Raw genomic sequence first — 57,671 nt, forward strand, 5'->3', positions numbered from 1 at the left:
CGAAGAGCAGGTTGGGGTCGTCGATGGGCAGGGGGACGCTGGGCACGACGGTGTGGCCGCGGGCCTCGAAGAAGGACAGCCAGCGGCGGCGGATCTCTGCGGTCTCCATGGGGGTGTCTCTCGGTGCGACCCGCGCGCGGCGCGGGTGGGGGCTCGGGGGGCTGGGTCGGGGTGGGCCGGTGGGCGGCGACGGGTCGCCGCCGGGCCGCACCCCTACCGAGCTCGCGGGCCGGTGGGGTCGTCGAGCAGGGTGCGGATGCCCTCGCCGTCGAGCCGCGCGGCGGCGCCGTCGCGGTCGCCCGGCTGGGTGTCGAGCCCGAGCGCGTAGCGCAGCTCCTCCTCGCGCTCGGCCATGCCGTCGCGGACGGCGTCGGCCAGCTCGCGCAGACCGTCGCCGAGCGAGGCGAGACCGTCGGCGACGCCCTGCGGGGTGTAGGCGCGGGCCACGCGGCCGGCGCGGCGGACGACGAGGACGCCGATGGCGGCCCCGACCCCGACCCAGAAGACGCGGCGCACGGGTCAGTGCCTCCGTCCGGCGCGGGTGCGGCGGTTCTCGCGCTCGGCCCGACCGCGCAGCGCGCTGCGCACGCCGTAGCTGAAGGCGGCGACCTTGACGACCGGTGAGCCGAGCGTCGCCGCGAAGAGGGACGTCAGCGCGTTGACGTTGCTCGACATCGTCGCGACGTTGGTCGTGATGGTGTCGACGCGCACGAGCTGCTCGTTGGTCGCGGTGACGGTGCTCGTCACCTCGCCGAGCAGGGGGACGGCGCCGTCGGACAGACCCTTGACGCCCACGCGGGCCTCCTCGAGGATCTCGCCGGCCTTGCCGACGACCCGGCCGATCCGGAACACGAGGTAGGCGAACGCGAGCGCGGCGATGACACCGGCGACGTCACCGAGCGTGATGTCGGCGAATCTCATGGGACAACCTCATCGGGGTCTCGTCGGTGGAGCGGGTCGGGCGGGCGCCCGGGCGGTGGAGCCCGCCCACCCTAGCCTCCGGGGACGCGGCCTCAGGAGACGGTGGCGGTGAGGTCGCTGCGCACCTCGGGGAAGTGGCAGGCCACGACCTGGTCCGGCGCCGCCCCCGAGGGCGTGACGAGCGGCGGCTCCTGGGTCGCGCAGACGTCCTGCGCCTTCCAGCACCGGGTGCGGAAGCGGCAGCCGCTCGGCGGGTCCAGCGGGCTCGGCGGGTCGCCCTGCAGGCGGATCCGCTCCTTCGGCGCGACCCCCCGCACCACCGCGAGGTCGGGCGCGGCGGAGAGCAGGGCCTGCGTGTAGGGGTGCTGCGGAGCCGTGTAGATCCGCTGCTTGGGTCCCTGCTCGACGATCTTGCCGAGGTACATCACGGCGATCGTGTCGCAGAAGTGCCGGATGACGCCGAGGTCGTGGGCGATGAAGATGAACGAGAGCCCCAGCTCGTCGCGGAGCCGCGCGAGCAGGTTCATCACTTGCGCCTGGATGGACACGTCGAGCGCGGAGACCGGCTCGTCGGCGATGACCAGCTGCGGCTCGACCGCGAGGGCCCGGGCGATCCCGATGCGCTGTCGCTGGCCCCCGCTGAACTCCGACGGGTAGCGGTTGATGTGCTCGGGGTTGAGCCCGACGAGCTCGAGCAGCTCCTGCGCCCGCTGCTTCTCGCGCCCCTTGGCCAGCCCGTGCACCTGCAGCGGGGTCTGGAGGATCGCGCCCACCGTCTGGCGCGGGTTGAGGCTGGAGTAGGGGTCCTGGAAGATCATCTGGACCTCGCGCCGCATCGGTCGCAGCGCCTTCTCCTTGAGCCCGGCGATGTCGGTGCCGCGGAAGCGGATCGCCCCGGAGGTCGGCTCCTCGAGCCGGGTCAGCAGCCGGCTCGTCGTCGACTTGCCGCAGCCGGACTCCCCCACCAGGCCGAGCGTCTCGCCCTGCCGCAGCGTGAAGGACACGCCGTCGACGGCGCGGACCACTCCGCGGAACATGCTCAGCCCCTGCACCTCGCGGACGGCGAAGTGCTTGACCAGGTCCGAGACCTCGAGCAGCGTCGGCGCCGCGGCCAGGTCGCGGCGGGCGGCGTGCACGACCTGGTCGACGGCGACCTCCGCCGTCTCGTCCACCGGCCGGGCCAGCTCCTCGGCCTCCGCGTCGTGCGGGTCGGGCGTCGTCGCGACCTCGTCGGTCCGCGTCGCGGCGGCCTCGTCGGCGGTCATCGGGGGTCCTCCTGAGTGGGCGGCACCAGCAGCTGGGCCTGGGGGTCGTCGAGGTGGCAGCGCACCTGGCGGCCGTCGGGCAGACGTCGCAGCTCGGGCAGCTCGGTGGTGCAGCGGTCCCCGGGGACCCGGTCACGGTAGTCGCAGCGGGGGTTGAACGAGCAGCCGCTCGGCAGGTGCACGAGGCTGGGCGGGGTGCCGCGGATGGCCCGCAGCTCCTGCCCGTCGAGCGAGGCCGACGGGACGGACTGCAGCAGCCCCATCGTGTAGGGGTGGTCGGGTCGGGCCAGCACCTCGCGGCAGGTGCCGCGCTCGACGGCGCGGCCGGCGTACATGACGAGGATGTCGTCGGCGACCTCGGCGACGACCGCGAGGTCGTGCGTGATGAGGATGACCGCCGAGCCGAACTCCTTCTGCAGGTCGCCGATGAGGTCGAGGATCTGCGCCTGCACCGTGACGTCGAGCGCCGTCGTCGGCTCGTCGGCGACGAGCAGCTGCGGGTCGTTGACCAGACCCAGGGCGATCATCGCGCGCTGGCGCATGCCGCCGGAGAACTCGTGGGGGTACTGGTTGGCCCGGCGCTGCGGGTTCGGGATGCCGACCCGGTCGAGCATCTCGACGGCCCGCTTCTGGGCGATCGCCTTCGACACGTCGTGGTGGGCACGGTAGGCCTCCGCGATCTGCCGGCCCACCTTGTAGAAGGGGTGCAGCGACGACAGCGGGTCCTGGAAGACCATGGCCACGGTCTGGCTGCGCAGCCGGCGCATCGTCGCCTCGTCGGCGCCGACGATCTCCTGGCCGGCGAGCTTGATGCTGCCGCTGATCTCGGTGCGCTTGGGGTTGTGCAGCCCGAGCAGGGTCATCGACGAGACGGACTTGCCCGAGCCGGACTCGCCGACGATGGCCAGGGTGCGCCCCAGGCGGGCCTCGTAGCTGAGGTCCTGGACGGCGTTGACCGGACCCTCGTCGCTGGGGAAGCGGACGGTGAGGTGGTCGACCTTGAGGACGACGTCGCCCTCGTGGGCCAGGACGTCCTCGCGGGTGCCGACACCGGGCAGGACGGGGACCGAGGTCTCGGTGCGGGTGTCGCTCACGCGAGCCTCACTCTCGGGTCGACGACGGAGTAGAGGACGTCCACCACCAGGTTGAGCACGACGACGATGACCGCGCTGAGCAATACGGTGCCCATGATCACCGGCAGGTCGTCGAGACCGAGCGCGTCGATGGAGAGCTTGCCGACGCCGTCGATGCCGAAGATCTTCTCCGTGATGAGCGTGCCCGCCAGCAGGCCGGCCATGTCGAGCCCGAGGACCGTGAGGACCGGGCTCAGCGCCCCGCGCAGCGCGTGGCGGTAGGTCACGGCCCGGGCGGAGATGCCCTTGCTCCGGGCCGTCCGCACGTAGTCCTGGGCCAGCGTGTCGACCATCTGGGCCCGCGTGTACCGCACGTACGACGTCGAGTACACGAGGCCGAGGATGAGCGCCGGCGCGAGCATCCCGATCAGCCACGGCCCGACGCCGTCGGACAGCGAGGCCGAGCGGGGCAGCACGGGGTTGAGCACGACGAGGTAGAGCGAGGCGAGCAGCGCGACGACGTAGTACGGGATGGCGCCGAAGACCTGCGAGAAGCCGACGACGAAGCGGTCGAGGCCGCTGCCGCGGCGCTGCGCGGTGTAGACGCCGAGGGTCACGCCGATGGCCAGGAAGATGACCATCGACATGACGGCGAGGACGAACGTCGTCGGCACCCTGTCGAAGACCATCTCCCGCACGTCGAGGTGGTAGCGGAAGGAGTAGCCCAGGCAGGGGGCCGTGCACTCCTTGACCGTCCCGCCGTCGGTGATCTCGCGCCCGACGAAGAGCCCCTTGAAGTACTCGGTGAACTGCTGCGGCAGGGGCCGGTCGAGCCCCATCGAGTGGCGGATCTCGACGAGCTTGGTGGCGCTGCAGCGCAGCTCGCCGCACATGGACTGGGCGGGGTCGGCGGGGCCGGCGAAGAAGAGCAGGAACGTCGCGACGAGCGTGACGAGCACGACGCTGACGGCCAGCGCGATCCGGCGGGCGATGTAGACGATCACGGGATGGAGGACCTCGAGCAGGTGGGTCGGCCCGGACGCGGGGGCCGGGACGTGGTGTCCCGGCCCCCGCGCCCGGTTGGTCGGGCGGGCTCCGTCAGGAGTCGACCCAGATCGAGTTGAGGATCGGCGTGCCGTGGTTCGGGTCGTTGATGACGTTGTGCACCTTGGTGCCGAACACGATGTTCGACTTGTCCCAGTACCAGGGCAGGGCCGGGAGGTAGTTCTCCATCAGCCACTTGTCGAACTTGCCCCACTCCGGGCCCTGGTCCGCGATGGACAGCTTGGAGATGCGGGCCAGCTCCGCGTCGACCTTGCTGTCGGACAGGTCACCCCAGTTGGTGCCACCTTGCTTGAGCTGGGTGGAGGCCACGGTGGGCGGGAAGATCGAGTCGGCCGACGGCCAGTCGAAGCACCAGCCGGCGGGCGACTGGCCCATGTTGGTCTGCGCGTTGGGGTCGGCGATGAGCTTGCGCCGCTCCTTGCCCGGCACACCCAGGTCGGTGACCTTGAACCCGGCGGCCTCGAGGCCCTGCTTCTTGGCCTGGTTGGTCTGCTGCGCGATCGGGTCGTCGTTCGTGTAGTAGTACTTCAGCTCGAACGGCTTGTCCGCGCCGTAGCCGGCCGCGGAGAGCATCTCCTTGGCCTTCGCCGGGTCGCCGTTGCCCTGGCCGGTCACGCCGTCGAGGGTGTAGTCGAGCCAGCCCGGGATCTGCGGCGGGATGAGGGTGTGCGCCGGCGACGCGGAGTGCGTGCTGAGGCCGGCGGCCTTGGTCATCGCGTCCCACGGCATCGCGACGGCGAGCGCCTTGCGCACCGGCATGGGGATCTTGCGGGTGTCGAGGTTCTGCGTGACGGTGCAGGAGCTCGGGCCCTCGACGAACTGCGACTTCTTCGCGCCCTCGATCTGCGAGACGAGCGAGGAGTCGATGCCCTCCCAGTTGAGGGTCGTCGCGTCCGGGCCGTTGCTGGCGAGGATCGCCGTCTGGGTCTGGACGGTGTCGGTGCCGAACTTGAAGTCGTAGCCGTCGACGTACTGCGTGCGCGCCGGGTCGCTGTTCGGGTCCCAGTACGGGTTCTTCTTGAGCTTGAGCTCCGAGCCCTGGGTGAAGGAGTCGATGACGTACGGGCCGGTGGCGAGCGCCTTGTCGCCGTACGACTCGTCCTTGGTGTCCTTGGCCTGCGGGATCGGCGAGACCTGGGTGAAGGTCGTGAAGTAGGGCAGCGTCTCCCAGGGCTTGGACAGGTGGAAGACGACGGTCGAGTCGTCGGGCGCCTCGACGCCGGCGAAGGTGTCGCCGGACTTGTACGGGCCCTGGTACTTGTCGCCGTCCTTGAGGAAGTCGACCTGGTAGGTCGGGCCGGTCGCGGTGAACGCGAAGGAGCGCTTGACGGCGTACGCGACGTCCTTGGCCGAGACCGCGGAGCCGTCGCTGTACTTGATGCCGGACTTCAGCTTGAAGGTCCAGGTGAGGCGGTCCGAGGAGACCTGGCCCAGGTCGGTGGCGAGGTCCGGCACGAGGACCTCCTTGCCGCCGCGGTTGACGAAGGTCGTCAGCGACCGCATCGTCAGCTGGGTCATGATCGCGCCGGAGTCCTGGTAGAACTGCGCGCTCGGGTCCATCGAGCTCGGCGAGGTCGAGTAGGAGACGGTGAGCGTCCCCCCGTTCTTCGCGTTGGCGTCACGCGGCGCGGGACCCTTGGCGTTCGGGTCGAGCGACGCGCCGGCCTGCTCGACGGGCGCCGAGGTGGCGTTGCCGTTCGAGCCACCGGTCGCCGTCTTCGACGGGGCCGAGCAGGCCGCCGTCAGGCCGATCGACGCGACCGCGCCGACGGCGAGGACGTGGGTCCACCGCATGGGTTCTCCTCTTTCAAAGGTGTGTTCCTGGTTCACGTTCCGGCCGGGGCCGGACCGAGCGTGGGGTCGCCGGCGGGTGCGCTCAGCGACGGGTGTTGGGGTCGAACGCGTCGCGCACCGACTCGCCGAGCAGGCTGAGGGCGAGGACGAGCAGCGCGATGGACGCGACCGGCGGCCAGAGCCACAGCGGGTAGGCCGCGTAGGAGTTCTGGGCCAGCGAGACGGTGCGCCCCCAGGAGGCGGTCGGCTCGACGAGCCCGGCGCCGAGGAAGGACAGCGTCGCCTCGCTGGCGATGTACGCCGGGACGGCGATCGACGCCGACACGATGATGGGGCCGACGAGGTTGGGCAGGATCTCGCGGAAGAGGATCCGGCGGGTCGGCACGCCGATCACCCGCGCCGCCTGGACGAACTCGCGCTCGCGCAGCGAGAAGACCTCGCCGCGGATGAGGCGGGCCAGGCCGATCCAGCCGAAGAAGACCAGCACGCCGATGATCGTCCAGAAGCGCACCGTCGAGGTCTGCTCGGCGGAGAGGATCTGCCCGTTGCCGACCCGGTTCTGGATGATCGGCACGAGGGCGATGACGACGAGCAGGTAGGGCAGCGAGAGCAGCAGGTCGACGACCCACGAGATGACCCGGTCGGCGATCCCGCCGAGGTAGCCCGCGACGAGACCGAGGACCACGCCGAGGACCGTCGAGGCCAGCGCGGCGACGAAGCCGATGATGAGCGAGGGCCGGGCGCCGTACGCCCACAGGGCGAACAGGTCGCGACCGGTGCGCGGCTCGACGCCGAACCAGTGCTGGGCGTTGGCGCCGATGATCGGCAGGGTGTCCGAGGCCGAGATGAGCTCGGAGTGGTAGGTCCCGAGGGTCTCCCCCTCGATCCCCACGAGGACCGGCGCGAACAGCGCGATGAGCACGAAGAACAGCACGACGACGGTCGAGCCGATCGCCACCTTGTCGCGCCGCAGGCGCGACCACGCGACCTGGCCCGGCGAGCGCCCGGCGCGGACGTCGCCGGCGGGAGCCGGGGCCGCCCCCTCGAGGGTGTCGTCGACGAGGGCGGTCGTCACCTGGGACACGCGGGGGTGGTCCTTCCGGTCGGGGTCGGCGCCCGCCTGCTGCCGGGGGCGCCCCCGCGTGCCGCCCCCTGGGAGGCACGCGATGGCGGTCACCTTGTCACGCGACCCACGGGGAGACGGAAGGCGCGCGCCACCGTTGATGTCAGATCGTTACCTCCGACACATGCTGGAGACATGTCGTTGACATCGGTGTCACGCAGACCGCAATTCGTGCCGTCCGGGCGGCCGCGCACCGCAGCAACGCCCGTACGACGTCCCGACGACGGATGATCCTGCAGGTCCGCCCGGGCGGCGGAGGGGCTCAGCGACCGCGCAGCCGCTCCGACAGCCAGCGCCACCGCGCCGACAGCCGCTCCTCGAAACCGCGGTCCGTGGGCCGGTAGTACGCGGTCGGCGGGTCGGCGTGGGCGAGGTCGTCGGGCAGGTACTGCTGCGCGGCGACGCCGTCCGGCTCGTCGTGCGCGTAGACGTAGCCGTCACCGTGCCCGAGCCGGGACGCGCCGGCGTACCCGCTGCCGCGCAGGTGCACCGGCACCGTCCCCCCGCGGCCGGCGCGCACGTCGGCGATGGCGGCGTTGATGCCGGCGTAGGCGGCGTTCGACTTCGGCGCGAGCGCGTTGTGGACGACGGCCTGCGCGAGGATGATCCGCGCCTCCGGCATGCCGACCTGGGCGACGGCGTGCATCGCGGCGACCGCGGTCTGCAGCGCGGTCGGGTCGGCCATGCCGACGTCCTCGCTGGCCGAGATGACGATCCGCCGCGCGACGAAGCGCGGGTCCTCCCCCGCCTCGAGCATCCGGGCCAGCCAGTGCAGGGCAGCGTCGACGTCGCTGCCGCGCATCGACTTGATGAGGGCGGACGCGACGTCGTAGTGCTGGTCGCCGGTGCGGTCGTAGCGGACGGCGGCCTGGGCGACCGCCTGCTCGACGTGGGCGAGCGTCACCGTCACCGGCTCGCGGGTCCCGTCCGGCGGCGGCGCCGAGGGCGGTACGGCGTCCTGCGCCACCCCGGCCGCGGCCTCGAGCGAGGTGAGCGCGCGCCGGGCGTCGCCGCCGGCCAGCCGGACCAGGTGGGCACGGGCGTCGTCGGCGAGCGCGTACTCCCCCGCCAGCCCGCGCTCGTCGGCAACCGCGGCGTCGAGCAGGTCGCCGAGGTCGGCGTCGGCGAGCGGCTCGAGGGTGACGAGGACCGAGCGCGAGAGCAGCGGCGAGATGACCGAGAAGGACGGGTTCTCCGTCGTCGCGGCGACGAGCACGACGACGCGGTTCTCCACGCCGGGCAGCAGGGCGTCCTGCTGGGCCTTGCTGAAGCGGTGGATCTCGTCGAGGAACAGGACGGTCTGCCGGCCGTAGAGGTCGCGGTCCCGGACCGCCTGGTCGAGCACCGCGCGGACGTCCTTGACGCCGGCGGTCACCGCGGACAGCTCGACGAAGCGCCGCTCGGCGGCGGTCGCGACGAGGTGCGCGAGGGTCGTCTTGCCGGTGCCCGGCGGGCCCCAGATGATGGCCGACAGCGGGCCGGCCGTGCCGCCGCTGCCCTCGACGAGCCGGCGCAGCGGGCTGCCGGGACGCAGCACCGTGGCCTGCCCGCGCACCTCCTCCAGCCGACGCGGCCGCATCCGCACGGCGAGCGGCGGCGCCGTCGCCGCCGACGGGTCCGGGGCGTCGCGGGCGCTCTCGGCGCGGGCCGCGGCGAAGAGGTCGCCGGTCTCGTCGGTCATCGGCTCGCAGCCTAGCGACGTATCCGGCGGCCCCCCGAGCCCTCCTCCCCCCGACGCCGCCACCAGGGAGCGCGGCGCACGACGGAAGGACCACCTGCCATGTCCACCACCCTCGCCTCCTCACCCCGCCGCCGGCGGCTGCGCCGCGCCCTCGTCCTGCTCGCCGGGGTCGGCGTCGCGACGGCCGCGCTCACCGCGGCCGGCACCGGCGCCGCGAGCGCCGGGCCCTCGCCCGAGTCGACGGCCACGTCGGCCACGACGTCGGCGACGACCCGTGCGCTCGACCCCGACGCGCTCGTCTCGAGCACCGGTCGGGTCGTCACGCCGCAGCAGGCCGCGACCGCCCTCGCCTTCAAGGGCGCCGTGCCCCGCGGGTCGAACCCGTCACCGGGGCGCGCGCACGTCTCCGGCGGGATGACCGCCAACAGCGTCATCGGCAGCGACGACCGCTTCCAGGTGCTCGGCACGACGTCGTACCCCTTCAGCGCCACCGTCCTCATCCGGCGCAACGGCGCGCTGCACTGCACCGGCTGGATGATCAGCAAGGACACGATGCTCACCGCCGGCCACTGCGTGCACACCGGCGGCACGGGCGGCAGCTGGTACTCCGGCCTGACCTTCACGCCCGGCAGCAACGGGGGTACGGCGCCCTTCGGCACCTACACCTCGCGCGGCACCTGGGCGCTCAACGGCTGGCTGAACAGCGCCTCGTCAGACTACGACGCCGCGATCGTCAAGCTGAGCTCGCCCGTCGGCAGCAGCACCGGCTGGTACGGCATGTGGTGGCAGAGCGCGGCGCTCGACGGCCTCTTCACCCGGGTCACCGGCTACCCCGGTGACAAGCCGAGCACGCAGTGGATGTCGTACGACCAGGTCCGCGCGTCGCAGACCTACCGGATCTTCTACGACAACGACACGACCGGCGGCAACAGCGGCTCCCGGTGTGGCAGTACCGCGGCTCGACGGCCGCCTACTGCGCCGGCGGCCCGTGCGCGATGGCCATCCACACCAACGGTGTCGGCTCGCTCAGCGCGACGCACAACAGCGGGACCCGGATCACCCAGGCGAAGTTCACGACCTTCATGAACATCGTCGCCCAGCCCTGACCGCGGCGGGAACGGGAACGATCGACCGGGCGGGGTGTGTCCTCCAGGGCACACCCCGTCCGGCGTGCCGCACCGGTCCTGTACCGAAGGAGAGCCATGAACCACCCCCTGCGCGCCACCACCGCCCTGCTGCTGCTCCTGCTCGCCGCGTGCGGGTCGGCGTCGACCGCGGGCACCGTAGCCGGTCCCGACGGGGCTTCCGCCGGACCGCTGGACGCGGGGTCGCGCGCCGCTCCCCCGTTCGGCGGGCACGTCACCGACGCCGCCGGGGCCCCGGTCGCGGGGGTCCTCGTCGAGGCGACGAGCCTCGACCGCCCGCTCAAGCCGGTGCCGGAGAAGGCCGTGCTCACCGACGGCGAGGGGCGCTACGAGTGGTACGGGCTGGCCCCGGGCCGCTACCGCCTGCAGGTGAGCCTGGGCGCGAGGTCGGGCTCCGCCGAGGCGACGACGGCCCCCGGCGGCAGCGTCGAGATCGACCTCGTCGTGCGCTGAGCGGGCGGGCTACGACCAGGTCGTGCGGTCGGCGACGACGACGCCGTTCACCGAGTGCAGCCGGCGCTGGTACGACGTCGTCGACCCGTCCGCGCCGCGGTCGGTCACCGTGGACCACGAGCGGGTGTCGGCCTCTCCGTGCCGGTCCTCGCGCGGGACGCCGTACACCCACGAGGCGGTCCCGTCGTAGCCGCTGGTCTCCTGGTGGTCGGCGAGGACGCTCGCGCCTCGGGTGACGACGTGGCCGGCGTGCCAGGTGATGGCGAGGTCGCCGGTGACGTCGTACGCACCGTCGACGCCGGCGTGCGGGTGGAAGCCGAGGGTGCCGTCCTTGGCGTACCGGCGCTCGTCGGTCGTCACGGTGGCGCGACCGGCAGCGGGCGTGGCCGTCACCGTCTGGGTGTCGCGCCAGGCCGCGTGCAGCGTGTCGTCGCCCTCCTGGTCGGTCCAGACGTGGGCGCTGGTGTTGCGCAGGGCGCGCTGCACCGTCGTCGTCACGCGGCCGGTCGAGGTGCGCACCCAGCCGGTGGCGGTGAAGCTGCGGGTGGCCGTCAGGTCGACGTGGCCCGGGCCGTCGCCGGTGCCGGCGACGTCGCTGGTGACCTTCGGCTCGCCGGTGCTCGACGAGGTGAGGCCGCCGGTCACCTGCGTGGCCCCGGCGTCGCGCCAGACGCGGAACGACGGGGAGAGGGTCCACCCCGACTGGCCGTCGGGCAGGCCCACGACGTGCACGCGCAGCTGGTGCGGCCTCCCATCGGTGAGGGTGCCGACGAAGGGGGTGAGGTCGTAGCCGAGGGCCGGGATGTCGAACGCCTTCGGGGACGGTGTCGTGTACCAGAGGAACGGGTTGGACCAGCCGCCGGTGTAGACGACGGCGTACGGCGCCGCGACGCCGGCCAGGCGCCCGTCGATGCTCACGTCGACCTCGCGGTATGGCAGGCCGTCGGAGCACGAGTAGCCGGTCGAGGTCGGGGCGCTGGTGTCCCAGAACTCCTCGCAGCCGCCGCCGGAGCCGGTCGCGTCGACGGCCGCCAGCAGCCGGGTCGCGTTGCGCGGCAACGTCATCGAGCCGACGAGGTCGGTGCCGTCGCGGACCGGGTCGGCGAGCGGGAGGACCGCGTCGGGTACGTCGGCCGCCGGCGCGCCGGGGCCGGTGGCGTAGAAGTCGAGGTCCACGGTGACGTCGAGGACGCCGGTGTAGGTGGTGTCGACGACGTTGCCGATGAAGGCGCTCACGTCCTGCCGCTTCTCCAGCAGGGCGCTGAGGTCGGTGACGTCCTTCTCGACGTGCCAGTGGATGCCGGCCGCGCTCGGCTCCGGGGTGGACAGGGTCAGGGCGCGCACGCCGCCGATGTCGACGTAGCCGAGCCGGTCGAACTGGCGCCCGGCCACCGAGCCGTCGAGGCGCAGCACGACCTTCGACCACGGCCCAGGGCACGACGCCGGCGGCACGTGCTGGTGGTGGTAGACGTCGAAGTCCGCGAACGGGTGGTCGACGACGCGCTCGGTGCAGCGCCGGGTGGCGGGCACGGCGACCGGCGGCTCGGGCGTGCGCGGGTTGTCCCACGAGTCGCCGTACTGGCTCGGCGGGGTGGGCGCCGCCGCGCTGACGGCCGGCGCGGACGCCAGCCCGGTGAGGGCGGTGAGCACGACCGCGACGGCGGCGAGGACGACGAGGCGGCGCGTGCGGCGGGTCACGGCCGTGACGCTAGACCCGCCCGCGCCGTCCCGCACGTCGAGGGCCGGCCCCCGGGGTTCAGGCCTCTGCGGCAGACGCGTCCTTCTTCTCGGGCTTGCTGTCGACGCCGGCCTCGGTGCGCTGCTGCGGCGTGATCGGCGCGGGCGCCCCGGTCAGCGGGTCGTAGCCGCCGCCGCTCTTGGGGAAGGCGATGACCTCGCGGATCGAGTCGGCGCCGGCCAGCAGCGCGCAGATCCGGTCCCAGCCGAAGGCGATGCCGCCGTGCGGCGGGGCGCCGTACGCGAAGGCGTCGAGGAGGAAGCCGAACTTCTCCTGCGCCTCCTCGGGGGCGAGGCCCATGACGTCGAAGACGCGCTCCTGGACGTCGCGGCGGTGGATACGGATCGACCCGCCGCCGATCTCGTTGCCGTTGCACACCATGTCGTAGGCGTAGGCGAGCGCCGGCCCCGGGTCGGTGTCGAAGGTGTCGAGGAACTCGGCCTTGGGCGAGGTGAAGGCGTGGTGGACCGCGGTCCACGCGCCGGCGCCGACGGCGACGTCACCGGCGGCGACGGCGTCGCCGGACGGCTCGAAGAGGGGTGCGTCGTTGACCCAGAGGAAGCTCCACGCCGCCTCGTCGATGAGGCCACCGCGGCGGCCGATCTCCAGACGCGCGGCGCCGAGCAGCGCCCGGCTGGCCTTGGCCGCGCCGGCGGCGAAGAAGACGCAGTCGCCGGGCTGGGCGCCCACCTGGGCGGCGAGGCCGGCGCGCTCCTCCTCGGAGAGGTTCTTGGCGACCGGGCCGCCGAGCTCGCCGTCCTCCTGGACGAGCACGTAGGCCAGGCCGCGCGCGCCGCGCTGCTTGGCCCAGTCCTGCCAGGCGTCGAGCTGCTTGCGCGGCTGCGACGCCCCGCCGGGCATGACGACGGCGCCGACGTACTCGGCCTGGAAGACCCGGAACGGGGTCGAGGCGAAGTACGACGTGCAGTCGACGAGCTCCTGACCGAAGCGCAGGTCGGGCTTGTCCGTGCCGAAGCGGGCCATCGCCTCGGCGTAGGACATCCGCGGGAACGGCGTGGGCAGCTCGACCCCGATGAGGCGCCAGAGCGCGACCGCGAGCTCCTCGCCGAGGGTGAGGACGTCGTCCTCCTGCACGAAGGACATCTCGATGTCGAGCTGGGTGAACTCCGGCTGCCGGTCGGCGCGGAAGTCCTCGTCGCGGTAGCAGCGGGCGATCTGGTAGTACCGCTCCATCCCGGCGACCATGAGCAGCTGCTTGAACAGCTGGGGGCTCTGCGGCAGGGCGTACCAGGAGCCGGGCGCGAGGCGGGCGGGGACGATGAAGTCGCGCGCGCCCTCGGGCGTGGAGCGGGTCATCGTCGGGGTCTCGATCTCGACGAAGTCGTGGCCGGCCAGCACCTCGCGCGCGGCGGCGTTGACCTTGCTGCGCAGGCGCAGCGCCGCGGCCGGGGCCGGGCGGCGCAGGTCGAGGTAGCGGTAGCGCAGCCGCGCCTCCTCACCGACCGTGACGCGCTCGTCGATCTGGAAGGGCAGCGGCGCGGCCGGGTTGAGCACCTCGATCGAGCTCGCCGTCACCTCGACCTCGCCGGTCGGCAGGTTGGTGTTGGCGCTGCCCTCGGGCCGCGCGCCGACGGTGCCGGTGACGGCGACGCAGTACTCGTTGCGCAGGTCGTGCGCGCCGCCCTGCTCGAGGACCTCGTCGCGGACGACGACCTGGACGACGCCCGAGGCGTCGCGCAGGTCGAGGAAGGCGACGCCGCCGTGGTCGCGCCGCCGGGCCACCCAGCCCGCGAGGGTGACGGTCTGGCCGGAGTCGCCGGCACGCAGGGTGCCGGCGTCGTGGGTGCGGAGCACGGAGAGGTCCTTCGGTCGGGAGCGGGCCGCCATCCATCCTAGGTTCCCCGCGAACCCGTCGTGACAGGCCTCTGACGTACCGTGCGCCCATGAACCGCCGCGGGCGCTGGACCGTCGTCCTGCTCGTGGTGGCCGTCCTCGTCAGCCTGCCGTCGGTCGTCGGCGCCTGGCCCGTGGGCGCCTCCGACCGGCGCGACGCGGCGGCGCTGCTCGCCCGGGTCCGCGCGGCGGCCGACCACCCGTACTCCGGCTACGCCGAGAGCACCGGCAGCCTGGCCCTGCCGACCGGTGGGCAGCTCTCGGACGTCGCGTCGCTCCTCGGTGGCCGCACCCAGCAGCGGGTGTGGTGGCGCGGCCCGACGGACTGGCGCGCCGACACGCTCAGCCCGACCGGCGAGCTGAGCAGTCGCACCTCCGCCGGCGGCACCCAGGTCTTCGACTTCGAGGACACCGACGTCGCCCGCAGTGCCCCGGACGTGCCCGGCGCCGTCCGCCTCCCCCGGGCCACGGACACCCTGCCCCCGGCGCTCGCGGCCCGGCTGCTGAGCGGGGCGACGGCGGGACAGGTCTTGTCGCTGCCCGCCCGAAGGGTGGCCGGCCGCGTCGCCGACGGGCTGCGGCTCACTCCGGACGAACCGCTCTCGAGCATCGCCCACGTCGACGTGTGGGCCGACCGGGAGTCGGGCGTCCCACTGACCGTCGAGGTGTCCTCGCGCACGAGCGCCACCCCGGCCCTGTCGACCACGTTCCTCGACTTCAGCCCCGGCACCCCGGACGAGCAGGTGGTCGCCTTCACGCCGCCCCCGGGCGCGCGGGTCTTCACCCGGCGCCGCCTCGACCTCGCGCGGGCCGTCGGCCGGGACGGGGACGCCTCCTCGTTGCCCGCCACCCTGCTCGGGCTGCCGCGCGCCACCGCGGTCGACGGCCTCCCGGGGGTGGCGCAGTACGGCCGCGGCGTCACCCGGCTCGCGGTCGGCGAGCTGCCGGGTGAGGTCGCCGGGTCGCTGCGGGCCCAGCTGCGCGCGGCCGCCGGCGTCACCGCCGTGCCCGAGGGCCTCGAGGTCGCCGTCGGGCCCGTCGGCCTGCTCGTCACCGACCCCGCGGTGACCGGGCGGAGCTGGCTGCTGGCCGGCACCCTCACCCCGGCCGGGCTCGCGCAGGCGGCCGCCGCGCTGCCCCGGGCGGCGTCGTGACCGGCCAGGTCGTCGTCGCCACCCACGGCCTCACCAAGCGGTACGGCGGCGTCACCGCGGTCGACGCGGTCGACCTGCAGGTGCACGCCGGCGACGTCTACGGCTTCCTCGGCGCGAACGGCTCGGGCAAGACCACGACCGTCCGGTGCCTGCTCGGTCTCGTCCTCGCCACCTCGGGGTCGATCGAGCTGCTCGGTCGACCCATGCCGGCCTCGGCAGCCTCCGTGCTGCCCCGGGTCGGCGCCCTCGTCGAGGGGCCCGCGGCCTACGGTCACCTCTCCGGCCGCCGCAACCTCGTGCTGCACGACGCCAGCGGTCGCGGCGAGCGCGGACCCGCCGGGGGCGGGCGCCGCGACCGCACCGCCCGGGCCCAGGAGGTGCTCGAGCTCGTCGGGCTGGGGGCGGTCGGCAAGCGCCCGGTCCGCGCCTACTCGCTGGGGATGCGCCAGCGGCTCGGGCTCGCGGCGGCGCTGCTGCGCCGCCCGGATCTGCTCGTCCTCGACGAGCCGACCAACGGGCTGGACCCGCAGGGGATCCGCGAGATCCGCGGGCTGCTGCTCGCCCTGCACGCGCAGGGCACGACGATCTTCCTCTCCAGCCACCTGCTCGCCGAGGTGGAGCAGGTGTGCACCCGGATCGGTCTGCTCGACCGGGGCCGGCTCGTCCTGCAGGAACCGTTGGCCACGCTGCGGGCGCCCACCGGCCGCACCGTGGTCGTCACGCCCGACCCCGACCTCGCGCTGACCGCGCTCGACGGGCAGGTCGAGGGCCGTGACGGCGAGCGGCTGCTCGTGCGCGTCCCCGACCCGGCCGCACTCAACGCCCGGCTCGTCGAGGCCGGGGTCCGCGTGGCCGAGCTCGGTCCCGAGCGCCGCACCCTCGAGGAGGTCGTCGAGGAGCGCACGCACGCCCGGGCGGGCGACGAGGTGCCGACGTGATCCCGGTCGAGCTCGCGAAGCTCTTCGGTCGACGCCGGACCTGGGTCGCCCTGCTGCTGCTCAACCTGCTGCCGACGGTCGTGGCCGGGCTGCTCGCCTGGACCCGCCTGGCGCCCCGCCCGGGCACCGGTCCGGCGTTCCTCTCGGCGGTCGTCGCCGACGGGTCGCTCTTCGCCATCGCCGCGCTGGCCATCGTCCTGCCGCTCTTCCTGCCCATCTCGGTGGCGGTCGTGGCCGGCGAGGCGGTCGCCGGCGAGGCCCAGGCCGGCACCCTGCGCTACCTGCTCGTGCGCCCGGTCGGGCGCACCCGGCTGCTCGTGCGCAAGCTCGTGGCGGTGACGGCCTTCGTCCTCACGGCCGTCGTCTCGGTGGCGGGCGTCGGGTTCCTCGTCGGTCGGCTGCTGCTCGGCAAGGGCACGCTCCAGGGCGGGATGGTCAGCCTGTCGGGCTCGGTCCTCACCCCCGGCGACATCGCGTGGCGCACCGTCGTGGCGGTCCTCTACGTCACCGTCTCGATGCTCGGCGTCGCCGCCCTCGGGCTGTTCCTCTCAACGCTCACCGACTCGCCGCAGACCGCGAGCCTCGGCGCGATGGCCTTCCTCATCGGCAGCTCGCTGCTGCTCACCGTCGACGCCGCGCGCCCGCTGCAGCCGTACCTCCCGACGCGCTACTGGCTCTCCTTCGTCGACCTCTACCGGGACCCCGTCCTGTGGAGCAACCTCGAGCGCGGGGTCGGCCTCCAGGCGGTGTACGTCGTCGTCTTCCTCGCCGCCGCCTGGGCCAACTTCGCCACCCGCGACGTCACGAGCTGACGGGTAGTCCTCGAACTCCCCGTAGTCCAGTGCACTGAGTCGTTGGCCGATCTTCGACCACGTCTCGCCAGCCGGAGCCTGCACTCTTGATGACAACCAGGCTGTGAGCTTCGCCGGACGTCGACGTTGACGTCGAGGTGATGCCGCGTCGTCGATGTCGCCGGCTCGGCGATCGGAGTTGGCGAGCAACTCCGGCGTGCGGACCGTGACATCGAACCACTCTTCATCGGGCGCGCGGACCGACGATCGTCCGTGCGTTCAGCGCGACGTCGGACGGCCACTCACGCGGCCGTGTCGGGCACCTCGATCAACGTCCGACTTGCGGCACGACAGTCCTCCACGGGGCACATGAGGGTGACTTGACACGTGATGCCGTCGACGGATTCCACGCCTCCGGGCCGTACATCCTCCGAGGCGACCGTCAGCGACAGAAGCGGGGCGCCGCCGGCCGGCCGGGTGACATCCCTCAATCGGTGTGGTCGAGGATCAGTCGGGTCGCTTCGTGCGGTGCGTCCCATTGAGGGAAATGACCGCATCGCTCGAACCAGTGCAGCTCCGCGTCCGGGAAGAGCTGCGTCGCACGGGCGGCCTGTCTCGGCACGGTCACCAGGTCGCGACGACCCCACCCGATCGTGACCCGGCCGGGGACCGTGCCGGCAGGGGCTCCCTGTTGCTTAGGCCCCTTGATGAGAGCGCTCAAGGCCGCGCCGGTCGAAGGGGATTCGGCCAGCCCGCGCACGTCGGGCAGCACGGTCTCGCGCGAGAGCGCCCAGGGGCGAGCCGACAACTGCGCCAGCAGCAGAGTCCTTCCCGCCGGGCTACCGAGCAGCACCGGCAACATGCGTCGCAACGCCTTGACCAACGCGATCGACGGCCGCAGTGTGGCGCCGAAGACAGCGACCTCTCGGTCGCTCCAGAAGCCGCCCGGGTCCAACGCCACGGTGTCGCCGCCGACACCCCGCCGCGCGAGCTCGAGCACCATCCGGGCGCCCATCGACTGACCGACGGTCGAGACCCCGTCCAGGTCCTGTTCGCGGATGAACTCCACGACCGCGTCGGTCAAGGTGGCGATCGACACCTCGCTGGTCAACGGCGGCGACTCGCCGAATCCCGGAAGGTCGACAGCGATCACCTCACGATGCTCGGCCAGTCCATCGAGGATCGGGGACCACGATTGCCACCCGGCACCCAGACCGTGCACGAGCAACAGCGGGCTGCCACGCCCTCGCCTCACATAGTTCAACGTCATACCGGACCGGTACCCCCAACCGGGATGCGCACTCAGCAACACGGCATTCGATCGCGCCGAACCCCACTGTGCCCTAGAGGAACGTGGTCGACAGGCGGCGGGATGGGACGGCCGGACTCGCGGCGCAGTATGGCACGGCGGAAGCGACATGGCTGGTGGACCTCGCGTCGCGGGAGACCTGGACGGGACCCGGCTGCCGCAGCACACGAAGCGCCCACCCGAACCCCGTCTGTGAAGTCGAAGGACTCCGCCGGACGGACGTGCGCTGTACGGTCGAGCAGGAAAGTTGCGGCGACGAGTTGGGGGGACCAATGCGCCGGTTGACGTCGGCCTTGTACGTGGATTTCGACAACGTCTACATCGGGTTAGCCCAACTGGACGAAGCGACCGCGGAGGCGTTCGCCAACGACCCAGGTCGCCTCCTCCGCCATCTAAGCCAAGGAAGGGACGAAGACGGAGACTTCGAACGAAGGTTCTTGGTTCGAGACTGCTACCTGAACCCTCATCGTTTCGCTCGGTATCGCGCCCAATTCGTTGCCGCAGGCTTCCGCGTCATCGATTGCCCCTCCCTGACGCAGCGAGGCAAGTCGGCCGCCGACACGCACATCGTGATCGACGTGGTCGACGCCCTTTCCCATGTAACTCGCTACGACGAGTTCGTGATCTGCTCCGCCGATGCGGACTTCAGCCCACTCATGACCAAATTGCGCCGACACAATCGCAGAACACTCATGATCGCCGCTGGAAATGCTGCGCCGGCGTACCAAGCCGTCTGTGACGCCACGATGGGCGGGATGGAGCTCGTCACGGCTTTCTCGGACGACGACGAGGCACAGGATGACCTCGTCGACACGATCGACCGACTGTCGGTGACCGAGGATGAGTCCGATCGGGCAGTGGCCGCTATCCGCGAACGAGTTGCCGCGAGTGACGGCTCCGTTCCTGGATCGTCAGCCGCGGCCGCCGCATTGCGGGAGGTGCCGCACATCGCCGCGTCCGGATGGGCGGGGACTGGTGGGTTCGGCCCCTTCGTGCGACAACTCCTGCCTGAGTTGGAGTACCGCTCAACGGATAGTGGCGGTCTGGTGCTTGACCCGTCGCGGGAGGCATCCACGCCCTCCCAAGATGCCGACACTCCCGATGAGGTGCGATCACGGGTGGCGCGGGTGACCAAGGCGCCCCTGCTGACGTCCCAGCAGTATGCGGTCCTGTTCGACGGACTTGCCCAGGTTGCCAAGGTGCAGCCAAGGTTGGGGCGGATCGGTTTCGACGTGCGCGAATTGACCGCTGACTCAATTGCCCCGGTCCCGCGCACCTCGGTGAACTTCGTCGTGACCGGCCTCGTGTATGCCGGCGCCGACCCTCGGACAGTCGGTCTGGACGCGCGCGGACTAGCCGAACGTTGGTACGAATGCGTGCTCTATCGGTGCGAACAGGCCGGGCTCGAACTGACTGACGAGGAGCGAGGCGACGTTCAGGACTGGATTTTGAGCGACCTACCCCCAGCTGAGCGTCCGCAGTAGACGTGCCGTCGGCGATTCGGTATGCCCCCGTCCGAGTCATGAACGGCTTCTGACCCCGGTGGTCGAACGATCACCCGATGTGTTCGCGCGCGTTGAGCAGAGCCGCGATGCGATCGAATCGCGGCGAGTGGGACGGCCGCGCCCGCGACGCGGTGCTTCAGCGCACCCTCCGTTTCAGAGGTCTTACTTTGGCGAGTGCGCCGGAAGGGCTAGGACCTTGGCTTTCACTCGATCTGTGAATGAGCGCGTGCGGACCGTGTCGCGCGTCAGAGATGAGCCCGGCGTCTCCTCGGCTACGGCCTCATCGATCCCGGGCAAGAGCTCTTTGATGAGGTCCTCGGCGGCCTGTCTCATAATCAGGTGCCCCACTGTGGGCGATGTGTCACGGCTCTGACGCGATGGGTCGACATCGGACACTGACCCGCACGGCCTGCGCCAGGGGCGGGTCAGCAGATCGCGCCCGCTCGCGCCGTCGAGGTCGGCACCGGCCCGGTGCCCAGGGTGAGCGCGACGATCCGCTGCACCGCCCGGTCGCCCGGCAGCCCGCCGTGGCCCACGGTGACCGCCGGGCAGACGTCCTGCACGGCGGGGCTGGGAACTCCGGCCAGCACCGACGAGGTCGGGGGCACGACGACCTCGTCGTCGCGCGACCACAGCGAGAGGGCGACGAGGCCCACGGGCAGCGGCTCGCGGTCCAGCCGGGCCAGCAGCGCGCTGTCCGGAGCGAGCTCCTGGCACGCCGTCGGGCAGGTGCCGGGTACGAGCGAGCCCAGGGCCGCGACCTCGGTCCCGTGGTGCGGTGAGCCGAGCGTCACCAGCCGGCGGACCTGCCCGGCCCCGCCGTGCTCGAGGACGTAGAGGCGGGCCACGACGCCACCGGCCGAGTAGCCGACGAGGTCGACCGAGGACGCGCCGGTGCGACCCCGGACCGCGGACACCGCGGCCGCGAGCGCGTCGGCCTGGTCGTCGAGGGGGCCCTGGGCCCGGTCCGGCAGCGGGACGACGGTGACGTCGCGACCGGCGTCACGCAGCACGGCGGCCAGCGGCGCGAGGGACTGCTCCGAGCCGCCGTACCCGGGGACGAGGAGCACCGGTCCGGGCCTGGACGGGTCGACCGGCGCGGCCGCGTCGGACCGGTCGCGCAGCACTCCGACGGCGACCGCGACCGAGCCGAGCAGGGCGAGCCCGAGCACCGCGAGCACGAACCGCCGCCGGGCCGGGGCGAGGTTCGCGAGCACCGGCCCATGATGCGCGAGGACCCTGTCGGCGCGCCGTGACGCTCCAGGCTTGCCGCGCCCCCCGCGAGGCACCACGATGCGACCCGTGCGTCACACCTCACGCGCCACGCAGAGAAGCGTGGCCCTTCGCCGTCCACTCCTGATCCCCGTCGCGGCGGCCGCCGCGCTCGTCGCGGCCGTCCCGGCCCTGCCCGCCGTCGCGGCCCCCGCGACCCCGGCCTCCCCGACCTCGACCGACGCCGTCACCGGCGGCCCCGGCGCGATGAGCCACTTCGGCCTGTCGCGCAAGGACTGCCTGGGCACGGCCGCCAACCGCACCTCGAAGGTCTGGTACACCGTCGCGAACGGCGTCCTGTCCGACGTCTACTCGCCCACCATCGACAACACCAACGTCGAGACCCTGCAGCTCGCGGTCACCGACGGCTCGACCTTCACCGACCTGCAGAGCCGCGACGCGACGTACACCGTCCGCACGACGGACAAGGCCGGGATGGCCTGCGAGGTCACCTCCCGCGCGAAGAGCGGGAAGTGGACCCTCGTCACCGAGTACGTCACCGACCCGGCCCGCGACGCGGTCGTCATGAAGGTCCACCTGCTCACCCGCACCCCGGGCCTGCAGGTCTACGTCCGGTACGACGCCTCCGTCAACGGCAACGGCGGGGGCGGCGACGCCACCACCCAGAACGGTGGGGCCGACGACGCGTCGGTCGACGGCGCGACCACCGCACTGGTCAGCCGCGACCTGTCGACGGCCAGCCAGGCGGCGAACCGCGACTACGCCACGCCGCTGTACGGCGTCCTGCGAGCCGACCGCCCCTTCACCCAGGCGCAGAGTGGCTTCGTCGGGACCGCGAGCGACGGGCTGACCCAGCTCGACGCCGACCACCGGCTCACGTCGACGGCGACGACGGCCACCGCCGGCAACGTCGTCCAGACCGCCCGGCTCGACCTCGGCGGGTCGGGCACGGCCACCCTCGCCCTCGGCTACGCGCCGAAGCGGAACGCCGCCATCGCCGTCGCCGGCGCGTCGGCGACCGCGCCGTTCGCGAGCACCCGCTCCGCCTACGAGGACACCTGGACGGCGTACGACGCCCCGCTGCGCAAGCCCCCGCGCACCCTGCCGGGCCTCACCCCGGCCGCGAGCGAGCGCGCCGCGCAGGCCTACTGGCTCTCCGTCAACGTCCTCAAGGCCAGCGAGGACAAGACCTTCCCCGGCGCCGTCGCCGCCTCGCTGTCCAGCCCGTGGGGCCAGGCCGTCGCGGCCGGCACCAAGGTCAACGGTCAGCCGGTCTACTTCGGCTCCTACCGCGAGATCTTCGCCCGCGACCTGTACGAGGCCTTCACCGGCTTCCTCGCCGCCGGCGACGTCGCGACCGCGCAGGCGAGCACCCGCTTCCTCTTCGAGCGCCAGCAGCTGGCCGACGGCCGGATGCCGCGCAACAGCCTGCCGAACGGCCAGGTCGCGCCGGACACCGGCGGCGACCAGCTCGACGAGACGTCGTACCCGATCCTCATGGCGTTGCAGTCCGGCCTCGCCGGTGACGCGACGCTATACCGCGACCACATCAAGAAGGCCGCCGACTTCGTCGTCGCCCACGGTCCGTCGTTCGGCAACGAGCGGTGGGAGGAGCAGAGCGGCTACTCCCCCTCGACCATCGCCGCCGAGATCGCCGGGCTCGTCGCCGCGGGTCGGATCGCCGACGTCCAGGGCGACCACGCCGCCGCCCGGGTCTACCGCGCGACGGCCGACCACTACCAGCGCAGCATCAAGGGCTGGACGGTGACGTCGACCGGGCCGTACGCGACCGGTCGCTACTTCATCCGGCTGTCCAAGAACGGGAACCCGGACGAGGCCGTCACCTACAACCTCGGCAACGGCTCGGTCGACGCCGACCAGCGCTCGATCATCGACCAGGGCTTCCTCGAGCTGCCCCGGCTCGGCGTCCTGCCGGCGGGCGACCCCGACGTGCGGGCCTCGCTCAAGGTCGTCGACCAGGTCATCCGCCGCGACACCCCGACCGGCACCGGCTTCTACCGCTACGGCACCGACGCCGCCGGCTCCGAGGACGGGTACGGCGACTGCTGGACCGCCGACCCGACCGACTGCCCCGTCGACGGCCAGCCCTGGCCGACGACCGGCAAGGGTTCCGGCCACCTGTGGCCGGTCCTCGGCGGCGAGCGCGCCGAGCACCTGCTCGCCACCGGCAACGCGCCGGCCGCGAGCAGCCTGCTGCGCACGATGGACCGTCAGGCCTCCGGCGTCGGCCTCGTGCCCGAGCAGACCTGGGAAGACCCGGCCGTCGCCGCGTCGCCGTACGGCACCGACCCGACGCTGGCCTCGATCGGCTTCGAGCCGGGCAAGCCGGCCGGCTCGGCCGCGCCGCTGACCTGGGCCCAGGCCCAGGAGGTCCGCCTCGTGCAGTCGCTGGCCCAGGGCCGGCTCGTCGAGCAGCCGAAGGACGTCGCCGCCCGCTACGCCGTCGGCTCGGTCCCGACCGTGCCGGTGACGGTCACCGCGCCGGCCACCGCCGACTCGGCGACCACAGGCATCACCGGGACGGCGCCCGCGAACGCGCGCGTCGACGTCGCCGCCACCGCGACCGACAGCGGCGGGACGACGACGCTCGTCACCGTCCGCGCCGGCGCCGACGGCACCTGGTCCGCGACCATCCCCACCCCGACCGGCACGACCGTCGTCACGGCGACCGTGACGACCGGCGGGGCCACCGGGGCGACCGGCTTCGCGCAGGCGACCGTCGTGTCGTCGTACGTCTCCGGGACCGTCGTGCAGCAGGTCACCGACCCGACCGGGGACGACGACGGGCCGGGCACCTACGCCTACCCGACGGCGTCGGCCTTCCACCCGGGCGCGTACGACCTCACCGGGTGGCGGGTCGTCGACAGCGGCGACACCGTCGTCCTGCAGACGACGCTGGCCGACCTCACCCCGACCTTCGGGTCCGCGCTCGGCGCCCAGCTGCTCGACGTCTACGTCCACACCCCGGACGGCGCGCCGACCTCGACGTCGGCCGCGTTCCCGTCGCGCAACTACTCCATCGCGCCGGCCGACGCGTGGAGCCAGCGCATCGAGGTGCAGGGCTTCGCCCCGCCGGTGTGGGTCGACGCCACCGGCGCCAGCAAGGGCACCGCGACCGTCGTCGCCAGCCAGCCGGCGCGGACGATCACCATCAGCCTGCCCAAGGCCTCCCTCGGCGGGACGCCCGGACCGGGCTGGTCGTTCGCGGTCGTCCTCGCGGGCCAGGACGGGTTCTCCTCGGACCAGGCCCGGGCCTTCACGCCGACGCCGGGTGACTACTCGTTCGGCGTGTGCCAGCCGGGTGGGACGAGCCCGATCTGCGCGCTCGACCCGAGCACCGTGCCCAAGGCGATGGACGTGCTGACCCCGCCCGGGGTCGACCAGGCGAGCGAGCTCGACCCGACCGCCCCGCCGGTGGAGATCGCCGGGGTGCCGGTGGGCTGACCCGCCGGAGCCTCAGACCGCTCGCCGTCGTCGCGCCCTGTGCGCGGCGACGGCGAGCGCGCGTCCGAGCATCCACCGGGCGCGCAGGATCGTCGGCAGGCTGCGCCACCGGGTCGGCGTCTGGTTCGACCCGTGCAGCCGCCGCGCGACCGAGGGTTCCTCGAGGTGGGCGACGGGCCCGAGGAGGTTGCCCACCAGACCCAGCCACAGGTCGTGCGACTCGCGCAGGAAGCCCGGGAAGGGCAGCAGGACCTCGAGCACCTCGCGGCGCAGCCCCATCGCGCAGCCGAAGTACCACCGCACCCCGACGAGGACGAGAGCGACGTTGAGCGCCCGCCGCGGCCCGTCGGCCGCCCGCAGCGCCCACCGCGGGGGCTCGAGCGGCTCGCCGAGCACGGCGACGCTCGTCGCGACGACGGCCCGCTCCCCCAGCGCCGCGACCATCGCGTCGAGGCGCCCCGGCACCCACACGTCGTCCTGGTCGGCCAGCAGCAGCAGGTCACCGCGTGCGAGCCCCAGCGCGCGCTCGAACGTGCGGACGCTGCCGACGTTGGTCTCGTTGCGGGACAGGCGGATCCGCGGGTCGCGCAGCGCCTCGACCCGGGCGACCGTGTCGTCGGTGCTGCCGTCGTCGACGACGACGACCTCGTCGTCCGGACCGAGCTGGTCCAGGACGGAGCCGAGCAGCTCCTCCACCCACGCCGCGCCGTCGTACGTCGCGAGGCAGACGCTGACCCGGGTCACCGGGCCCGCCTCAGCGGTAGGCGGGGTGCCACGGCCACGGGGCGTCGTACGGGCGCAGCGAGGCCCAGCCCCGCGCCCGGGCGCCCCAGGCCGTGAGGACGCCGACGACGGCTCCGGGGTTGTGCACCTGGCCGGCGAGGACGGCGTCGTACGCCTCGTCGAGGGGCACCCACATCGCGGTGATCCCGGCCTCCTCGCCCTCTCGGACGAAGCCCTCCTGCGGCGCGGCGTCGTGCACGTCGCGGGCGAGGAAGACCCGCAGCGACTCGCTCACCCCGCCGGGCGAGGAGTAGAAGTCGGCCAGGACGTGCCAGGTCCCGGCGGCGAGGTCGACCTCCTCGCCGAGCTCGCGCGCGGCCGCCTCCCACGGCGGCTCCCCCGCCTCGTCGAGCAGCCCGGCGGGCAGCTCCCACTCGAGGGTGCGCACGGGGTGGCGGTACTGGCGGATCATCGCGACGTGGTCGACGCCGTCGACCTCGCGCAGCGCGACGACGATGACGGCGCCCGGGTGGTCGACGTACTCGCGGGTCACCTCACCGGCGTCGCCGAGGTCGACGCGGTCGCGGGTGACGTCCCAGACCAGGCCGCGGTACGTCGTCTCGCGGCGCACCACCGGGCGGTCGACGACCTCGTCGCGCAGGTCGGCGCCGGACCCGACGGGGATGTCCACGCGCGGCTCAGGCGTCCGCGGGCTCGACGGCCGGCTCGGCCGCGCGCGAGCGCTCGACCTCGACGAGCCGCTCGCCGCGCTGGCGGTCCAGGGCGGCCTCGACGAGCCCGGCGAAGAGCGGGTGCGCGCGGTCGGGGCGGGAGAGGAACTCCGGGTGCGCCTGGGTCGAGACGTAGTAGGGGTGCACGTCGGCGGGCAGCTCGACGAACTCGACGAGCTCGTGGTCCGGGGAGAGCCCGGAGAAGACGAGCCCGGCCGCCTCGAGCTGCGCCCGGTAGGCGTTGTTGACCTCGTAGCGGTGGCGGTGCCGCTCGTGGACGTGCTCGGTGCCGTAGGCCTTGGCGACGACGCTGCCGGGCAGCAGGTCGGCCGGGTAGCGCCCGAGGCGCATCGTCCCGCCGAGGTCGCCCGCGCCCTCGACGAAGGCCTTCTGCTCCTCCATCGTCGCGATGACCGGCGCCGGGGTGTCGGGGTCGAACTCGGTCGACGAGGCGCCGTCGATGCCGGCGACGTCGCGGGCGTACTCGATGACCATGCACTGCAGCCCGAGGCACAGGCCGAGCGTGGGCACCTGCTTCTCGCGGGCCCACCGCAGCGCCCCGAGCTTGCCCTCGATGCCGCGCACGCCGAAGCCGCCGGGGACGACGACCGCGTCGACGCCGCCGAGCGCGCGCTGCGCGCCGGCCTCGGTGCGGCACTCGTCGCTGGCGACCCAGCGGATCCGCACCCGGGCGTTGTGGTGGAAGCCGCCGGCGCGCATCGCCTCGGTCACCGACAGGTACGCGTCGGGCAGGTCGACGTACTTGCCGACGAGGGCGACCTCGACCTCGTGCTCGGGGTCGTGCACGCGCTGCAGGACGAGGTCCCAGTCGTGCCAGTCGACGTCGCGGAAGGAGAGGCCGAGCCGGCGCACGACGGTGGCGTCGAGGCCCTCGCGGTGCAGCACCTTGGGGATGTCGTAGATGCTCGGCGCGTCGACCGCGGCGGCGACCGCGTCGGCGTCGACGTCGCACATCAGCGAGATCTTGCGCTTGATGCCCTCGGGGATGTCGCGGTCGGCGCGCAGCACGAGCCCGTCGGGCTGGATGCCGACCTGGCGCAGCGCGGCCACCGAGTGCTGGGTCGGCTTGGTCTTCAGCTCCCCGCTCGGCGCGAGGTAGGGCACGAGCGAGACGTGCAGGAAGAAGACGCTGTCGCGGCCGATCTCGTGGCGGACCTGGCGGGCGGCCTCGAGGAAGGGCAGCGACTCGATGTCGCCGACCGTGCCACCGACCTCGGTGATGATGACGTCGGGCGCGTCGGCCGTGCCGGTCGCCTCGGCCCGCATCCGGGCCTTGATCTCGTTGGTGATGTGCGGGATGACCTGCACGGTGTCACCGAGGTACTCGCCCCGCCGCTCGCGGGCGATGACCGTGCTGTAGATCTGCCCGGTCGTCACGTTGGCCGACCCGGCGAGCGGGACGTCGAGGAACCGTTCGTAATGGCCGATGTCGAGGTCCGTCTCGGCCCCGTCGTCGGTGACGAACACCTCGCCGTGCTGGAACGGGTTCATCGTCCCGGGGTCGACGTTGAGGTACGGGTCCAGCTTCTGCATCGTCACGCGCAGGCCGCGCGCGCGGAGCAGGTGTCCGAGGCTCGAGGCGGTGAGCCCCTTGCCGAGCGAGGAGGCGACGCCCCCGGTCACGAAGATGTGCTTGGTCTGCTCCACCACGGGAGTCCATCGTACGTCAGGCGCGGACCAGCTCGGCGTACGACGTCGCCCAGCGGCGCGCCGACGCCGGCCCGTCGTCCCAGGACGCGGCCAGCGCACGCCCGGCCGCCCCCATCCGGGCGACCGCTGACGGGTCCGGCAGCAGCTCGTCGAGGACGCCGTCGACGGCGAGCGCGAGCCGCCGCGGGTCGCCCGGGGGGACGAGCCGTCCGGTGCCCTGCAGCAGGCCGGGCAGGCCGCCGACGGCGGTGGCGACGACGGGGACGCCGGCGGCCATGGCCTCCTGGACGACGAGGGCGCGGGCCTCCCAGTCGCTGCTGACGACGAGCAGGCTCGCGGCCCGCAGCAGGTCGGCGACGTCGGCCCGGGGTCCGAGGAGGCGTACGGCGCCCCGGGCGCGCGAGTGCAGCGCCTCCAGGTCGGCGGGGGCGCCCGCCCCGGCGACGGCCCAGACGACGTCCGGGGCGTGCTCGGCGAGCGCGGCGGCGTCGACGAGGACGTCGAGCCGCTTCTGGGGGGCGACCCGGGCCACCGTGAGGACGAGCGGGTGCGCGGCCCCCGCGCCGGGCACGAGACGGGCGGCGGCGGCCGCCCGGGCGGCCGCGTCCGGGACCGGCGCGGCGAGCAGGGCGGGGACGATCGGGGAGGGCACGGGGTCCAGCCGCGTCCGGCGCGCGCCGAGCCGGGCGGCGAGGTCGACGAGGTCCTCGCTGGCGCCGGTGACGAGCGCGGCCGAGCGCAGCGCGGCCGCGGCGGCGAGCGTCACCGCGCGTCCGGCGGGACCGGCCGGGGGCGGGTTGTGCAGCGACACGACCCGCGGCGGCCCGCCGGGGCCGGTGGCCGCGGCCGCGACGACGGCCGCCTGCAGGCCGTGGGCGTGGACAACGTCGGCGCCGCGCAGCAGGGCGCGGGCCGCCCGGGCGGGCCGGCCGAGGTCGCCCGGCCGGGCCGGCCACCAGCGCATCGCGTCGGCCCACCCGAAGTGCTCGGCGCTCGACGCCGGGGCGACGAGGCGCACGTCGTGCCCGAGCGCGCGCAGGTCGTCGGCCAGCTGGCCGACGTGGGTGCCGATGCCCCCCGTGGTCCGGCCGACGAGCAGCACCACCCTCACGGCAGGTCCGCCGGCTCGGGGGCCCGTCGTCGCCGTGCACGGGCGAGCACGGTCCGGGCGGTGTCCCGGTCGACGAGCGCGGCGACGAGCAGGACGAGCACGAGCCCCAGGACGCCGAGCACGAGGCCCTGGACGAGCGACGGGCCGAGTCCGGCGACGACCCACCCCCGCGCGAGGAGACCACCGGCGAGCGCCGCGACGAGCGCCCCGGCGAGGCCGGCGAGGCTCGCCCGGACGCCGCCGCGCAGCGCGTCGGGTCCCCAGGCGCGCACCACGGCGGCGACCAGGTCGAGGGCCGCGACGACCATGCCGACGGACGCCGACAGCCCGAGGACGACCAGGGCCCACCCGGGGGTGGAGCCCGGCCGGACGAGGACGAGCGGGACCGAGCCGGCGATGAGCCAGCCCGCTGCGACCGCGGACCCGGCGAGGAAGGGCCGCCCGCGGACGTAGAGCGCGCGGGTGAGCAGGGCGGCCAGCCCGAAGGCCGGCAGGCCGGGCAGCAGGGCGAGCAGCGCGGCCGGCAGCTGGGCCAGCACGTCGCGCCCGGCCCCCTGGCTGCGGCCGGCGTCGAGGGCGCCGAAGAACGCGCCGAGCGGCTGTGCCGCCGCGGCGAGCACCCCCGCGCCGACGAACCCGAGCACGAGGACCGCGCGGGCGGTCCGGGCCAGGACGCGGGTGGCCTCGTCCGACGGGGCGGCGGCCGCCCCGTGCCGGTGGCCCCGCCGTCCGGGGGCGTCGTCGCCGCCGGGCGGCTGCCCCGCCGCCCGCTCCCCCGCTGCCGGCTCCCCCGCCGCACCCTGCATCGTCGCCAGCGCCGGGAAGGCGGAGACCGCGACGGGGACGGCGAGGACGGCGTACGGGAGCAGGTAGAGCGTCTGGACGTACGTCGACACGTTGAGCACCCCGGTGCCCGCGCGCCGGGTGACGACGATCGTCGCGAGCACGGCGTACTGCTGGGCGACCAGGGCGAGCAGTCCCGCCCCGGCGAGCGCCCCGAGCCGGCGGCCGGCGCCGTCGGGCAGCCGCAGCGTCGGGCGCAGCCGGACCCCGAGCCGCGAGACCGGCACGAGCAGCGGCAGGCTGAGGACGACGACCCCGAGCGTCGTCCCCCCGGCGAGGGCGGCGACGGCCCCCGACGGGAGGGCGGCCAGGTCGCGGGTGGGGCCGGCGAGGGCGCCGTACAGGGCGTAGGCGCCGACGACGACGAGGCTGGACAGCAGGGGCGCGAGGGCGGCGGCGAGGAAGCGACGGTGCGCCTGCAGCACCCCGGCGAGGACGATCCCCAGCCCGTAGAGCGGGACCTGCGGCGCGAAGACGCGCAGCATCGTCGTGGCGAGGTCGCGGGCCCCCGGGCACTGGCCGTCGTCGACGACGAGCGGCGCGACGAGCGGGGCGGCGAGGGCCAGCAGCACCGCGGCCGGGACGAGCAGCAGCAGGGTCCAGGTCAGCAGCGCCGACCCGATCGCGTCCGCCTCCTCGCGCCGCCCCCGGCCCAGCGCCGAGCCGATGAGCGGGACGGCGACGGCGGCCAGGGCGCCGCCGGCGGCGACCTCGAAGAGCACGTTGGGCAGAGAGTTGGCCGCCTGGTAGACGGTGCCCACGCAGGTCGCGCCGATCGAGCGGGAGAACTCCAGCCACCGCCCGAAGCCGACGAGCCGGGCCGCGAGGGTGACGACGGCGACGAGGCCGGCCGCTCCCGCGATGCCGGACGCGGCGCCGGCCGGGCTCGCCCGGCCCGACGGGTCGGGCGCTCCCCCGGAGGCGTCCGCCGACCCGCTCACGACGGGTCCGGGGCCGCGGTGGGGCGCGGGCGGCCCCACTCGTCGAGGACCCGCAGCGGCGGCGTGGCGGCGATGACCCGGGTGAAGCTGACCCGTTCCGAGGCGAGGGTGAGGGCGACGACGGCGGCCGCGGCGGCCACCCGGGTCGCGCGGCCCCCGGTGAGCGCCGTGCCCGCGCCGAGCACGGCGCCCAGCGCGTTCGCCCCCGCGTCGCCCATCATCGAGCGGCCGGCCAGGTCGTCGGGCAGGGCGGCGGCGACGGCGCCGACGACGACCACGCCCGGGACGGCGCCCCGCACGGCCCCCGGCAGCGCGAGCAGCCCCGCGGCCTTGAGCGCCCGGCCGGGACGCAGGTCGAGCAGGTTGAGCAGGTTGGCGGTGCCGGCCACGAGCGCGGTGTCGACGAGCAGGTCGACGACGAGGTGGCCCGGGGACGGCGCACGGGCCGGGAGGCGGCGGGACGGCGTACGGCGGGCCGCGGCGGCGACCGCCAGACCGGTCAGCCCGAGGCCGGCGACCTTGACGGCGCCGGTCGTCACCTCGCCGCGCCGCAGCGCGCCGAGGTGGCCACGCAGCCCCTTGGCCCGGGCGTCCCCGGCGAGGTCGTCGAGCGCGCCGAGACCGCCTGCGGCGAGCGCGGCGCCGGCGAGGACCGCGGCGGGCGGTCCCGAGGCGGCGGCGCCGACCGCGAGCCCGGCGACGAGGGCGGGGCCCTCGAGCAGCGTCACCGCGGACCCGGCGTGGTTGGCGCGGGTCCACCGCGTCGTCCCGCCGGGCGGCGCGCCGTCGAGGACGCGGCGGGCGGCGAGCGCCCCCAGCGCGGCCAGCACCCCGCCGGCGACCCGGCGCCGGGGACCGGGCGGGAGCGCCGTGGTCACGAGGTGGACGGCACGTCGGACTTCGCGTCCGACGAGATGCCGTAGTGCCCCGTGGTGCCCTTGAGGTCGGCGGCGGCGGCCAGCACCAGCAGCCCGGCCCCGGTCACCGAGTCGGCGTGGTCGACGGTCGTCACGGTGGCCGCCTCCTGCTTGTCGGCGCGCACGCTCGTGACGAGCGAGGTCGTCACGTCCTGCCCGACCGCGGTGCTCGGTGACCCGGTGGCCACCAGCGCGCCCTCGGCGTCGGCGTCGAGCCGGGTCAGCAGGGTGCTCATCGTCGCCACCTGGGCGGCGACGGAGTCCTTGGTGCCGGACAGCGGGCCGCCGAGCAGGACGGCGTACTGGGCCCGGGCGGGGGCGTCGTCGCTGAGGTCGATGAGCCCCGCCTTGGTCAGCACCTGCAGGGCGGCGACCGACCCGGACGGCGCCGCCGGGGCGCCGTCCTTGCCGCGGACGAGGGTGCGGGCGAGGACCTGCGCGACGACGGCGTCGCCGTCGTCGCCGGACGTCGTCCCGAGCAGCGCGGACGCCTGCGCGCCGGCGGTGAGCCGGGCGGCGGCCGAGTCGGGGCTGCGGAAGGCGTCGGAGAGCGTGACGACGGTGGTCACCGTCGCCCCGGCCTGCTCGAGGGCGGTGCGGGTCACCTCCGAGAACTGCCCCGCGGTGTCGCTCGTGACGACGAGGACGACGGTGACGTCCTTGAGCCGGCCGGCGAGCGCGGTCGGGGCGACGGCGGCGGCGTAGTCGTTGCCCTGGGTGACGCTGCGCCCGGCGTCGTCGAGCTCGGTGCGCAGCTGGTCCTTCTCCTGGCGCAGCTGGGAGACCTGGTCCGACAGCTGGGTGCCGATGCTGCCCTGCAGGGGGCCGGCGCCGAGGACGATCCCGACTGCGAGGGCCACGAAGATCGAGACGATGGAGACGAGGTGGTAGCGGAAGTCGATCACGTGAAGAGGCCCGTCACCCAGGAGGTCAGGTCGTCCCAGCGCGCCCAGGCCACCTGGAGCAGCACCTGCCCTCCGGGGGTCGACTGCAGCGCGGCGAGCAGGGCGAGCAACGCGACCCCGAGCGCGCCGAAGAGCGACACCCCGGAGATCCGCGACCGGTAGAGCCGGTTGACGCCCTTGGCGTCGACGAGCTTGCCACCGACGCGCAGCCGGGTGAGGAAGGTGCTGGCCATGCCGGCCCGGCCCTTGTCGAGGAACTCGACGAGGGTGGCGTGCGTGCCGACGGCGACGATGAGGGTGGCCCCCTTGTCGTCGGCGAGCAGCATCGCGACGTCCTCGCTCGTGCCGGTGGCCGGGAAGACGACCGGCTCGATGCCGAGGTCGCGCACGCGCTCCAGGCCGGGCGCGCGGCCGTCGCGGTAGGCGTGCACGACGACCTCGGCGCCGCAGCGCAGGGCGCGGTCGCTGACCGAGTCCATGTCGCCGACGATGAGGTCGGGCTGGTGGCCGGCCTCGAGCAGGGCGTCGGCGCCGCCGTCGACGCCGAGCAGGACCGGGCGGTACTCGCGGATGTAGTGCCGCAGCGCCTGCAGGTCCTCGAGGTAGTGGTAGCCGCGCACGACGATGAGGGCGTGCCGCCCCTCGAGCCGGGTGCGGATCTCGGGGACGCCGACGCCGTCGAGGAGCAGGTCGCGCTCGCGCTTGAGGTACTCCATCGTGTTGCCGGCGAACGCCTCGAGCTGGACGGCGAGCCCGGCGCGTGCGGCCTCCATCGCCTCGCGCACGGTGTCGGCGTCCTGCCGGGTCCCGGTGGCGGCGACCTGGCCGCGCACGAGCAGGGTGTTGCCCTCGACGACCCCGACGTCGCCCTCCTTGAGCGCCGCCACCGCCTCCTGGCCGACGCCGTCGAGCAGCGGGATCCCCGCGCCGAGGAGGATCTCCGGGCCGAGGTTGGGGTAGCGCCCCGAGATCGACGCGGCCGCGTTGACGACCGCCGCCGGCCGCAGGGCCGCCAGCGCCTCCGCGCTCACCCGGTCGAGGTCGACGTGGTCGATGACCGCGACGTCACCGGGGCGCAGGCGCTTGGTGAGGTTCTTCGTGCGGGCGTCGACGCGGATCGGACCGCCGTGCTGGTGGGGTCCGGGGTCCGCGGAGCGGCGCAACCGTAACGAGAGGGACATCGGTGCTCATCGTGCCATGGTGCGGCGGGCCCTCGCCCGGCCCCGGCGTGGCGCGTCGCCGCCCGTGCGGGCCGCGGCCGCCTGCGCCACGAGCTCCCGGGCGTGGGCGAGCCCGGCGGCCGAGCCGGGGTCGCCGCCCATCATCCGCGAGAGCTCCGCGAGCCGCTCCTCGTCCTCGACGAGGGCGACCGACGAGGCCGTGACCCGGCCGTCGTCGTCCTTGCGCACGACGAGGTGCCGGTCGGCGAAGGCGGCGACCTGGGCGAGGTGGGTGACGACGACGACCTGGGCCCCGCGGGCCAGCGCGGCGAGCCGGGCGCCGACGTCGATCGCGGCGCGGCCGCCGACCCCCGCGTCCACCTCGTCGAAGACGAAGGTGGGCACGCTCGCCGCGCCGCCGCCCGCGGTGGCGGTGACGACCTCGAGGGCGAGCATGACCCGCGACAGCTCGCCGCCGGACGCGGCCCTGGCGACGCTGCGCGCGGGGGCCCCGGCGTTGGCGGCGAGCAGGATCTCGACCTCGTCGACGCCGTGCCGCCAGGCGCGCACCCGCTCACCGTCGACGAGCAGACCCTCGTCGCCGTCGGGCGGGGGCGCCGTCGTCACCGCGACCTCGACGCGCGCCTTGCCCATGGCCAGGTGCCCCAGCTCGGTGGTCACCCGTCCCGCGAAGTCCCGAGCCGCGGCCAGGCGGGCGGCCCGCAGCCGCGCCGCCCGCTCCCCCAGCCCGGCGCGCAGCTCGGCGGTCCGCGCCTCGAGGGCCTCGACCCGGTCGTCGGCCCCGAGGATCTCCTCGAGGCTCGCCGCGGCCTCGCGGGCCCAGGCGAGGACCTCGTCGACGGTGTCGCCGTAGGCGCGGGTCAGCGCGGCGAGGTCGGCCCGCCGCTGCTGCACCTGCGCCAGCCGGCCCGGGTCGACGTCGACCGACGCCCCGTACGACGCGAGGTCGGTCGAGAGGTCCGCGGCGAGGTAGGCGACCTCGGCGAGCCGCTTCTCCAGGCCGGCGAGCTCCGGGTCGTGCTCCTGCACCGGCGCGAGCGCCGAGCGGGCGGTCGCCAGCAGCTCGAGGACGCCGGCGGCGGCGTCGGAGAAGCCGTCGCCCTCGCCGGTCAGCAGCCCGTGGGCCTGCTCGGCGGCCAGGCGCAGCGTGTCGGCGTGGCCCAGCCGCTCGTCCTCGGCGCGCAGCGCGAGATCCTCCCCGGGCTGCGGGTCGAGCGCCTCGATGCGGTCGAGGCCGGCGCGCAGGGCGTCGACCTCGCGGGCGCGCTCGCGCGCGAGCCGGCGCAGCCGGTCCCGTTCCGCGACGGCCTCGGTCAGGGCGTCGTACGCCGCCGTGTACTCCTCCCGGGCGGTGCGCAGCGCCGGGCCGCCGGCGTCGTCGAGGACCTGGCGGTGCTGGTCGCCCTGGCGCAGCCGCCACTGGTCGGCCTGGCCGTGGACGGCGACGAGCTGCTCGCCCAGCTCGGCGAGGACGCCGACCGGGGCGGAGCGGCCGCCGACGTGGGCGCGGGAGCGCCCCTCGCGGCTGACCGTGCGGGCCAGGACGAGCTCGCCGTCGGTGTCGGCGCCCGCCTCGGCGGCGCGCACGAGTGCCGGGTGGCCGGGGGGCAGCTCGACGAGACCCTCGACGAGCGCGGTGTCGCTCCCGGCGCGCACGAGGCCGGCGTCGGCGCGGGCCCCGAGCAGGAGACCGAGGCCGGAGACGACCATCGTCTTGCCCGCCCCGGTCTCCCCGGTGAGGACGTTGAGGCCGGGGCTGAGGTCCAGCACGGCGTCGTCGATGACGCCGAGGCCGCGCAACCGGATCTGCTGGAACACGGGGCCCAGCCTACGGTCGGGCGGCGACACGCCCCTTGCCGCGCCACCCGGCTGTGGAGAGGTCGAACTTCGCCACCAGCCGGTCGGTGAACGTCGAGGCGTTGAACCGGGCCAGCCGCACGGGCAGCTCGCCGCGGCGCACCTCGATCCGGGCGCCGGGCGGCAGGTCGACCTGGCGCCGCCCGTCGCACCACAGGACGCCGTACCCCTGCGTCCCGGGGACGACCTCGACGGCCAGGTGCGAGCGCGGACCGACGACGAGCGGGCGGGCGAAGAGCGCGTGCGCGCTGTTGGGGACGAGCAGCATCGCCTCGACGTCGGGCCAGACCACGGGTCCGCCCGCGGAGAAGGCGTACGCCGTCGAGCCGGTGGGTGTGGAGATGACGACGCCGTCGCACCCCAGCGTCGACAGCGGGCGGTCGTCGACCTCGACGGTGACCTCGAGCATCCGCTCGCGGGACGCTTTCTCGACGCTGACCTCGTTGAGGGCCCACGAGCCCCAGGCCTCGCGGCCGTCCTCGTGGACGAGCACGTCGAGGGTCATCCGCTCCTCGACGACGTAGCTGCGCTCGAGGATGTGCTCGACGGTCGCGGCGACCTCCTCGCGCTCGGCCTCGGCGAGGAACCCGACGTGGCCGAGGTTGACGCCGAGCAGCGGGGCGTCCGAGCCGCGCGAGCACTCGGCGCCGCGCAGGATCGTCCCGTCGCCGCCGAGGACGACGACGAGCTCGCATCCGTTGGCCGGCTCCACCGGGTCGGACGGCACGACGGGGCCGACGTCGATGCCGGCGAACATCTCCTGCTCGGCGGGCGGGAAGGCCACCTCGACGCCGGAGGCGACGAGCTCCTCGACGACCCCGCGGGCGATGTCGACGACCTCCCGCCGGCGGGGGTGCGCGACGAGCAGGATGCGTCGGGTCACGGGGAGGCCTCCAGGGCGTCGAGGTCGGCGAGGTCGGGCAGCGCGACCGGCGGGTCGTCGGTGCGCGTCGTCACCCACAGTAGGTACTCACGGTTGCCGTCCCCCCCGCGGATCGGGCTGACGGCCAGACCCCGCGGGTGCAGCCCGAGGTCGACCGCCGTGGCCAGTACCCCGCGGACCGCCTCGTGACGCTGCTGGACGGAGGTGACGACCCCCGTGCGGCCCAGGCGCTCGCGGCCCACCTCGAACTGCGGCTTGACGAGGACGACGAGGTCGGCGTCCGGGGCGGCCAGGGCCGCCATCGGCGCCAGCGCCAGGCGCAGCGAGATGAAGGAGAGGTCGGCGACGACGACGCCGTACGGCGCCCCGAGGTCGCCCGGGGCGACGTCGCGGATGTTCGTCCCCGAGCGCTCCTCGACGCGAGGGTCGGCGGCGATCGCGGGGACGAGCTGGCCGTGGCCGACGTCCAGCGCGGTGACGTGCGCGGCCCCCGCCTCGAGCAGGACCTGGGTGAACCCCCCGGTGCTCGCGCCGACGTCGAGGCAGCGCCGCCCGGCGACGGCGAGGCCGTCGGGGCCGAACGCACGCAGGGCCCCCAGCAGCTTGTGGGCCGCGCGCCCGACCCAGGGCTCGGGCTCCCGGGTGAGGCCGACCTCGGCGCCCGGTGGGACGGGCGTCGACGGCTTGCGCTGCACGGTCCCGTCGACGAGGACGACGCCGTCGTCCAGCAGCTCGCGCGCCTGGGCCCGCGACCGGGCCAGCCCGCTGCGCACGAGCCGGGCGTCGAGGCGCTCGGTCACCCGCGGCCGAGGTCCTGCAGCCGCTCCTGCAGCCGCGCGTGGACGCGCTCCCCCGCCCGCGCCTGCGCGTCGAGGTCACCGTCGCGGGCGGCCTGCTCGAGCTCGCCGAGGGCCTCGTCGACCGGCTCGTCCCCGGTGCGGGGGGCGGGCCGGAAGGGCGCCGGGAAGAGCCCGTCCTCGCCCTCGTCGAGGGGCTCGGGGTGGGCCTGGTCGTCCGCGTCGCTCACCCGGGCAGCCTAGCCGCGGGTCACGACCCCGACCCCGAGCCCGTACGGCGCCGCGTGGTCGCCGTCGTCGTGGCGGTCGTGCGCTTCGTGGGTGTGGCCTTCTTGGCCGTGCTCGTGGTGGTCGCGGCCCTCTTCGCGGTCGTGCTCTTCGCGGTCGTGCTCCTCGTGGCCGTGGCCTTCTTGGCCGTGCTCTTCGCGGCCGCGGCCGTCTTCGCGGTGGTGCTCCTCGTGGCCGTGGCCTTCTTGGCCGTGCTCTTCGCGGCCGTGGCCTTCTTCGCGGTGGTGCTCTTCGTGGCCGCGGCCTTCTTCGCCGGGGTGGCCTTCTTCGCCGGGGTGGCCTTCTTGGCGGTCGTGGCCGTCCCGGCCGTCGTCCGAGCGGGGGCCGGCTCGGTGAGTGGACGCTCGGGAGCGGGGACCGGGCGCGGGGTGGGACCGCCCTTGCCGAAGGCCTGCGCGGCGGCGGCGCCGGCACGGGAGACGCCGACGAGACCGGCGGCGGCCGCGTTCCGGGCGACGGCGGACGGGGTCAGCTGGGCCCGCAGCTCGTCCACGTCGGCGGCGAGCGAGGCGACCGCCTCGACGGCGCGCGACAGCTCCGACGACGGGCTCGACAGGGCCGCCGAGACGCCCTTCTCGACCTCGGACCGGACCAGCACGAGCAGGCTCTCGCGGTTGGCGCGGGCCGCGGCGAGGATCTCCTCGGCGAGGGCGCCCGCCTGACCGAGGGCGGGCGTGGAGACCACGCCGGCGCCCAGCGACAGCAACGCGTCGGCCGCTTCGGTCGCCTTGGCCTTCGTCAGCTCCCCGAGCCCGGCCGCGAGCTGGAGGTAGCCGCGCAGCGACTCCATCGACGACATCCTGCTGTCCTTCCGTCACCGTCCCGCACGGGCGATCACCCGTGGGGTCGACCGGACGGCAGTCGCGGTCGTCCTCGTCAGGCTAGTGGGCAGCGCCCGACCTCGCCGTTCTCGCCGCGTCGTCGACGGCGTGGGCCAGGTCGCGCAGCCGGTCGGCGTCGGTCCCGGCGTCGCGGGCGGTGAGCAGCAGGCGCAGACCCGCCGCGAGCACCTCCGCCTCGGCGACGTCGGGGTCGGCGTCGGCGACCGGCCGCGTGCGCTCCACCTCGAGACGCTCGTCCGCCAGGCGGGCCCGGTGCCCGCCGGCGACGGTCCAGCCGTCCTCCTGGCGCACCGGCACGGGGTCGGCGTCGAGCGCCCGCAGGTCACGCGCGACGTACGTCGGCTGCGGAGACCCGGCGACGTCGGCCAGCGAGGCGAGGTCGTGCACGCCGGTGAGCACCCAGAGCGAGTCCATCCCGGCGGCGTCGGCGCCGAGGATGTCGGTGTCGAGCCGGTCCCCGACCCCGAGCAGCCGCCGGCTGCCGAGCCGCTCGGCGGCGACGTCGTACAGGTCCGCCTCCGGCTTGCCGACGACCTCCGGCTGCGTCCCCGTGGCGCGGGCGACCGCGGACACGAGGGTGCCGTTGCCGGGAGCCACCCCGCGGTCGGTCGGCAGCGTCCCGTCGGTGTTGGTGGCCACCCAGTCCGCACCCCCCTCGACGGCGTACGCCGCCTCGGCCAGGTCCGCCGCGGTGACCTCCGGTCCGTATCCCTGCAGGACGGCGACCACCGGATCGGCACCGGCGCGCAGGTCGGCGGGCGCCAGGGGCTCGAGCCCGCGCTCGCGCAGGGCCAGGGTCACGCCCTCACCGCCGACCGCGAGCACCCGGGCTCCGGTCGGGACCCGCCCGGCGAGCCGTCGCGCGCCCGCCTGCGAGCTCGTCACGACCGCGTCGTCGTCGAGGGTCAGCCCGAGCCGGCGCAGGTGCTCGACGACCGCGGCGGGCGGGCGCGAGGCGTTGTTGGTCGCGTAGACGACAGGAGCGGTGCCACCGTCGAGGACCTCGACGGCGTGCGGGACGGGGTCCGGTCCGCGGTAGACCACCCCGTCGAGGTCGCAGACCAGACCGTCGTACGACGACCGCAGGCTCACGCGCGCTCGTCCTCGGCGCGCGCGGACGTGGGCTCCTCACCCTGCCCGTCCGGCTGCTCGTCCTCCGGCTCGTCGAGCAGGTCCGTCGAGACGACGCCGTCGAGCTCCTCGAGTCGCTCGGCCGCGTCGGTCTCCCCGTCGTCGTCCGCGTCGACCGCCCGTGCGAACGCCTCACGCGCCTGGTCGGCGCGGCCGACCGCGAGGAGGGCCTCGGCGTGCGCGTAGGCGAGCCGCGCGGTCCACGGGTGACGACCCCGCGCCGTCAGCTCGGGGACGCGCAGCCCGGCGAGGGCGGCCTCGGGCTGGCCGAGGTCGCGACGGATCCCGGAGACGACGATGGCCAGCTCCACCCGCTCGTCCCGACCGAGGGTCTTCGCCTCCGGCGAGCCGGCCAGCTCGAGCGCCTTCTCGTAGCGACCGAGGGCGCGCTCGGAGTCGACCATGAGCGGCAGCAGGTGCGAGGAGCCGGACAGCCGGCGGACGGTGCGGAACTCGGCCAACGCCTTGGTCCAGTCCCCCAGCCGATAGCAGACGAGCCCCATGGCCTCACGGGCGGCGGGGACGCGTCCGGCCCGGCGGACCGCGGTCTGGGCGTGGAGCATCGCCGTGTCCGGGTCCTCGTCGAGCAGCAGGGCGACCATGACGAGGTGCTGCGCGACGCCCTCGGCGTTCTCCTTGCTGAGGGTCCGCAGCTGGGTCCACACCCCGCGGTCGAGCTCCTTCCCGGTCACGCCCTCGGAGATCGCCGGCTCGGGGACGCGCGGCGCGCGAGCGGGACCGCGGTCGTCGTCACGGCGCGGCCGACCGACACCGCCCCGGGGCGGCCGACCGTCCCGCGCCGGACGCTCGCCCCGGTCCGGCCGGTCCCCGCGGTCCGGTCGTCCACGGAAGTCGGGGCGGCCCTCACGGGCGTCGCCGCCTGGACGGCCGGCGCCACCGGGGCGTCCCGCGCCACCGGCTCGACCGGGACCACCGGGTCGTCCCGAACCGCCCGCCCGACCGGGACCACCCGGGCGGCCACCGCCCGAACGACCCGCGCCCCCGGATCGCGGCCCCTGGGGTCCGCGCGACCCACCCCGTCCGCTCGACCCCGCCGCGTCTCCCGTGCTCATGCCTGCTCGTCCTCGTTCGTCGTCCTGGTGGTGCCGGCCGTCGGTCCGCGCCACGCACTCGCGACGATCCTAGGGTCCGGACATGCGAAAGCGCCTCGCCGGGGCTGACCGCCCTGGCGAGGCGCTTTCGTGAATGGTTGTCCGGCTGCGTCCTACTCTCCCACACCGTCACCAGTGCAGTACCATCGGCGCTGAAGGGCTTAGCTTCCGGGTTCGGAATGGGACCGGGCGTTTCCCCTTCGCTATGACAGCCGTAACTCTATGGAGATATCGCAGGCACCCGCGGCACGCCGGTCTGGGCGTTGGGGTGTCCCGACCGTATCTCGGGAACTCGACAGTGGACGCGGGCAGCCACACCTTGACGGTGATCAAGGAGATGTGTGGTGGTGTTAAGTCGTCGGCTTATTAGTACCGGTCAGCTTCATGCATTACTGCACTTCCACATCCGGCCTATCAACCCAGTAGTCTAGCTGGGAGCCTCTCGGAACTCTCGTTCCATGGAAACCTCATCTTGAAACGTGCTTCCCGCTTAGATGCTTTCAGCGGTTATCACTTCCGAACGTAGCTAATCAGCGGTGCCCTTGGCAGGACAACTGACACACCAGAGGTTCGTCCATCCCGGTCCTCTCGTACTAGGGACAGCCTTTCTCAAGTTTCCGACGCGCGCAGCGGATAGGGACCGAACTGTCTCACGACGTTCTAAACCCAGCTCGCGTACCGCTTTAATGGGCGAACAGCCCAACCCTTGGGACCTACTCCAGCCCCAGGATGCGACGAGCCGACATCGAGGTGCCAAACCATGCCGTCGATATGGACTCTTGGGCAAGATCAGCCTGTTATCCCCGGGGTACCTTTTATCCGTTGAGCGACGGCGCTTCCACAAGCCACCGCCGGATCACTAGTCCCGACTTTCGTCCCTGCTCGACATGTCTGTCTCACAGTCAAGCTCCCTTGTGCACTTACACTCAACACCTGATTGCCAACCAGGATGAGGGAACCTTTGGGCGCCTCCGTTACCTTTTAGGAGGCAACCGCCCCAGTTAAACTACCCACCAGGCACTGTCCCTGATCCGGATCACGGACCGAGGTTAGATATCCAGAACGACCAGAGTGGTATTTCAACGTTGACTCCACCGACACTGGCGTGCCGGCTTCACAGTCTCCCACCTATCCTACACAAGCCGTACCGAACACCAATACCAAGCTGTAGTAAAGGTCCCGGGGTCTTTCCGTCCTGCTGCGCGTAACGAGCATCTTTACTCGTAGTGCAATTTCGCCGAGTTCGCGGTTGAGACAGTGGAGAAGTCGTTACGCCATTCGTGCAGGTCGGAACTTACCCGACAAGGAATTTCGCTACCTTAGGATGGTTATAGTTACCACCGCCGTTTACTGGCGCTTAAGTTCTCAGCGTCGCCGTGAGGCTAACCGGTCCCCTTAACGTTCCAGCACCGGGCAGGCGTCAGTCCGTATACATCGTCTTGCGACTTCGCACGGACCTGTGTTTTTAGTAAACAGTCGCTTCTCCCTGGTCTCTGCGGCCGATCACGCTCAGGAAGCACGTTCCGTCACGATCAGGGCCCCCCTTCTCCCGAAGTTACGGGGGTATTTTGCCGAATTCCTTAACCACGATTCACTCGATCGCCTTGGTATTCTCTACCTAACCACCTGAGTCGGTTTGGGGTACGGGCGGCTCGAACCTCGCTAGAGGATTTTCTCGGCAGCATAGGATCACCCTCTTCCCGCATACGCGGTCACTATCAGGTCTCAGGCTCGTCATCGAAGACAGCGGTGCGGATTTGCCTACACCGCGCCCTACACCCTTGGACGTGGACAACCATCGCCACGCGGAGGCTACCTTCCTGCGTCTCCCCATCGCTTACGTACTACCCGCTCGGGTCGCGCGCTCCGCCAGGAGTTGTCCGAAGACGCATCCTGGTTTCAGGCGCTGAGCATCACGGGGTTCTGTAGGGGCGGTTCTTCGCCGGTTCCGGAATATCAACCGGATGTCCATCGACTACGCCTGTCGGCCTCGCCTTAGGTCCCGACTTACCCAGGGCAGATTAGCTTGACCCTGGAACCCTTGGTTATTCGGCGGACGGGTTTCTCGCCCGTCTTTCGCTACTCATGCCTGCATTCTCACTCGTGTGGCCTCCACGGCTGGATCACTCCGCCGCTTCCCTGGCCACACGACGCTCCCCTACCCATCAACACGCTTGGACCATGGACCCGCAGGTGCCACGGCCGGGCATAGTGTCAATGCCACAGCTTCGGTGGTGTGCTTGAGCCCCGCTACATTGTCGGCGCGGAATCACTTGACCAGTGAGCTATTACGCACTCTTTCAAGGGTGGCTGCTTCTAAGCCAACCTCCTGGTTGTCACGGCAACTCCACATCCTTTCCCACTTAGCACACGCTTAGGGACCTTAGCTGGTGGTCTGGGCTGTTTCCCTCTCGACTACGGAGCTTATCCCCCGCAGTCTCACTGCCACGCTCTCACTTACCGGCATTCGGAGTTTGGCTAACGTCAGTAACCTGGTGAGGCCCATCGGCTATCCAGTAGCTCTACCTCCGGCAAGAAACACGTGACGCTGCACCTAAATGCATTTCGGGGAGAACCAGCTATCACGGAGTTTGATTGGCCTTTCACCCCTACCCACAGCTCATCCCCTCAGTTTTCAACCTAAGTGGGTTCGGTCCTCCACGCAGTCTTACCTGCGCTTCAACCTGGCCATGGGTAGATCACTCCGCTTCGGGTCTAGACCCAGCGACTATGACGCCCTGTTCGGACTCGCTTTCGCTACGGCTTCCCCACACGGGTTAACCTCGCCACTGAGCACTAACTCGCAGGCTCATTCTTCAAAAGGCACGCCGTCACCCCACAACACCTAGACGGTGAAGAAGGCTCCGACGGATTGTAGGCACACGGTTTCAGGATCTATTTCACTCCCCTCCCGGGGTACTTTTCACCTTTCCCTCACGGTACTTGTCCGCTATCGGTCACCAGGGAATATTTAGGCTTAGCGGGTGGTCCCGCCAGATTCACACGGGATTTCTCGGGCCCCGTGCTACTTGGGAACACTGCCCAAGGAGTCCACGCCATTTCGTCTACGGGGGTAGCACCCTCTATGCCGGGCCTTTCAATGCCCTTCGACTATGACGCGAATTTCTTACTCCCCGCCGAGATGTCAGTCCCGGCCAGCAGGTCCCACGACCCCCCATCTGCAACGCCTGACAGCTATCACACAGATCGGGTTTAGCCTCTTCCGCTTTCGCTCGCCACTACTCACGGAATCGCGGTTGCTTTCTCTTCCTGTGGGTACTGAGATGTTTCACTTCCCCACGTTCCCTCCACACGCCCTATATATTCAGGCGCGGGTGACTGGACTTGCCTCCAGCCGGGTTTCCCCATTCGGACATCCTCGGATCACAGTCTGGTTATCGACTCCCCGAGGCATATCGCAGATTCCTACGTCCTTCTTCGGTTCCTGGTGCCAAGGCATCCACCGTGTGCCCTTATCAACTTAACAACACAAAATCACACAGAGATTCTCTTGGACGCACACACCACACCCACCGACCCGAAGACCGGCAACAGCATGGTTGTGTGCGAGATGCTCGCGTCCACTGTGGAGTTCTCAACATACGGGCGGTCCCTGCTCCACCCGCACGGCCAGACCCGAACGCTGCGAACAGCGTCGGCGGTACACGTGCAGGAGCAGGCCCACAAGCACTACCAGAAGGCATCCGATCATCATGGAGGAGCCACCACCGCCTGACGGCGACACCAGCTCCCCATGACGGCCCGATCCTTCAGGACCCAACAGCGTGTCATGGCCCCTCCCCCGACGCCGGCTGCGGTCCACTGCCTCCAGCAGCCCCACCCGAAGGCAGGACCGCTGTCAGCTTGTACTGGCTCACCGGCACCCGAGAAGGCGCCGTAATCGATGTTCCACCCGTGAGCACCTGCTGTGGGACGTGCGCCCACAGACCAGGCTCTGCACCAGCCCCCGACCGATCCGGCCGGCGGGCTCGTGAGTGCTCCTTAGAAAGGAGGTGATCCAGCCGCACCTTCCGGTACGGCTACCTTGTTACGACTTAGTCCCAATCGCCAGTCCCACCTTCGACGGCTCCCCCCTCAAGAGGTTGGGCCACCGGCTTCGGGTGTTACCGACTTTCGTGACTTGACGGGCGGTGTGTACAAGGCCCGGGAACGTATTCACCGCAGCGTTGCTGATCTGCGATTACTAGCGACTCCGACTTCATGGGGTCGAGTTGCAGACCCCAATCCGAACTGAGACCGGTTTTTTGGGATTCGCTCCACCTTACGGTATCGCAGCCCTTTGTACCGGCCATTGTAGCATGCGTGAAGCCCAAGACATAAGGGGCATGATGATTTGACGTCATCCCCACCTTCCTCCGAGTTGACCCCGGCAGTCTCCTATGAGTCCCCGGCATTATCCGCTGGCAACATAGAACGAGGGTTGCGCTCGTTGCGGGACTTAACCCAACATCTCACGACACGAGCTGACGACAACCATGCACCACCTGTACACCGACCTTGCGGGGCACCCATCTCTGGATGTTTCCGGTGTATGTCAAGCCTTGGTAAGGTTCTTCGCGTTGCATCGAATTAATCCGCATGCTCCGCCGCTTGTGCGGGCCCCCGTCAATTCCTTTGAGTTTTAGCCTTGCGGCCGTACTCCCCAGGCGGGGAACTTAATGCGTTAGCTGCGGCACGGATCTCGTGGAATGAGACCCACACCTAGTTCCCAACGTTTACGGCATGGACTACCAGGGTATCTAATCCTGTTCGCTCCCCATGCTTTCGCTTCTCAGCGTCAGTTATGGCCCAGAGACCTGCCTTCGCCATCGGTGTTCCTCCTGATATCTGCGCATTTCACCGCTACACCAGGAATTCCAGTCTCCCCTACCACACTCTAGTCTGCCCGTACCCACTGCAAGTCCGGGGTTGAGCCCCGGATTTTCACAGCAGACGCGACAGACCGCCTACAAGCTCTTTACGCCCAATAATTCCGGACAACGCTCGCACCCTACGTATTACCGCGGCTGCTGGCACGTAGTTAGCCGGTGCTTCTTCTGCAGGTACCGTCACTTGCGCTTCTTCCCTGCTGAAAGAGGTTTACAACCCAAAGGCCGTCATCCCTCACGCGGCGTCGCTGCATCAGGCTTTCGCCCATTGTGCAATATTCCCCACTGCTGCCTCCCGTAGGAGTCTGGGCCGTGTCTCAGTCCCAGTGTGGCCGGTCGCCCTCTCAGGCCGGCTACCCGTCGTCGCCTTGGTGAGCCATTACCTCACCAACAAGCTGATAGGCCGCGAGCCCATCCCAGACCGAAAAACTTTCCACACGGTAGACATGCATCTCCGTGTCATATCCGGTATTAGCTCCGGTTTCCCGAAGTTATCCCAGAGTCTGGGGCAGGTTACTCACGTGTTACTCACCCGTTCGCCACTGATCACCCAAGAGCAAGCTCTCGAGGTCACCGTTCGACTTGCATGTGTTAAGCACGCCGCCAGCGTTCGTCCTGAGCCAGGATCAAACTCTCCGTTGATGTTTTTCGCCCCCACCAACCACCAAAGGGCCGGCGAGGAAAACTCAACCCCGAAGGGCTAAATCACTAGCTGAACACAAACGACTAGCTCTCAAAAACTAGATCGATCGTTGTCAACCAAAGGAATCTCCCCCGACACCATCCACGCCAGCCCATATGACCGACATACGACAGCACCGAGACGAGGTAAAACTTGGCATCGATTACTGACACGCTGTTGAGTTCTCAAGAATCGGACGCTCACCACCACCCCACCCTGCGGGCGAGGCTGCCGGGGCAACCCTCACAACTTACTCGGCCGGACCGGTCCGGGTCAAACCCGCGGGCCGCCGTCTTCGGCGTCCCAGCAGGCCCTCCTCGGGCCCCTCGGCGCTCCCTCACCGTAGCAGGCTTTCGGCCTGCCCCCGTCCGCCCTGGGGCGGGCCCGGTCGACCTGGCGGACCAGATCCTCCGAGCGAGGGGCCAACCCGCGGGACCGGCCTCCGTCGGGGGGCTCGCGCCCACCTCGTCGGTGTCCGTTCCTCCCTCTCGGGCTGACGTCCAGAACAGTAGACGGGCTCGGGCCGACAACACAAATCCGTGGTCCCGCGAGGGCGCCGTACGGCCCCGTTCTCGTTGTGAGGCAACGGGGATCTGGCCCTACGGAGGGCGACTCAGGCCCGTCGGGCCGCCGCCATCGCCTTGCGGCCGCGCTTGAGCACGGCCACCCGACCGTGCAGGAAGTCCCCCTCGGCGAGCACCTGCTCGGGGTCGGTCACCTTGGCGTTGTTGAGCGAGGCCCCGCCGTCGCCGATGGCCCGACGGGCCGCGTTGCGCGACTCGACGAGCCCCGTGGCCACCAGCGCGTCGACCACGCTCGTGCCCACCGGGACCTCGGCGCCCGGCAGCTCGGCCGTCGCGTCCCCGAGGGTCGCCCCGTCGAGGCCGGCGAGGTCGCCCTTGCCGAACAGCGCCTCCGAGGCCGCCTGCACGGCGGCGCACGCCTCGGCGCCGTGGACGAGGGTCGTGATGTCGGCGGCCAGGGTCCGCTGCGCCTCCCGGCGGAACGGCTCGTCGGCCACCGCCCGCTCGAGCCGCGCGATGTCCTCCTCGTCGCGGTCGGTGAAGACCTTGAGCAGGCGGACCACCGAGGCGTCCTCGATGTTGAGGAAGTACTGGAAGAACGCGTAGGGCGAGGTCATGTCCGCCGACAGCCAGACCGCGTTGCCCTCGCTCTTGCCGAACTTCACCCCCGACGAGTCCTCGAGCAGCGGCGTCGACAGCGCGTGGACGGTCACCCCCTCCGCCCGGTGGACGAGGTCCACCCCCGCGGTGATGTTGCCCCACTGGTCGCTGCCGCCCGTCTGCAGCGTGCAACCGTGCGCGCGGTACAGCTCGAGGTAGTCCAGCGCCTGCAGGAGCTGGTAGCTGAACTCCGTGTACGAGATCCCCTGCTCGCTGGCCAGCCGCGTCGCGACGGCGTCCTTCTTGACCATCTGGTTGACGCGGAAGTGTTTTCCCACGTCACGGAGGAAGTCGATGGCCGACATGGGCGCCGTCCAGTCGAGGTTGTCGACCAGCAGCGCGGGGTTGTCCCCGTCGAAGACCAGGAAGGGCCGGACCAGGGCCGTGATCCGCGCGACGTTGTCGGCGGTCTGCTCCTTGGTCTTGAGGATCCGCTCGCTCGTCGGTCTCGGGTCGCCGATGAGACCGGTCGACCCGCCCACCAGGCAGATGACCCGGTGCCCGGCCCGCTGGAAGTGCCGCATCACGACGAGCTGCACGAGGTTGCCGAAGTGGAGCGACGGGGCCGTCGGGTCGAAGCCGCAGTACATCGTCACCGGTCCGTCGGCGAGGGCCTGTCGCAGGGCGGTCTCGTCGGTGGACTGCGCCACCAGACCCCGCCACTGCAGCTCGTCGAGGACTGTGCTCACGACCGGTCGCTCCGTTCCGTCGTCGGTGGTCCGCCGGGGCCCGCTCCGGGCCCGGTCGGGGCGTCGTACGGGGACCAGCCTGCCCTACGCGCCCGGGCGAGGAGCACGGGGTTTCGCCGGTCGGTACGGCGACACGGTGGGTTCGCCGTCCAGCCACCACCGCCAGGGGTAGCGGTCGGCGTCGCCGCCCTCCCCCGCGACACCGACCCGCGGGCCGGAGCGCCACCGGGCGGGGTCGACGGGCTCGGCCGGTGCGCGCAGCACGACCGGCGAGCCGGGCGCCGTGGTGTCGAGCCCGGACAGGGCCCCGTCGACGCCCAGGGTGGTGGCCAGCCGGGCCGGACCCCGGCACCAGTCGCGGGGGCGGACCCCGGGGCGCCGTACGGCGGCGGTGTCGTGGCCCGCGACCACCTCACCGGCGCGCAGCAGCACCGCCTGGGCGGTGCCCTCGCGGCCGGTGACGACGTTGACGCACCAGTGCATGCCGTAGGTGAAGTAGACGTAGAGCAGACCGCCCGCACCGAACATCGGCGCGGTCCGCGGTGTCCGCCCGCGGTAGGCGTGCGAGCCGGGGTCCACCGCCCCGCTGTAGGCCTCGACCTCGGTGAGCCGCACGGTCACCCCGGCGTGGGTCAGCGTCGCCCCCAGCAGCGCCGGCGCGACGTCGTGGACGTCGCGCCCCAGGGCCCGGCGCCCCAGCCGGCGACCGGGCATCAGGCCCCGCGCGGTCCGCGGGCGACGGGCGCGGTGAAGGCGCGCGACCCGGCGGCGGCCGCGCGGGCACGGTCGAGCTGCTCGGCCACCCGGGCCGGCGCCGTCCCGCCGACGGCGTCGCGCGAGGCCAGCGAACCCTCGACGGAGAGCACCTCGCGCACGGCGGGCGTCAGGTGCGGGTCGATCCCGGCGAGGTCCTCGTCGGTGAGGTCCCACAGCTCGACCCCCCGCTGCTCGCAGGCGCGCACGCAGGCGCCGGCCACCTCGTGGGCGACCCGGAACGGCACGCCCTCGCGCACCAGCCACTCGGCGACGTCGGTCGCGAGCGCGAACCCCTGCGGCGCGAGCGAGGCGAGACGCTGCGTGTCGAAGCGCAGCGTCGCCACCATGCCCGCGAAGGCGGGCAGCAGGACCTCGAGGGTGTCGACGGCGTCGAAGACCGGCTCCTTGTCCTCCTGCAGGTCGCGGTTGTAGGCCAGCGGCAGGGCCTTGAGCGTCGTCAGCAGCCCCGAGAGGTCGCCGACGAGACGACCCGCCTTACCGCGCGCGAGCTCGGCGACGTCGGGGTTCTTCTTCTGGGGCATGATGCTCGACCCCGTCGAGTAGGCGTCGTCGAGGACGACGTACGAGAACTCCTTGGTGGCCCAGAGGACGACCTCCTCGGCGAGCCGCGAGACGTCGACGGCGACCATGGCGGCGACGAAGGCGAACTCGGCGGCGACGTCGCGCGACGCCGTCCCGTCGATGGAGTTCTCGACGCTGCGCGCGAACCCGAGCTCCTCGGCGACCGCCTGCGGGTCGAGCCCGAGCGAGCTGCCGGCGAGGGCACCGGAGCCGTACGGCGACACGTCGGCGCGGGCGTCCCAGTCGCGCAGCCGGTCGACGTCGCGCAGCAGCGCCCACGCGTGGGCGAGCAGGTGGTGGGCCAGCAGCACGGGCTGGGCGTGCTGCAGGTGCGTCCGTCCGGGCATCGGCACGCCGGCGTGGGTCGTTGCCTGGGACACGATCGCGTCGACGACGTCGAGGACGAGCGCGGCGATGGTGCGGGCCTCGTCGCGCAGGTACATCCGCAGCAGCGTGGCGATCTGGTCGTTGCGGGAGCGCCCGGCGCGCAGCCGGCCGCCGACGTCGGCCCCGGCGCGCTCGACGAGCCCGCGCTCCAGCGCGGTGTGGACGTCCTCGTCGTCGTCGGCGGCGACGAAGGCCCCCGAGACGACGTCGGCCTCGAGCGCGTCGAGGGCGGCGAGCATCGACGCCAGCGTCGGGTCGTCGAGCAGGCCGGCCCGGTGCAGCACGCGGGCGTGGGCGCGGGAGCCGGCCAGGTCGTGCCGGGCCAGGCGCCAGTCGAAGTGGGTGCTCTTCGACAGCGCGGCGAGGGCGTCGGCCGGACCGCCGGAGAAGCGGCCGCCCCACAGGCTGGCGGAGGAGCGGCTGCCGGTGGGGGTGGTCGGGTCGGTCGTCATCGTCGGGGGCTCCGCTGGTCGTGGGTGGGTGGGTGGGCCGGCTCAGTCGCCGGCGAGGTCGAGCAGCCGACGGGCGACCGCCTCGGCGGCCGCCGCCGAGGGGGTGACGACGAGGATGGTGTCGTCCCCCGCGAGCGTGCCGACGACGTCCGGGAGCTGGGACTGGTCGAGGCTGCTGGCCAGGTAGTTCGCCGCGCCGGGCGGGGTCCGGATGAGCACCTGGTTGGCGCACGGCTGGGCGCTGACGAGCAGCTCCTCCAGCGCGCGGCGCAGGCGGGCGGGCAGGTCGGCGTCCGCGCCGCCGGCGGGCAGCGTGCCGTCGGGGCCGGGGACGGCGTAGACCAGCGCGCGCCCGCGGCGGACGCGGACCGCGCCGAGCTCGACGAGGTCGCGCGACAGCGTGGCCTGGGTGACGTCGACGCCCTCCCCCGCCAGCAGGGTGAGCAGCTCGCCCTGCGAGCGCACCTCGTGCCGGGCGAGCAGGTCGAGGACCCGGGTCTGCCGGGCCGTGCGGGCCGACGGGCTCACGAGGACGTGCTCACGAGGCCGGGGAGGACGGCGGGACCGCGGCGTCGAGGACGCCGGGCAGCGCCGCCAGGAAGCTCTCGACCTCGGCCGGACCGAGCACGAGCGGCGGAGCCAGGCGCAGCGCGTCGGGTGCGACCGCGTTGACGAGGAAGCCGGCCTCCCGGGCGACCGTCATCGCCGAGGCGGCGACCGGCTCGGTGAGGGTGATCGCGAGCAGCAGGCCCCGGCCGCGGACCCCGGCGACCCGCGGGTGGCCGAGCGCGAGGACGCCCTCGGTCAGGGCGCGGCCCATCGCGGCGGCGTTCTCGAGCAGCCCGTCGGACTCGACGGTGCGGATCGTCGCCAGGCCGGCCGCGCAGGCGAGCGGGTTGCCACCGAAGGTCGAGCCGTGCTGGCCGCCCTGGAGCAGCCCGGTCACGTGCGGGCCGTAGGTGACGAGGGCCCCGACGGGGACGCCGCCGGCCAGGCCCTTGGCGAGGGTGACGGCGTCGGGCACGACGTCGGTGGCGTGGTGCGCGAGCCAGTGCCCGGTGCGGCCCATCCCGCACTGGATCTCGTCGAGGACGAGCAGCGCGCCCGCGTCGCGGGTCAGCTCCCGGGCGAGGCGCAGGTAGTCCTCGTCGAGGACGATGACCCCGGCTTCGCCCTGGATCGGCTCCAGCAGGACGGCGGCGAGGTCGTCACCGGCCTCGGCGACGGCCGCGCGCAGGGCGTCGGGGTCGCCGTACGGGACGTGGGAGACGCCGGGGACGAGCGGCTCGAAGGGCTCGCGGTAGGCCGGCTTCCAGGTGAGCGACAGCGCGCCCATCGTGCGGCCGTGGAAGGCGTGCTCCATGGCGATGACCCGGTGGCGACCGGTGCGCCGGGTGAGCTTGAGCGCGGCCTCGATGGCCTCGGCCCCGCTGTTGGCGAAGAAGACGCCGGAGCCCTCCGGGGCCCGGCAGACCCGCAGCAGCGCCTCGGCGAGCTCGACCTGCGGGCGCGAGGCGAAGAAGTTCGAGATGTGCATGACCTGCGAGACCTGCTTGGTGATCGCCTCGACGATGGCCGGGTGGCCGTGGCCGAGGGTGTTGACGGCGATGCCGCCGAGCAGGTCGAGGTAGCGCTTGCCGTCGACGTCGACGACGTAGCAGCCGTCACCGTGGTCGAGCACCGTCTGCGGCACGCCGAAGACGGGGACCAGCGCGGCTCGGTAGCGCTCGAGGAGCTCGTCGGTGTGGGTGGTCACGCGGTCACCTCGCTGCTGGTCGGGCTGGTGTGTGGGCTGGTGTGTGGGTCGGGCAGGACCATCGTGCCGATGCCCTCGTCGGTGAAGACCTCGAGCAGGATCGAGTGCGGTCGGCGGCCGTCGACGACGTGGGCCTGCGGGACGCCGCCGCGGACGGCGCGCACGCACGCCTCGAGCTTCGGCACCATGCCGCTGTCGACGCGGCGCAGCAGCTCCTCGGCCTGCGAGACCGGCAGCTGGCTCAGCAGCGAGTCGGGGTCGGGCCAGTCGGCGTAGACGCCCTCGACGTCGGTGAGGACGACGAGCTTGCGGGCCCCGAGCGCGACGGCGAGCGCCGAGGCCGCGGTGTCGGCGTTGACGTTGAGGACCTGGCCCTCGGTGTCGAGGTCGGGGGCGACGGTCGAGACGACGGGGATCCGCCCGGCGGCGAGGATGTCGAGGACCGCTTCCGGGTTGACCTCTTCCACGTCACCGACCAGACCGATGTCGTGCTCGGTGCCGTCGGCGTCGACGTGCTGGCGGATGCGGGCGCCGAGCAGGCCACCGTCCTCCCCCGACAGCCCGACCGCGATGGGTCCGTGCTGGTTGAGCAGACCGACGAGCTCGCGGCCGACCTGGCCGGTGAGGACCATCCGGACGACCTCCATCACCTCGGGGGTCGTCACCCGCAATCCACCGCGGAACTCGCTGTCGAGGCCGAGCCGGTCGAGCATCCCCTTGATCTGCGGTCCGCCGCCGTGGACGACGACGGGTCGCAGGCCGGCGTACCGCAGGAAGGCGACGTCCTGGGCGAAGGCGAGCTTGAGGGCGTCGTCCGTCATCGCGTTGCCGCCGTACTTGACGACGACGAGCGCGCCGCGGAACTCCTGCAGCCAGGGCAGGGCCTCGACGAGGGTCAGCGCCTTGCTCGCGGCGACGCGCAGGGCGGCGGCGTCGATGACGCCGCGCAGGGTGGGGGTGGTGCTCATGCTCTGGTCCCGATCAGGTGCTGTAGGCGGAGTTCTCGTGGACGTAGTCGTGCGTGAGGTCGTTGGTCCAGACCGTCACCCCGGCGTCGCCGGCGTGCAGGTCGACCAGGACGTGGACCTCGCGGCCGGTGAGGTCGACATCCGTGCGGTCGGCGCCGACCCCGCCGGCGACGCACACCGGCACCCCCTGCATCGTCACGTCGAGCCGGTCCGGCTCGAAGGCCGCACGGGTGGTGCCGACGGCGGCGAGGACGCGGCCCCAGTTGGGGTCGCCGCCGTAGACGGCGCACTTGAAGAGGTTGTTGCGGGCCACGGCGCGGGCGACCTCGAGGGCGTCGTCGGTGCTCGCGGCGCCCACGACCTCGACGGCGATGTCGTGGTGCGCGCCCTCGGCGTCGCCGACCAGCTGCCGGGCGAGGTCCGCGCACACCGCGGTGACCGCCTCGGTCAGCTCCTCCGGCGCCGGGGTGACGCCGCTCGCGCCGGAGGCGAGCAGCAGGACGGTGTCGTTGGTCGACATGCAGCCGTCGGAGTCGACCCGGTCGAAGGTCACCGCGGTGGCGGCGCGCAGGGCGGCGTCGAGGGCGGCGGGGTCGGCGACGGCGTCGGTCGTCACGACGACGAGCATCGTCGCCAGGGCCGGGGCGAGCATGCCGGCGCCCTTGGCCATCCCGGCGACCGACCAGCCGTCGGCGTCCGCGGCGGCCTGCTTGGGGACGGTGTCGGTCGTCATGATCGCGCGGGCCGCGGCCGGGTGGCCGGCGGCGTCGAGGGCGGCCGCGGCCGCGTCGACGCCGGCGAGGAGCCTGTCCATCGGCAGCAGCTCGCCGATGAGACCGGTCGAGCAGACGGCGACGTCGCCGGCGCTCAGGCCGAGCGCGGCCGCGACGTGCTCGGCGGTGCGGTGCGTGTCGAGGAAACCCTGTGGGCCGGTGCAGGCGTTGGCGCCGCCGGAGTTGAGGACGACCGCGTCGACCCGGCCGTCGGCGAGGACCTGGCGGCTCCAGGTCACGGGGGCGGCGACGACCCGGTTGCTCGTGAAGACGGCGGCGGCGTGGTGGTGCGGCCCGTCGTTGACGACGAGGGCGACGTCGGGGCGTCCGCTGGGCTTGAGGCCCGCGGTGACGCCGGCGGCCCGGAAGCCCTGCGGCAGGGCGACGTCCGGGGCGGCGGCCGCGGTGGGGACGGGCGGGGCGTCGTACGTCGTCACGGGGCCACTCCCACGGTCGGCAGGCCGGTCGTCTCGGCCAGCCCGAGCGCGAGGTTGGTGCACTGGAGGGCGCCGCCGGCGGTGCCCTTGGTGAGGTTGTCGACCGCCGCGACGACGACGACCCGGCCGACGCTCTCGTCGACCGCGACCTGGAGCAGGACGTGGTTGCTGCCGACGACGTCGGCCGTGCGGGGCCACTGCCCCGGCGGCAGGAGGTGGACGAAGGGCTCGGCCTCGTAGGCGTCGACCCACGCCTGCCGGACCTCGTCGGGCGTCGTCCCGGCGGTGAGCCGGGCGGTGCAGGTGGCGAGGATGCCGCGCGGCATCGGGGCCAGCGTCGGCGTGAAGGAGAGGCTGACCGGCGCCCCCGCGGCGGCCGACAGGTTCTGGGCGATCTCCGGGGTGTGGCGGTGACCGCCGCCGACGCCGTACGGCGACATCGAACCCATCACCTCGGCGCCGAGCAGGTGGGGCTTGAGGCCCTTGCCCGCGCCGGAGGTGCCGCTCGCGGCGACGACGACGAGGTCCTGCGGCGAGACGACGCCGGCGGCCAGGCCGGGGGCCAGCGCGAGCGAGACGGCGGTCGGGTAGCAGCCGGGGACCGCGATGCGCCGGGCGCCGGCGAGGTCGTGGCGGGCGCGCGTGCCGTCGGCGCGCGGCAGCTCGGGCAGGCCGTAGGGCCACGAGCCGGCGTACGGCGTGTCGTAGAACCGCTCCCACGCGGCGCCGTCGGTGAGCCGGAAGTCGGCCCCGCAGTCGACGACGACGGTGGTGTGCGGCAGCTGCGCGGCGAGGGCGGCCGAGGCGCCGTGCGGCAGGGCGAGGACGACGACGTCGTGGCGCGCGAGCAGCTCCGGGGTGGTGGGCTCGAGGACGCGGTCGGCCAGCGGCACGAGGTGCGGGTGGACGTCGCCGAGGCGGCGACCCGCGGACGAGTCCGCCGTCACCGCACCGACGGTCAGCTCCGGGTGCCCCAGCAGCAGCCGCAGCACCTCACCCCCGGCGTACCCGCTCGCACCCGCCACCGCCACGCTCCACATGTGCATGACGATACACGCAGTGAGGAGTTATGCAGTCACGACCCTGTCGGACATTATCGGGTCGCCCGAGAAGGTCAGGCTCTGCCGGAGAACGGTTGTCCGGCAGAGCCTGACATTATCGGGTCGCCCGATAATGTCCGGAGCCCTCCTCAGCGCTGGGTGGCGCCGGTGCGGGTGGCGGCGGAGGCGACGGCGGCGTCGCGGAAGCCGTTGACCTCCTCGGTGGTCAGGGTGCGGTCGCGGGCGCGGAAGGCCATCCGGTAGGCGAGCGAGGTGCGGCCCTCCCCCACCTGCTCGCCGGTGTAGACGTCGAAGAGCTCCACCGACTCCAGGGCGTCGCCGGCGCCGGCGCGCAGGGCCCGCTCGACCTCGGCGGCCGGCACGCCGGCGTCGACGACGAGCGCGACGTCGGTGAGGGCGACCGGGTAGTCGGAGAACGGCACGAGCTGCGTCGTCGGCTCGCTCGCCGCGGTGAGGACGTCGACGTCGAGCTCGGCGGCGCAGGTGCGCGCCGGCAGGTCGAGGGCCGCGCAGACCTTCGGGTGCAGCTCGCCGGCGTGGCCGACGAGCGTCCCGTCCGGCAGCGTGAGCCGCGCGCAGCGGCCCGGGTGCCACGGTGCGTGCTCCCGGTCGGCGTCGACGACGAGCTCGACCGCGAGGGCGTGCGCGACGGCGCGCGCCGCGTCGACGAGGTCGGACCAGTCGACCGGCCGGCCCGCGCCCCACCAGCCACCGCGGTCGGACTCGCCGGCGGCGAGGATCCCCACGTGCCGGGGCTGGCGCGGGACCGCCGCCTCGATCGCGGCGACCGTGGCGTCGTCCGGCCGGGCGTCGACCCCGGGCACGGGCGCCGGACGCGGACCGTCCGCCCCCGGCCGGGTGACGAGCCCGAGCTCGAAGAGCCCGACGTCGCGCCGGCCGCGGGAGACGTTGCGGCGCAGGGCGTCCAGCAGCGAGCCGATGACCATGGTGCGCATCAGCGGGGCCTCGTCGCTGAGCGGGTTCGCCACCCGGGTCGCGAAGCGCCGGTCGTCGCCCTCGGGCAGGCCGAGCTGGTCGGCGAGCCGGTCGGATACGAACGGGTAGGTCAGCACCTCGGTGAGACCGCGACCGACCAGCGCCGTGGCGACGACGCGCCGGACCCGCTGGCCGTGGGTGAGGCCGCGGCCGTTCGTCGGGGTCGGCACCACCGACGGGATCTTCTCGTAGCCGTCCACCCGCGCGACCTCCTCGGCGTAGTCCGGCCCGTCGACGAGGTCGGGGCGCCACGACGGCGGGGTGACGTCGGCGGTCCCGTCGGCCTGCTCGACCACGGTGCAGCCGAGGTCGCGCAGGATCCCGACGACCCGCTCGGCCGGGTAGTCGACGCCGACGAGCCGGGACGGCAGCCCCAGGTCGAGCCGGTACGGCGCCGTCGCGGACGTCCGGTCGACGTCGGTCACCTCGGGTCCGGCGGTGCCGCCGCCGTGAGCGACGAGCAGGTCGACGACGAGCTGCGCCGCGACCGGCGGCAGCTGCGGGTCGACGCCGCGCTCGAAGCGCTTGCTGGCCTCACTGACCAGCTTGTGGCGGCGTGCGGTCCGCGCCACCGTCACCGGGTCGAAGTGGGCGGCCTCGACGAGGACGTCCCGGGTCGCGTCCGAGATCTCCGACGACGCACCGCCCATGACGCCGGCGAGCCCCAGCGGGGTCTCCCCGCCGTCGGTGACGAGCAGGTCCTGCTCGTGCAGCGCGCGCTCCACCCCGTCGAGGGTGGTCAGCCGCTCCCCCGGCCGCGCCCGGCGCACCTGCACCGACCCGGACAGCGCACCGAGGTCGTAGGCGTGCAGCGGCTGCCCGGTGAGGAGCATGACGTAGTTCGTCACGTCGACGGCCAGCGAGATCGGGCGCATCCCCATCTGGGTGAGCCGCTTGGCCATCCACGGCGGCGTCGGCGCCTGCGGGTCGACGCCGCGGACGACGCGGGCGACGAACCGGTCGCACCCCTCGCGGCCGTCGATCGGCGCCCCGTCGTCGAGGACGACGTCGTACCCGTCCTCGGTGGCCGCCGGCACCGCGACGTCCGCCGGGTCCCGGAGGGCGCCGGCCGGCGAGCCCTGGCTGTGCCAGTACTCGCGAGCGAGACCGCGCAGCGAGAAGCAGTACCCGCGGTCCGGCGTGACGTTGACCTCGACGACCTCGTCGGCGAGGCCGAGCAGCGCGATGGCGTCGTCGCCGGGCTGCACCGCGGCGGCGGCCTCCTCACCGAGGTAGCGCTGCAGCACGATGATCCCGGAGTGGTCCTCGCCGAGACCGAGCTCGTCCTCGGCGCAGATCATCCCGTTGGACACGTGGCCGTAGGTCTTGCGGGCGGCGATGGCGAACCCGCCGGGCAGCACCGCGCCGGGCAGCACGACGACGACGAGGTCGCCGACCTCGAAGTTGTGCGCGCCGCAGACGATCTCCTGGTGCTTGCCCTCGGACGCCATCTGCCCGTGCGGGCCGACGTCGACGGTGCACCAGCGGATGACCTTGCCGTTCTTCTGCGGCTCGTCGACGAAGCTCAGGACCCGGCCGACGACGAGCGGGCCGGTGATGTCGCCGCCGTGCAGGTCCTCCTCCTCGAGACCGACGGAGACGAACGACGCGGCGACGTC

At 73.0% G+C, this 57,671-nt stretch carries 44 protein-coding genes and 3 rRNA genes (2 of these 47 cut by a window edge); 7 read left to right on the forward strand and 40 right to left on the reverse strand.

Translation table 11 applies throughout. The annotated features are described in order from the left end of the window. The 9 genes from alaS to FB458_RS20395 all read right to left on the reverse strand — a co-directional run. A protein-coding gene (gene alaS / locus FB458_RS20355; protein WP_141850096.1) for an alanine--tRNA ligase crosses the window boundary here: on the reverse strand, window positions 1–109 show its beginning. 2,648 nt of this gene lie to the left of the window's left edge; 109 of the gene's 2,757 nt are visible here — the first part of the coding sequence; it begins with the start codon at window positions 107–109; its stop codon lies beyond the left edge, outside the window. Window positions 110–213: 104 nt separating this feature from the next. After that, window positions 214–516, reverse strand: coding sequence for a DUF6167 family protein (locus FB458_RS20360; protein ID WP_141850097.1), 303 nt, complete (start codon window positions 514–516; stop codon window positions 214–216). A gap of 3 nt (window positions 517–519) precedes the next feature. Further along, window positions 520–921 carry a DUF948 domain-containing protein gene (locus tag FB458_RS20365; protein ID WP_425460863.1) on the reverse strand — a complete coding sequence of 134 codons (402 nt, stop codon included), beginning with the start codon at window positions 919–921 and terminating at the stop codon, window positions 520–522. A gap of 92 nt (window positions 922–1,013) precedes the next feature. Beyond that, on the reverse strand, window positions 1,014–2,186 hold the full coding sequence (locus FB458_RS20370; protein ID WP_141850098.1) for an ABC transporter ATP-binding protein: 1,173 nt from the start codon (window positions 2,184–2,186) through the stop codon (window positions 1,014–1,016). Then, entirely contained in the window at window positions 2,183–3,244 is a 1,062-nt protein-coding gene (locus FB458_RS20375) for an ABC transporter ATP-binding protein (RefSeq protein ID WP_211356237.1), read from the reverse strand. Before FB458_RS20375 ends, FB458_RS20370 begins: the two co-directional genes overlap by 4 nt. Window positions 3,245–3,276: 32 nt before the next feature. Beyond that, entirely contained in the window at window positions 3,277–4,263 is a 987-nt protein-coding gene (locus tag FB458_RS20380; protein ID WP_170185771.1) for an ABC transporter permease, read from the reverse strand. 94 nt (window positions 4,264–4,357) lie between these two features. Then, window positions 4,358–6,118: an ABC transporter substrate-binding protein gene (locus FB458_RS20385; RefSeq protein ID WP_141850100.1), complete on the reverse strand. Its 1,761-nt coding sequence runs from the start codon at window positions 6,116–6,118 to the stop codon at window positions 4,358–4,360. An 82-nt stretch (window positions 6,119–6,200) separates the two neighbouring features. Beyond that, window positions 6,201–7,202, reverse strand: a complete 1,002-nt coding sequence (locus FB458_RS20390) for an ABC transporter permease (RefSeq protein WP_246061422.1) — start codon at window positions 7,200–7,202, stop codon at window positions 6,201–6,203. 301 nt (window positions 7,203–7,503) lie between these two features. Then, window positions 7,504–8,922 carry a replication-associated recombination protein A gene (locus tag FB458_RS20395; RefSeq protein ID WP_141850101.1) on the reverse strand — a complete coding sequence of 473 codons (1,419 nt, stop codon included), beginning with the start codon at window positions 8,920–8,922 and terminating at the stop codon, window positions 7,504–7,506. Window positions 8,923–9,021: 99 nt separating this feature from the next. Here FB458_RS20395 and FB458_RS20400 point away from each other — a divergent pair, with 99 nt between their 5' ends. After that, entirely contained in the window at window positions 9,022–10,008 is a 987-nt protein-coding gene (locus FB458_RS20400; protein WP_141850102.1) for a trypsin-like serine peptidase, read from the forward strand. A 116-nt stretch (window positions 10,009–10,124) separates the two neighbouring features. Next, complete coding sequence (locus FB458_RS20405; RefSeq protein ID WP_141850103.1) at window positions 10,125–10,520, forward strand: carboxypeptidase-like regulatory domain-containing protein; 396 nt, start codon at window positions 10,125–10,127, stop codon at window positions 10,518–10,520. A gap of 9 nt (window positions 10,521–10,529) precedes the next feature. Here the strand turns inward: FB458_RS20405 and FB458_RS20410 are convergent, their stop codons facing one another. Both FB458_RS20410 and aspS read right to left on the reverse strand, forming a co-directional pair. Continuing rightward, window positions 10,530–12,218 carry a peptide-N4-asparagine amidase gene (locus FB458_RS20410; RefSeq protein ID WP_141850104.1) on the reverse strand — a complete coding sequence of 563 codons (1,689 nt, stop codon included), beginning with the start codon at window positions 12,216–12,218 and terminating at the stop codon, window positions 10,530–10,532. Window positions 12,219–12,276: 58 nt separating this feature from the next. Further along, on the reverse strand, window positions 12,277–14,073 hold the full coding sequence (gene aspS / locus FB458_RS20415; RefSeq protein ID WP_141850105.1) for an aspartate--tRNA ligase: 1,797 nt from the start codon (window positions 14,071–14,073) through the stop codon (window positions 12,277–12,279). An 89-nt stretch (window positions 14,074–14,162) separates the two neighbouring features. On the opposite strand from aspS, the gene FB458_RS20420 reads away from it, so the two are divergent. Genes FB458_RS20420 through FB458_RS20430 form a run of 3 tightly spaced genes read left to right on the forward strand, consistent with a single transcriptional unit; the run spans window position 14,163 to window position 17,016 of the window. Continuing rightward, entirely contained in the window at window positions 14,163–15,266 is a 1,104-nt protein-coding gene (locus FB458_RS20420) for a LolA-like protein (protein ID WP_141850106.1), read from the forward strand. Beyond that, window positions 15,263–16,204 carry an ABC transporter ATP-binding protein gene (locus FB458_RS20425; RefSeq protein WP_141850107.1) on the forward strand — a complete coding sequence of 314 codons (942 nt, stop codon included), beginning with the start codon at window positions 15,263–15,265 and terminating at the stop codon, window positions 16,202–16,204. The genes FB458_RS20420 and FB458_RS20425 overlap by 4 nt, the downstream gene beginning before the upstream one ends. After that, on the forward strand, window positions 16,201–17,016 hold the full coding sequence (locus FB458_RS20430; protein WP_141850108.1) for an ABC transporter permease: 816 nt from the start codon (window positions 16,201–16,203) through the stop codon (window positions 17,014–17,016). The genes FB458_RS20425 and FB458_RS20430 overlap by 4 nt, the downstream gene beginning before the upstream one ends. A gap of 466 nt (window positions 17,017–17,482) precedes the next feature. On the opposite strand, the gene FB458_RS20435 is transcribed toward FB458_RS20430, so the two are convergent. Further along, window positions 17,483–18,265, reverse strand: a complete 783-nt coding sequence (locus tag FB458_RS20435) for an alpha/beta fold hydrolase (RefSeq protein ID WP_141850109.1) — start codon at window positions 18,263–18,265, stop codon at window positions 17,483–17,485. A 338-nt stretch (window positions 18,266–18,603) separates the two neighbouring features. Here FB458_RS20435 and FB458_RS20440 point away from each other — a divergent pair, with 338 nt between their 5' ends. After that, the gene (locus FB458_RS20440) at window positions 18,604–19,788 is read left to right on the forward strand and encodes an NYN domain-containing protein (protein WP_170185772.1); all 1,185 of its coding nucleotides are present in this window, start codon (window positions 18,604–18,606) and stop codon (window positions 19,786–19,788) included. 446 nt (window positions 19,789–20,234) lie between these two features. Here FB458_RS20440 and FB458_RS20445 read toward each other — a convergent pair whose 3' ends face one another. After that, window positions 20,235–21,026: a lipase family alpha/beta hydrolase gene (locus FB458_RS20445; protein WP_141850111.1), complete on the reverse strand. Its 792-nt coding sequence runs from the start codon at window positions 21,024–21,026 to the stop codon at window positions 20,235–20,237. A 118-nt stretch (window positions 21,027–21,144) separates the two neighbouring features. On the opposite strand from FB458_RS20445, the gene FB458_RS20450 reads away from it, so the two are divergent. Further along, window positions 21,145–24,507: a glucodextranase DOMON-like domain-containing protein gene (locus FB458_RS20450; protein WP_211356115.1), complete on the forward strand. Its 3,363-nt coding sequence runs from the start codon at window positions 21,145–21,147 to the stop codon at window positions 24,505–24,507. Between the two features lie 12 nt (window positions 24,508–24,519). Here FB458_RS20450 and FB458_RS20455 read toward each other — a convergent pair whose 3' ends face one another. The 27 genes from FB458_RS20455 to pheT form a co-directional block, all read right to left on the reverse strand. After that, the gene (locus FB458_RS20455) at window positions 24,520–25,251 is read right to left on the reverse strand and encodes a glycosyltransferase (protein WP_141850113.1); all 732 of its coding nucleotides are present in this window, start codon (window positions 25,249–25,251) and stop codon (window positions 24,520–24,522) included. Between the two features lie 10 nt (window positions 25,252–25,261). Beyond that, window positions 25,262–25,921 (reverse strand): NUDIX domain-containing protein, encoded by a 660-nt coding sequence (locus FB458_RS20460; RefSeq protein ID WP_141850114.1) that lies wholly within the window; start codon window positions 25,919–25,921, stop codon window positions 25,262–25,264. Between the two features lie 7 nt (window positions 25,922–25,928). Further along, window positions 25,929–27,632 (reverse strand): CTP synthase, encoded by a 1,704-nt coding sequence (locus tag FB458_RS20465; protein WP_141850115.1) that lies wholly within the window; start codon window positions 27,630–27,632, stop codon window positions 25,929–25,931. A 16-nt stretch (window positions 27,633–27,648) separates the two neighbouring features. Next, on the reverse strand, window positions 27,649–28,743 hold the full coding sequence (locus FB458_RS20470; protein ID WP_141850116.1) for a glycosyltransferase family 4 protein: 1,095 nt from the start codon (window positions 28,741–28,743) through the stop codon (window positions 27,649–27,651). Then, entirely contained in the window at window positions 28,740–30,527 is a 1,788-nt protein-coding gene (locus FB458_RS20475) for a lipid II flippase MurJ (protein WP_170185773.1), read from the reverse strand. The genes FB458_RS20470 and FB458_RS20475 overlap by 4 nt, the downstream gene beginning before the upstream one ends. Then, window positions 30,524–31,405, reverse strand: a complete 882-nt coding sequence (locus FB458_RS20480) for a hypothetical protein (protein WP_246061424.1) — start codon at window positions 31,403–31,405, stop codon at window positions 30,524–30,526. The genes FB458_RS20475 and FB458_RS20480 overlap by 4 nt, the downstream gene beginning before the upstream one ends. Next, window positions 31,402–32,349 (reverse strand): copper transporter, encoded by a 948-nt coding sequence (locus FB458_RS20485; protein ID WP_170185774.1) that lies wholly within the window; start codon window positions 32,347–32,349, stop codon window positions 31,402–31,404. Before FB458_RS20485 ends, FB458_RS20480 begins: the two co-directional genes overlap by 4 nt. Next, complete coding sequence (gene steA, locus FB458_RS20490) at window positions 32,346–33,530, reverse strand: putative cytokinetic ring protein SteA (protein ID WP_141850119.1); 1,185 nt, start codon at window positions 33,528–33,530, stop codon at window positions 32,346–32,348. Before steA ends, FB458_RS20485 begins: the two co-directional genes overlap by 4 nt. 6 nt (window positions 33,531–33,536) lie before the next feature. Beyond that, on the reverse strand, window positions 33,537–35,348 hold the full coding sequence (gene recN / locus FB458_RS20495; protein WP_141850120.1) for a DNA repair protein RecN: 1,812 nt from the start codon (window positions 35,346–35,348) through the stop codon (window positions 33,537–33,539). A 10-nt stretch (window positions 35,349–35,358) separates the two neighbouring features. Beyond that, window positions 35,359–36,270 (reverse strand): NAD kinase, encoded by a 912-nt coding sequence (locus FB458_RS20500; RefSeq protein ID WP_141850121.1) that lies wholly within the window; start codon window positions 36,268–36,270, stop codon window positions 35,359–35,361. Next, window positions 36,267–37,070 (reverse strand): TlyA family RNA methyltransferase, encoded by an 804-nt coding sequence (locus FB458_RS20505; protein ID WP_141850122.1) that lies wholly within the window; start codon window positions 37,068–37,070, stop codon window positions 36,267–36,269. Before FB458_RS20505 ends, FB458_RS20500 begins: the two co-directional genes overlap by 4 nt. After that, window positions 37,067–37,297, reverse strand: coding sequence for a hypothetical protein (locus FB458_RS20510; protein WP_141850123.1), 231 nt, complete (start codon window positions 37,295–37,297; stop codon window positions 37,067–37,069). The genes FB458_RS20505 and FB458_RS20510 overlap by 4 nt, the downstream gene beginning before the upstream one ends. Before the next feature lie 20 nt (window positions 37,298–37,317). Next, on the reverse strand, window positions 37,318–38,154 hold the full coding sequence (locus FB458_RS20515) for a hypothetical protein (RefSeq protein WP_211356116.1): 837 nt from the start codon (window positions 38,152–38,154) through the stop codon (window positions 37,318–37,320). Window positions 38,155–38,236: 82 nt separating this feature from the next. Further along, on the reverse strand, window positions 38,237–39,289 hold the full coding sequence (locus tag FB458_RS20520) for an HAD-IIA family hydrolase (RefSeq protein WP_141850124.1): 1,053 nt from the start codon (window positions 39,287–39,289) through the stop codon (window positions 38,237–38,239). After that, a complete protein-coding gene (locus FB458_RS20525; RefSeq protein WP_141850125.1) occupies window positions 39,286–40,020 on the reverse strand; it encodes a tetratricopeptide repeat protein in 735 nt (244 codons plus the stop codon). The genes FB458_RS20520 and FB458_RS20525 overlap by 4 nt, the downstream gene beginning before the upstream one ends. Window positions 40,021–40,540: 520 nt before the next feature. After that, a 5S ribosomal RNA gene (rrf, locus tag FB458_RS20530) occupies window positions 40,541–40,657 on the reverse strand. Window positions 40,658–40,786: 129 nt separating this feature from the next. Next, window positions 40,787–43,927 (reverse strand): 23S ribosomal RNA (locus FB458_RS20535). Between the two features lie 519 nt (window positions 43,928–44,446). Beyond that, a 16S ribosomal RNA gene (locus tag FB458_RS20540) occupies window positions 44,447–45,971 on the reverse strand. Together the 16S, 23S and 5S rRNA genes form the textbook arrangement of a ribosomal RNA operon. Window positions 45,972–46,624: 653 nt before the next feature. After that, window positions 46,625–47,884 (reverse strand): tyrosine--tRNA ligase, encoded by a 1,260-nt coding sequence (gene tyrS, locus FB458_RS20545; protein WP_141850126.1) that lies wholly within the window; start codon window positions 47,882–47,884, stop codon window positions 46,625–46,627. Window positions 47,885–47,968: 84 nt separating this feature from the next. Then, window positions 47,969–48,598: a DNA-3-methyladenine glycosylase gene (locus FB458_RS20550; RefSeq protein ID WP_141850127.1), complete on the reverse strand. Its 630-nt coding sequence runs from the start codon at window positions 48,596–48,598 to the stop codon at window positions 47,969–47,971. Beyond that, entirely contained in the window at window positions 48,598–50,061 is a 1,464-nt protein-coding gene (gene argH / locus FB458_RS20555; protein ID WP_141850128.1) for an argininosuccinate lyase, read from the reverse strand. The genes FB458_RS20550 and argH overlap by 1 nt, the downstream gene beginning before the upstream one ends. Before the next feature lie 42 nt (window positions 50,062–50,103). Further along, window positions 50,104–50,589, reverse strand: a complete 486-nt coding sequence (locus FB458_RS20560) for an arginine repressor (RefSeq protein WP_141850129.1) — start codon at window positions 50,587–50,589, stop codon at window positions 50,104–50,106. A 10-nt stretch (window positions 50,590–50,599) separates the two neighbouring features. Then, window positions 50,600–51,817: an acetylornithine transaminase gene (locus FB458_RS20565; RefSeq protein ID WP_141850130.1), complete on the reverse strand. Its 1,218-nt coding sequence runs from the start codon at window positions 51,815–51,817 to the stop codon at window positions 50,600–50,602. After that, window positions 51,814–52,785: an acetylglutamate kinase gene (argB, locus tag FB458_RS20570; RefSeq protein WP_141850131.1), complete on the reverse strand. Its 972-nt coding sequence runs from the start codon at window positions 52,783–52,785 to the stop codon at window positions 51,814–51,816. The genes FB458_RS20565 and argB overlap by 4 nt, the downstream gene beginning before the upstream one ends. A gap of 13 nt (window positions 52,786–52,798) precedes the next feature. Continuing rightward, complete coding sequence (gene argJ / locus FB458_RS20575) at window positions 52,799–53,995, reverse strand: bifunctional glutamate N-acetyltransferase/amino-acid acetyltransferase ArgJ (RefSeq protein ID WP_170185775.1); 1,197 nt, start codon at window positions 53,993–53,995, stop codon at window positions 52,799–52,801. Next, complete coding sequence (gene argC / locus FB458_RS20580; protein WP_141850132.1) at window positions 53,992–55,035, reverse strand: N-acetyl-gamma-glutamyl-phosphate reductase; 1,044 nt, start codon at window positions 55,033–55,035, stop codon at window positions 53,992–53,994. Before argC ends, argJ begins: the two co-directional genes overlap by 4 nt. A 149-nt stretch (window positions 55,036–55,184) precedes the next feature. Beyond that, a protein-coding gene (gene pheT, locus FB458_RS20585; RefSeq protein WP_141850133.1) for a phenylalanine--tRNA ligase subunit beta crosses the window boundary here: on the reverse strand, window positions 55,185–57,671 show its 3' portion. The gene runs 63 nt beyond the window's last position; only the last 2,487 of its 2,550 coding nucleotides appear in the window; the start codon falls outside the window, past its right edge — the gene reads right to left on this strand; it ends in the stop codon at window positions 55,185–55,187.

It is taken from the genome of Lapillicoccus jejuensis, from assembly GCF_006715055.1.
In the GTDB taxonomy this organism is placed as follows: Bacteria; Actinomycetota; Actinomycetes; order Actinomycetales; family Dermatophilaceae; genus Lapillicoccus; species Lapillicoccus jejuensis.

What these genes read in the sequence shown, in the direction of transcription:
- FB458_RS20365 (WP_425460863.1), bottom strand. Translation starts at nt 921, where the DNA reads ATGAGATTCGCCGACATCACGCTCGGTGACGTCGCCGGTGTCATCGCC.
- FB458_RS20370 (WP_141850098.1), bottom strand. Translation starts at nt 2,186, where the DNA reads ATGACCGCCGACGAGGCCGCCGCGACGCGGACCGACGAGGTCGCGACG.
- FB458_RS20385 (WP_141850100.1), bottom strand. Translation starts at nt 6,118, where the DNA reads ATGCGGTGGACCCACGTCCTCGCCGTCGGCGCGGTCGCGTCGATCGGC.
- FB458_RS20395 (WP_141850101.1), bottom strand. Translation starts at nt 8,922, where the DNA reads ATGACCGACGAGACCGGCGACCTCTTCGCCGCGGCCCGCGCCGAGAGC.
- FB458_RS20400 (WP_141850102.1), top strand. Translation starts at nt 9,022, where the DNA reads ATGTCCACCACCCTCGCCTCCTCACCCCGCCGCCGGCGGCTGCGCCGC.
- FB458_RS20405 (WP_141850103.1), top strand. Translation starts at nt 10,125, where the DNA reads ATGAACCACCCCCTGCGCGCCACCACCGCCCTGCTGCTGCTCCTGCTC.
- FB458_RS20420 (WP_141850106.1), top strand. Translation starts at nt 14,163, where the DNA reads ATGAACCGCCGCGGGCGCTGGACCGTCGTCCTGCTCGTGGTGGCCGTC.
- FB458_RS20435 (WP_141850109.1), bottom strand. Translation starts at nt 18,265, where the DNA reads ATGACGTTGAACTATGTGAGGCGAGGGCGTGGCAGCCCGCTGTTGCTC.
- steA (WP_141850119.1), bottom strand. Translation starts at nt 33,530, where the DNA reads ATGTCCCTCTCGTTACGGTTGCGCCGCTCCGCGGACCCCGGACCCCAC.
- FB458_RS20515 (WP_211356116.1), bottom strand. Translation starts at nt 38,154, where the DNA reads ATGTCGTCGATGGAGTCGCTGCGCGGCTACCTCCAGCTCGCGGCCGGG.
- FB458_RS20550 (WP_141850127.1), bottom strand. Translation starts at nt 48,598, where the DNA reads ATGCCCGGTCGCCGGCTGGGGCGCCGGGCCCTGGGGCGCGACGTCCAC.
- argH (WP_141850128.1), bottom strand. Translation starts at nt 50,061, where the DNA reads ATGACGACCGACCCGACCACCCCCACCGGCAGCCGCTCCTCCGCCAGC.
- argB (WP_141850131.1), bottom strand. Translation starts at nt 52,785, where the DNA reads ATGAGCACCACCCCCACCCTGCGCGGCGTCATCGACGCCGCCGCCCTG.
- argC (WP_141850132.1), bottom strand. Translation starts at nt 55,035, where the DNA reads ATGTGGAGCGTGGCGGTGGCGGGTGCGAGCGGGTACGCCGGGGGTGAG.